Annotated in this window: 50 protein-coding genes, 3 tRNA genes and 1 pseudogene (1 of these 54 only partly in view); 22 read left to right on the forward strand and 32 right to left on the reverse strand. The window is 67.1% G+C overall.

Translation table 11 applies throughout. The features are described from left to right. The 7 genes from ACF8NF_RS27490 to ACF8NF_RS27520 form a co-directional block, all read right to left on the reverse strand. A tRNA-Val gene (locus tag ACF8NF_RS27490) sits at positions 1–19 on the reverse strand; it reaches 57 nt to the left of the window's first position. Positions 20–33: 14 nt separating this feature from the next. Next, on the reverse strand, positions 34–306 hold the full coding sequence (locus ACF8NF_RS27495) for an HU family DNA-binding protein (RefSeq protein ID WP_012204727.1): 273 nt from the start codon (positions 304–306) through the stop codon (positions 34–36). Between the two features lie 452 nt (positions 307–758). Further along, complete coding sequence (gene pgsA, locus ACF8NF_RS27500) at positions 759–1,328, reverse strand: CDP-diacylglycerol--glycerol-3-phosphate 3-phosphatidyltransferase (RefSeq protein WP_026062576.1); 570 nt, start codon at positions 1,326–1,328, stop codon at positions 759–761. 77 nt (positions 1,329–1,405) lie between these two features. After that, a complete protein-coding gene (uvrC, locus tag ACF8NF_RS27505; RefSeq protein WP_046237912.1) occupies positions 1,406–3,358 on the reverse strand; it encodes an excinuclease ABC subunit UvrC in 1,953 nt (650 codons plus the stop codon). 58 nt (positions 3,359–3,416) lie between these two features. After that, positions 3,417–4,403, reverse strand: a complete 987-nt coding sequence (locus ACF8NF_RS27510; protein WP_392442501.1) for a Bug family tripartite tricarboxylate transporter substrate binding protein — start codon at positions 4,401–4,403, stop codon at positions 3,417–3,419. A 51-nt stretch (positions 4,404–4,454) separates the two neighbouring features. After that, the gene (locus ACF8NF_RS27515) at positions 4,455–5,444 is read right to left on the reverse strand and encodes a hydroxymethylglutaryl-CoA lyase (RefSeq protein WP_017406150.1); all 990 of its coding nucleotides are present in this window, start codon (positions 5,442–5,444) and stop codon (positions 4,455–4,457) included. Then, on the reverse strand, positions 5,441–6,658 hold the full coding sequence (locus tag ACF8NF_RS27520; RefSeq protein WP_392451651.1) for a CaiB/BaiF CoA transferase family protein: 1,218 nt from the start codon (positions 6,656–6,658) through the stop codon (positions 5,441–5,443). Before ACF8NF_RS27520 ends, ACF8NF_RS27515 begins: the two co-directional genes overlap by 4 nt. Before the next feature lie 167 nt (positions 6,659–6,825). On the opposite strand from ACF8NF_RS27520, the gene ACF8NF_RS27525 reads away from it, so the two are divergent. From ACF8NF_RS27525 to ACF8NF_RS27545, 5 genes are all read left to right on the forward strand, one after another. Further along, a complete protein-coding gene (locus ACF8NF_RS27525; RefSeq protein ID WP_017406152.1) occupies positions 6,826–7,710 on the forward strand; it encodes a LysR family transcriptional regulator in 885 nt (294 codons plus the stop codon). Between the two features lie 5 nt (positions 7,711–7,715). After that, entirely contained in the window at positions 7,716–8,849 is a 1,134-nt protein-coding gene (earP, locus tag ACF8NF_RS27530; protein WP_392451652.1) for an elongation factor P maturation arginine rhamnosyltransferase EarP, read from the forward strand. 163 nt (positions 8,850–9,012) lie between these two features. Beyond that, positions 9,013–9,567, forward strand: a complete 555-nt coding sequence (gene efp / locus ACF8NF_RS27535) for an elongation factor P (RefSeq protein WP_016445346.1) — start codon at positions 9,013–9,015, stop codon at positions 9,565–9,567. Between the two features lie 153 nt (positions 9,568–9,720). Continuing rightward, on the forward strand, positions 9,721–10,320 hold the full coding sequence (locus ACF8NF_RS27540) for a DUF2239 family protein (RefSeq protein WP_343740084.1): 600 nt from the start codon (positions 9,721–9,723) through the stop codon (positions 10,318–10,320). A gap of 47 nt (positions 10,321–10,367) precedes the next feature. Continuing rightward, entirely contained in the window at positions 10,368–11,789 is a 1,422-nt protein-coding gene (locus ACF8NF_RS27545) for an MATE family efflux transporter (RefSeq protein WP_017406155.1), read from the forward strand. Between the two features lie 62 nt (positions 11,790–11,851). Here ACF8NF_RS27545 and adhP read toward each other — a convergent pair whose 3' ends face one another. The 9 genes from adhP to ACF8NF_RS27590 form a co-directional block, all read right to left on the reverse strand. Further along, positions 11,852–12,880, reverse strand: a complete 1,029-nt coding sequence (gene adhP / locus ACF8NF_RS27550) for an alcohol dehydrogenase AdhP (RefSeq protein WP_244386361.1) — start codon at positions 12,878–12,880, stop codon at positions 11,852–11,854. A 152-nt stretch (positions 12,881–13,032) separates the two neighbouring features. Next, positions 13,033–14,421, reverse strand: a complete 1,389-nt coding sequence (gene rimO, locus ACF8NF_RS27555; protein ID WP_047468807.1) for a 30S ribosomal protein S12 methylthiotransferase RimO — start codon at positions 14,419–14,421, stop codon at positions 13,033–13,035. 92 nt (positions 14,422–14,513) lie between these two features. After that, on the reverse strand, positions 14,514–15,053 hold the full coding sequence (gene phaR, locus ACF8NF_RS27560; protein ID WP_016445296.1) for a polyhydroxyalkanoate synthesis repressor PhaR: 540 nt from the start codon (positions 15,051–15,053) through the stop codon (positions 14,514–14,516). Between the two features lie 245 nt (positions 15,054–15,298). Further along, a tRNA-Val gene (locus tag ACF8NF_RS27565) sits at positions 15,299–15,375 on the reverse strand. A 70-nt stretch (positions 15,376–15,445) separates the two neighbouring features. Further along, entirely contained in the window at positions 15,446–16,714 is a 1,269-nt protein-coding gene (locus ACF8NF_RS27570) for a Zn-dependent hydrolase (RefSeq protein WP_392451653.1), read from the reverse strand. 24 nt (positions 16,715–16,738) lie between these two features. Beyond that, entirely contained in the window at positions 16,739–18,199 is a 1,461-nt protein-coding gene (hydA, locus tag ACF8NF_RS27575) for a dihydropyrimidinase (RefSeq protein ID WP_392451654.1), read from the reverse strand. 30 nt (positions 18,200–18,229) lie between these two features. Beyond that, positions 18,230–19,723: an NCS1 family nucleobase:cation symporter-1 gene (locus tag ACF8NF_RS27580; RefSeq protein WP_016445279.1), complete on the reverse strand. Its 1,494-nt coding sequence runs from the start codon at positions 19,721–19,723 to the stop codon at positions 18,230–18,232. Between the two features lie 132 nt (positions 19,724–19,855). Next, positions 19,856–21,175: an NAD-dependent dihydropyrimidine dehydrogenase subunit PreA gene (gene preA, locus ACF8NF_RS27585; RefSeq protein WP_013803150.1), complete on the reverse strand. Its 1,320-nt coding sequence runs from the start codon at positions 21,173–21,175 to the stop codon at positions 19,856–19,858. Between the two features lie 34 nt (positions 21,176–21,209). Next, positions 21,210–22,577, reverse strand: a complete 1,368-nt coding sequence (locus ACF8NF_RS27590; protein ID WP_392451655.1) for an NAD(P)-dependent oxidoreductase — start codon at positions 22,575–22,577, stop codon at positions 21,210–21,212. Between the two features lie 324 nt (positions 22,578–22,901). On the opposite strand from ACF8NF_RS27590, the gene ACF8NF_RS27595 reads away from it, so the two are divergent. After that, positions 22,902–23,582, forward strand: a complete 681-nt coding sequence (locus tag ACF8NF_RS27595; protein ID WP_016445276.1) for a TetR/AcrR family transcriptional regulator — start codon at positions 22,902–22,904, stop codon at positions 23,580–23,582. Between the two features lie 4 nt (positions 23,583–23,586). After that, positions 23,587–24,117: a spermidine N1-acetyltransferase gene (gene speG, locus ACF8NF_RS27600; protein ID WP_016445275.1), complete on the forward strand. Its 531-nt coding sequence runs from the start codon at positions 23,587–23,589 to the stop codon at positions 24,115–24,117. A 146-nt stretch (positions 24,118–24,263) separates the two neighbouring features. On the opposite strand, the gene ACF8NF_RS27605 is transcribed toward speG, so the two are convergent. The 3 genes from ACF8NF_RS27605 to ACF8NF_RS27615 form a co-directional block, all read right to left on the reverse strand. Next, a tRNA-Val gene (locus tag ACF8NF_RS27605) sits at positions 24,264–24,340 on the reverse strand. Between the two features lie 67 nt (positions 24,341–24,407). Further along, on the reverse strand, positions 24,408–26,657 hold the full coding sequence (locus ACF8NF_RS27610; RefSeq protein ID WP_016445274.1) for a bifunctional (p)ppGpp synthetase/guanosine-3',5'-bis(diphosphate) 3'-pyrophosphohydrolase: 2,250 nt from the start codon (positions 26,655–26,657) through the stop codon (positions 24,408–24,410). Further along, positions 26,654–27,553 carry an alpha/beta fold hydrolase gene (locus ACF8NF_RS27615; RefSeq protein ID WP_034363128.1) on the reverse strand — a complete coding sequence of 300 codons (900 nt, stop codon included), beginning with the start codon at positions 27,551–27,553 and terminating at the stop codon, positions 26,654–26,656. Before ACF8NF_RS27615 ends, ACF8NF_RS27610 begins: the two co-directional genes overlap by 4 nt. Before the next feature lie 177 nt (positions 27,554–27,730). On the opposite strand from ACF8NF_RS27615, the gene ACF8NF_RS27620 reads away from it, so the two are divergent. Then, positions 27,731–28,525, forward strand: coding sequence for a 3-hydroxybutyrate dehydrogenase (locus ACF8NF_RS27620; protein WP_016445272.1), 795 nt, complete (start codon positions 27,731–27,733; stop codon positions 28,523–28,525). Between the two features lie 73 nt (positions 28,526–28,598). Here ACF8NF_RS27620 and ACF8NF_RS27625 read toward each other — a convergent pair whose 3' ends face one another. Then, complete coding sequence (locus tag ACF8NF_RS27625; protein WP_046988371.1) at positions 28,599–29,345, reverse strand: SIMPL domain-containing protein; 747 nt, start codon at positions 29,343–29,345, stop codon at positions 28,599–28,601. Positions 29,346–29,650: 305 nt separating this feature from the next. Between ACF8NF_RS27625 and ompR the strand changes: the two genes are divergently transcribed. Both ompR and ACF8NF_RS27635 read left to right on the forward strand, forming a co-directional pair. Beyond that, positions 29,651–30,388 (forward strand): two-component system response regulator OmpR, encoded by a 738-nt coding sequence (gene ompR, locus ACF8NF_RS27630; RefSeq protein ID WP_017404718.1) that lies wholly within the window; start codon positions 29,651–29,653, stop codon positions 30,386–30,388. A gap of 243 nt (positions 30,389–30,631) precedes the next feature. After that, the gene (locus tag ACF8NF_RS27635) at positions 30,632–32,134 is read left to right on the forward strand and encodes an ATP-binding protein (RefSeq protein WP_012204699.1); all 1,503 of its coding nucleotides are present in this window, start codon (positions 30,632–30,634) and stop codon (positions 32,132–32,134) included. 102 nt (positions 32,135–32,236) lie between these two features. Here the strand turns inward: ACF8NF_RS27635 and ispF are convergent, their stop codons facing one another. Together ispF and ispD are read right to left on the reverse strand one after the other, a co-directional pair. After that, entirely contained in the window at positions 32,237–32,716 is a 480-nt protein-coding gene (gene ispF / locus ACF8NF_RS27640; RefSeq protein ID WP_013803157.1) for a 2-C-methyl-D-erythritol 2,4-cyclodiphosphate synthase, read from the reverse strand. 16 nt (positions 32,717–32,732) lie between these two features. Then, positions 32,733–33,563: a 2-C-methyl-D-erythritol 4-phosphate cytidylyltransferase gene (gene ispD / locus ACF8NF_RS27645; protein WP_046238331.1), complete on the reverse strand. Its 831-nt coding sequence runs from the start codon at positions 33,561–33,563 to the stop codon at positions 32,733–32,735. Between the two features lie 161 nt (positions 33,564–33,724). Here ispD and mfd point away from each other — a divergent pair, with 161 nt between their 5' ends. From mfd to ACF8NF_RS27665, 4 genes are all read left to right on the forward strand, one after another. Beyond that, positions 33,725–37,219, forward strand: a complete 3,495-nt coding sequence (gene mfd / locus ACF8NF_RS27650) for a transcription-repair coupling factor (protein WP_016445269.1) — start codon at positions 33,725–33,727, stop codon at positions 37,217–37,219. 17 nt (positions 37,220–37,236) lie between these two features. Beyond that, positions 37,237–37,902 (forward strand): hypothetical protein, encoded by a 666-nt coding sequence (locus ACF8NF_RS27655; RefSeq protein WP_392451657.1) that lies wholly within the window; start codon positions 37,237–37,239, stop codon positions 37,900–37,902. Positions 37,903–38,037: 135 nt separating this feature from the next. After that, positions 38,038–38,751 carry a phosphoserine phosphatase SerB gene (gene serB, locus ACF8NF_RS27660; protein ID WP_016445267.1) on the forward strand — a complete coding sequence of 238 codons (714 nt, stop codon included), beginning with the start codon at positions 38,038–38,040 and terminating at the stop codon, positions 38,749–38,751. A gap of 306 nt (positions 38,752–39,057) precedes the next feature. Then, on the forward strand, positions 39,058–39,588 hold the full coding sequence (locus ACF8NF_RS27665; protein WP_016453029.1) for a hypothetical protein: 531 nt from the start codon (positions 39,058–39,060) through the stop codon (positions 39,586–39,588). A gap of 63 nt (positions 39,589–39,651) precedes the next feature. Here ACF8NF_RS27665 and ACF8NF_RS27670 read toward each other — a convergent pair whose 3' ends face one another. Beyond that, entirely contained in the window at positions 39,652–40,137 is a 486-nt protein-coding gene (locus tag ACF8NF_RS27670) for a PaaI family thioesterase (RefSeq protein WP_160852589.1), read from the reverse strand. 102 nt (positions 40,138–40,239) lie between these two features. Between ACF8NF_RS27670 and ACF8NF_RS27675 the strand changes: the two genes are divergently transcribed. After that, entirely contained in the window at positions 40,240–41,580 is a 1,341-nt protein-coding gene (locus tag ACF8NF_RS27675; protein WP_392451658.1) for a PLP-dependent aminotransferase family protein, read from the forward strand. Positions 41,581–41,620: 40 nt separating this feature from the next. On the opposite strand, the gene ACF8NF_RS27680 is transcribed toward ACF8NF_RS27675, so the two are convergent. After that, complete coding sequence (locus ACF8NF_RS27680; protein WP_017404429.1) at positions 41,621–41,839, reverse strand: DUF3820 family protein; 219 nt, start codon at positions 41,837–41,839, stop codon at positions 41,621–41,623. Between the two features lie 198 nt (positions 41,840–42,037). On the opposite strand from ACF8NF_RS27680, the gene ACF8NF_RS27685 reads away from it, so the two are divergent. Beyond that, a complete protein-coding gene (locus tag ACF8NF_RS27685; protein WP_017404430.1) occupies positions 42,038–42,823 on the forward strand; it encodes a MetQ/NlpA family ABC transporter substrate-binding protein in 786 nt (261 codons plus the stop codon). Between the two features lie 93 nt (positions 42,824–42,916). Here the strand turns inward: ACF8NF_RS27685 and ACF8NF_RS27690 are convergent, their stop codons facing one another. Further along, positions 42,917–43,819, reverse strand: a complete 903-nt coding sequence (locus ACF8NF_RS27690; RefSeq protein WP_016445261.1) for an EamA family transporter — start codon at positions 43,817–43,819, stop codon at positions 42,917–42,919. 97 nt (positions 43,820–43,916) lie between these two features. Here ACF8NF_RS27690 and ACF8NF_RS27695 point away from each other — a divergent pair, with 97 nt between their 5' ends. Both ACF8NF_RS27695 and ACF8NF_RS27700 read left to right on the forward strand, forming a co-directional pair. Next, the gene (locus ACF8NF_RS27695; RefSeq protein ID WP_016445260.1) at positions 43,917–44,405 is read left to right on the forward strand and encodes an Lrp/AsnC family transcriptional regulator; all 489 of its coding nucleotides are present in this window, start codon (positions 43,917–43,919) and stop codon (positions 44,403–44,405) included. Between the two features lie 56 nt (positions 44,406–44,461). Then, the gene (locus tag ACF8NF_RS27700) at positions 44,462–44,776 is read left to right on the forward strand and encodes a hypothetical protein (RefSeq protein WP_070080506.1); all 315 of its coding nucleotides are present in this window, start codon (positions 44,462–44,464) and stop codon (positions 44,774–44,776) included. Positions 44,777–44,820: 44 nt separating this feature from the next. Here ACF8NF_RS27700 and ACF8NF_RS27705 read toward each other — a convergent pair. Next, positions 44,821–45,447: pseudogene (locus ACF8NF_RS27705) on the reverse strand (LysE/ArgO family amino acid transporter); the annotation flags it as partial. 71 nt (positions 45,448–45,518) lie between these two features. On the opposite strand from ACF8NF_RS27705, the gene ACF8NF_RS27710 reads away from it, so the two are divergent. Further along, positions 45,519–46,424: an HTH-type transcriptional regulator ArgP gene (locus ACF8NF_RS27710; protein WP_017404434.1), complete on the forward strand. Its 906-nt coding sequence runs from the start codon at positions 45,519–45,521 to the stop codon at positions 46,422–46,424. A gap of 31 nt (positions 46,425–46,455) precedes the next feature. Here ACF8NF_RS27710 and ACF8NF_RS27715 read toward each other — a convergent pair whose 3' ends face one another. Together ACF8NF_RS27715 and ACF8NF_RS27720 are read right to left on the reverse strand one after the other, a co-directional pair. Next, positions 46,456–47,004, reverse strand: coding sequence for a DUF2721 domain-containing protein (locus ACF8NF_RS27715; protein ID WP_392451659.1), 549 nt, complete (start codon positions 47,002–47,004; stop codon positions 46,456–46,458). 109 nt (positions 47,005–47,113) lie between these two features. Continuing rightward, positions 47,114–48,103: a LysR family transcriptional regulator gene (locus ACF8NF_RS27720; protein ID WP_070081001.1), complete on the reverse strand. Its 990-nt coding sequence runs from the start codon at positions 48,101–48,103 to the stop codon at positions 47,114–47,116. Positions 48,104–48,292: 189 nt separating this feature from the next. Between ACF8NF_RS27720 and ACF8NF_RS27725 the strand changes: the two genes are divergently transcribed. From ACF8NF_RS27725 to ACF8NF_RS27735, 3 genes are all read left to right on the forward strand, one after another. After that, positions 48,293–49,321, forward strand: a complete 1,029-nt coding sequence (locus ACF8NF_RS27725; protein ID WP_047217661.1) for a tripartite tricarboxylate transporter substrate binding protein BugE — start codon at positions 48,293–48,295, stop codon at positions 49,319–49,321. Beyond that, the gene (locus tag ACF8NF_RS27730; protein WP_392451660.1) at positions 49,318–50,745 is read left to right on the forward strand and encodes a M20 family metallopeptidase; all 1,428 of its coding nucleotides are present in this window, start codon (positions 49,318–49,320) and stop codon (positions 50,743–50,745) included. Before ACF8NF_RS27725 ends, ACF8NF_RS27730 begins: the two co-directional genes overlap by 4 nt. A 208-nt stretch (positions 50,746–50,953) precedes the next feature. Beyond that, positions 50,954–51,088, forward strand: a complete 135-nt coding sequence (locus tag ACF8NF_RS27735) for a DUF3149 domain-containing protein (protein WP_016445252.1) — start codon at positions 50,954–50,956, stop codon at positions 51,086–51,088. 52 nt (positions 51,089–51,140) lie between these two features. Here ACF8NF_RS27735 and ACF8NF_RS27740 read toward each other — a convergent pair whose 3' ends face one another. From ACF8NF_RS27740 to ACF8NF_RS27755, 4 genes are all read right to left on the reverse strand, one after another. Further along, entirely contained in the window at positions 51,141–51,392 is a 252-nt protein-coding gene (locus tag ACF8NF_RS27740; RefSeq protein WP_392451698.1) for a SlyX family protein, read from the reverse strand. A gap of 2 nt (positions 51,393–51,394) precedes the next feature. Next, a complete protein-coding gene (locus ACF8NF_RS27745) occupies positions 51,395–52,591 on the reverse strand; it encodes a PLP-dependent aminotransferase family protein (protein ID WP_074922997.1) in 1,197 nt (398 codons plus the stop codon). A 180-nt stretch (positions 52,592–52,771) separates the two neighbouring features. Further along, on the reverse strand, positions 52,772–53,758 hold the full coding sequence (locus ACF8NF_RS27750) for a Bug family tripartite tricarboxylate transporter substrate binding protein (RefSeq protein ID WP_392451661.1): 987 nt from the start codon (positions 53,756–53,758) through the stop codon (positions 52,772–52,774). Between the two features lie 74 nt (positions 53,759–53,832). Next, entirely contained in the window at positions 53,833–55,320 is a 1,488-nt protein-coding gene (locus tag ACF8NF_RS27755; RefSeq protein WP_203399666.1) for an amidase, read from the reverse strand. Positions 55,321–55,380: the final 60 nt, after the last annotated feature.

Below are 55,380 nucleotides of genomic sequence, written 5' to 3' on the forward strand. Positions count from 1 at the left end.
CCAACTGAGCTAAGCACCCCACCTTGACTGGTGTCAGTTCAGGGCATCCTTCAATGCCTTGCCCGGACGGAACTTGGGAACCTTGGCGGCCTTGATCTTGATGGTCTCGCCGGTGCGGGGGTTGCGGCCCGTGCGGGCGGCGCGCTTGCCAACGGCGAATGTACCAAAACCAACGAGCGACACTGTACCACCCTTTTTGAGGGTTTTCTTCACAGCCTCAATCGTGGAATCCAGTGCGCGAGCAGCCGCAGCCTTGGAGATGTCGGCGTTGTTAGCGATGTGCTCAATCAGTTCGGTTTTATTCACAAGATGCCTCTGGAGAAATAAGTGAATGGAATGTCTCTGCGGCCACCAACTTGGCGCGACCAGAAACCCGGCGCGACGGATACGGAATCTGGCTTGCCGTTCGACGCTTGCCTCGGGGCAGGCATCGGTGAATTAAAGCCATCGACCTTCCAGGTGTCAATGCACGCTGTGCATCGCAACGACAGGGCACGATTCTATGCGGTTTTGGCGCCAGCTTTGGCTTTGCGGCCGGTTTTTTGCGCGCAGCGGGTGCTAGCGGCTTCACGAATTGACAAGGGTTGACAATGGACTTGCCCGCCGCAGGCCTTGCCAGTGCTGCAATGCGCCTTGGTGCTGCGCGCCGGCAAGGCTGCAGCAGCTGCCCTGCCTCACTCATATGCTTCCAAAAGAAGAGCACCCCAGACCGCCCCGCATGTCAGGCGCATGGGCTGGGGGAGCGATCCGCAACGCCCTCAGTGCGTGACCCGCGCGCGGATCTCGGGCAGGGCTTTTTGCAGGTAGTACACCATGGACCAGACGGTGAGCACGGCGGCCACCCAGATCAGCACCTGGCCCCAGACGCCGGTGTCGATCATGCCGAACACACGGCCGTCGTACAGCAGGAAGGGGATGGCCACCATCTGCGCCGTGGTCTTGAGCTTGCCCAGCATGTGCACGGCCACGCTCTTGCCCGCGCCCAGGTGGGCCATCCATTCGCGCAGGGCCGAGATGGCGATCTCGCGGCCGATGATGATCAGGGCCACGAACACATCGGTGCGCTGCAGATGCACCAGCACCAGCAGCGAGGCGCAGACCAGGAACTTGTCGGCCACCGGATCGAGGAAGGCGCCGAAGGCCGATGTCTGGTTGAGCTTGCGCGCCAGGTAGCCGTCCAGCCAGTCGGTGGCCGCGAAGACGATGAACATGACCGTGGCGACCAGGTTGCGGGTCGCCACGTCGAAAGGCGCATAGAACACCCCGACGATCAGCGGAATCGCGACGATCCGCGTACAGGTCATCAAGGTGGGGATTGTGAGAAACATGGCCGCCATTGTGTCACGTACCTTGGTGTTTGAGGTTCTGTTTGCGGGCCTGCGGTGCAGCCCGCGGGACAGTCGTTTCAATGCAATGCACGGTAGATATCTTCAGCCAGCGCGGCCGAGATGCCGTCCACGCTGCACAGGTCTTCCACCGTGGCTTCCGACACGCCGCGCACGCCGCCGAAGCGCTGCAGCAGGCGCGCGCGCTTCTTGGGGCCCACGCCCGGAATCTCCTCGAGCTTGCCGCCGCCCACGCGCACCTTGGCGCGCGCCGCGCGCATGCCGGTGATGGCGAAGCGGTGGGCCTCGTCGCGGATCTGGGCCACCAGCATCAGCGCGGCCGAGTCGTAGCCCAGGTAGATCTTCTCGCGCCCGTCGGCAAAGACCAGTTCTTCCAGGCCGACCTTGCGCCCCTCGCCCTTTTCCACGCCCACGATGCGCGAGACATCGAGCCCCAGCTGCTCGAAGACTTCGCGCGCCATGCTGACCTGGCCCTTGCCACCGTCGACCAGTACCAGGTCCGGCAGTTGCGGCTGCTTGCCGGTGAGCTCGGCACCGCCCGCCTCTCTTTGCGCCTCGGCCACGCGGCTGTAGCGGCGCGTCAGCACCTGGCGCATGGCGGCATAGTCGTCGCCGCCCGTGATGCCTTCGATGTTGAAGCGCCGGTATTCGCTGCTTTGCATCTTGTGGTGATGGAAGACCACGCAGGAGGCCTGCGTGGCCTCGCCTGCCGTGTGCGAGATGTCGAAGCATTCGATGGTGAGCTCGTCCAGGTTCTCGCAGGCCAGGTCCAGCGCCTCGACCAGCGCGCGCGTGCGCGCCTGCTGCGAGCCTTCTTCGGCCAGCAGGCGGGCCATCTGGATGTCGGCGTTTTTTTGCGCCATCTCCAGCCAGATGCGCCGCTGCTCGCGCGGCTGCTGCACGGCGGTGATGCGCACGCCGCCTTGCTCGCTCAGCAGCGCCAGCAGTTTCTTGTCCACCGGGTGGCTGACGATGAGCACGGGCGGCACGGCCACGCCGGTGTAGTGCTGGGCGATGAAGGCCTCCAGCACGATCTCCTCGACCGGCCGCGCGGACTCGGCAAGACTGGCCTCTTCCTCGCCGGCGTAGACCGAGGCGGCATCGCCCAGGTTGGCGGGAAAGTACGGCCGGTCGCCCAGGTGGCGGCCGCCGCGCACCATGGCCAGGTTCACGCAGGCGCGGCCGCCCTGCACCTTCACGGCGAGGATGTCCACGTCGCGGTCGTCGGCGGTTTCTATGACCTGCTGGTGCAGCACGCGCGACAGTGCCGTCATTTGGTTGCGCACCTCGGCGGCCTGCTCGTATTCCATGCGCCCGGCGTGCTCCATCATGCGGGCCTCCAGCTGGCGCAGCAGTTCCTGGGTCTCGCCGCGCAGCATGGCCTCGGCATTGCGCACATCCAGCGCATAGGCTTCGGGCGAGATCAGGTCCACGCAGGGGCCGGAGCAGCGCTTGATCTGGTAGAGCAGGCAGGGCCGCGAGCGGTTGGCGAAGACCGTGTCCTCGCAGGTGCGCAGCCTGAAGACCTTTTGCAGCAGCTGGATGCTTTCCTTGACGGCCCAGGCATTGGGATAGGGGCCGAAGTAGCGGTGGCGCTTGTCCACGGCGCCGCGGTAGTAGGCCATGCGGGCAAAGAGCTGGTGGGCCGGCTCGCCATCCCGGCCGTCGCGCGCGGCGACGCCGGTGATCTTCAGATAGGGATAGCTCTTGTCGTCCCTGAACAGGATGTTGTACTTGGGTTGCTGCGTCTTGATCAGATTGTTTTCGAGCAGCAGGGCCTCGGCCTCGGAGCGCACCACCGTGGTCTCCATGCGGGCGATCTTGCTCACCATGTGGCCTATGCGCGTGCCGCCATGGTTCTTGGTGAAGTAGCTGGAGACGCGGCGCTTGAGGTTGATGGCCTTGCCCACGTACAGCAGCGTGCCTGCCGCGTCGAAATAGCGGTAGACGCCGGGCAGGCCCGGCAGCGCTGCCACCTGGGCCAGCAGTTCATCGGAATGGGGTTCGGACATGCGCCTATTGTGGCCGCTGCCCGGGCCCGCCGCAGCGGGCCTGCGGGCCCTCGGGCTCTTACTCGGCCTCGATCTTCGAGGACTTGACCACCTGGGCCCAGTTGGCCCAGTCGGTCTTGACCATGGCGCCGAGCTGCTGCGGGTTCATGTAGTCGGCCGTGGCGCCCTGCTCCTGCGCCTTTTGCTTGAAGGCCGGGTTCTCCACGACCTTCTTGAGGTCTGCCGTGAGCTTGTCGATCACGGGCTTGGGCGTGGCGGCGGGCGCGAACACGGCAAACCAGGAGGTGGCGTTGACGCCTGCGTAGCCGGCCTCGGCCGTGGTGGGCGCATCCGGCAGGCTGGGCAGGCGCTGCGTGCCGGTGACGGCCAGCACGCGCAGCTTGCCGCTTTGCACATGGGGCATGAAGGGCGGCGCCGTGCCGAAGGTCAGGTCCACCTGGCCACCCAGCAGGTCCTGCAGCGCGGGGCCCGTGCCCTTGTAGGGCACGTGGACCATCTTGATGCCGGCCTGCTGCTCCAGCATGGCGCCGGTCACGTGCTGCAGCGATCCGTTGCCGGAAGAGGCGTAGTTCAGCTTGCCCGGGTTGGCCTTGGCATAGGCCACGAGTTCGGCCAGCGTCTTCACGGGCAGCTCGGACCGCACCACGATGATCTGCGGCGCCGACAGCACATTGGCCACGGGCTGGAAGTCGCCCTGCTCCCAGGTGCGGGCCTTGGTCAGGTGGGGCGAGATCACGTGGTAGCCCGAGTACTGCATGAGCAGGGTGTAGCCATCGGCCTCGGCACGCTTGACCAGGCTGGCCGCGATGGAGCCGTTGCCACCGCCCTTGTTGTCCACCACCACCGACTGGCCGATCACCGGCGCCAGGGCCTGGGCCGCCATGCGCGCGGCCAGGTCGGTGGTGCCACCGGCTGCGGCCGGCACGATCATGGTGATGGTCTTGGCGGGGTAGCCGCCCTGCGCCAGTGCGGCTGTGCCGCCCAGGCCCAGTCCTGCGATGGCCATGGCCACGGCTGCGATCTGTCTGCGTTGAATCTTCTTCATCTTTGTCTCCTTGGTTTGCTCGGTTCTTGTGAATGAGAATGCGCGCCGGCCTCAGCCCTTGGCCAAAGCCCGTTCGCGGATGGCTGCAAAGTCGGCCGGTGGCTGGTGCAGGTCCAGCCGCGCGCCGGCCTTGGCGATCTGGCTGGCCGTGTCATGGCCGATCAGCGCGGGCAGGCTGCGCGCGGCCGCGACGATCTGCGCCAGGTCCACGCCGGTGTCGTAGCCCATGAGCTGCAGCGCGTGGACGATGTCCTCCGTGCAGGCATTGCCCGAGGCGCCCGGCGCATAGGGGCAGCCGCCCAGGCCGCCGATGGAGGCATCGAAGCGGTCGCCGCCCGCCTCGATGGAGGCCAGCACATTGGCCAGCGCCATGCCGCGCGTGTTGTGGAAATGCAGGGTCATGCCCAGCTGCGGCCAGCGCTGCCGGAAGGCGGCCACCATGGCGCGCACCTGGGTCGGGAAGGCCATGCCCGTGGTGTCGCACAGCGTGATGCCCTGCACGCCCAGATCGGCAAAGCGCTGCACCCAGCCGAAGACTTCCTGCTGCGGCACATCGCCCTCCATGGGGCAGCCAAAGCAGCACGACAGCGAGACATTGACGGGCACGCCCGCCTGCTGCGCCGTGGCCACGACCTGGGCCAGCGCCGCGAACGACTGGCTGCGCTGCATGCGCAGGTTGCACAGGTTGTGGGTCTCGCTGACCGACATGACGAGGTTGAGTTCGTCCGTGCGCGCCTCGATGGCGCGCTCGGCGCCCCGCGCATTGGGCACCAGGGCGGTGTAGACGGTGCCGGGGCGGCGCTCTATCTCACGCATGACGATTTCGCCGTCGCGCAGCGCGGGAATGGCGGTGGGCGAGACAAAGGCCGTGACCTCGATCTTGGACAGGCCGGCCTGCGACAGTGCATTGACCAGGGCGATCTTGTCCTCGGTGGGGACAAAGGCCTGCTCCATCTGCAGCCCGTCGCGCGTGCCGACCTCGTTGAAGAAAACGCGGCGGCCCGCGCCCTGCCAGACATCCGTGGTGTGGACGGCGTTCATTGGATCACTCCCTTGCTGCGCAGCAGCGCAATCTGTTCGGCCGTGAGGCCGGCCTCGGCCAGCACCGCGTCGGTGTCGTCGCCCACATGGGGGGCGCTGGTGCGCACCGTACCCGGCGTGAGCGAGAGCTTGGGCACGATGCCCGGCACCTCGATGTCGTCGCCGTCGCGCGTGTGCTGGCTGAGGATCATGTCGCGGGCGCGGTAGTGCGGGTCCTCGGCAATGTCCTTGGCGGTGTAGACCTTGCCGGCCGGCACGCGTGCGGCGGCCAGTTGGTCCATCACGGCCTGCACGCTCTGCGTGCGCGTCCAGCCGCCGATGACGGCATCGATCTCGGCAATGCGCGCCACGCGGCCCGCGTTGTCGGCCAGTTGCGGATCGTCAGCCAGGTCCTGGCGGCCGATGGTGGCCATCAGGCGCTTGAAGATGGAGTCGCCATTGCCGGCCACCAGCACCCAGCCGTCCTGGCAGGGATAGGCGTTGGACGGCGCAATGCCCGGCAGCGCGCTGCCTGCGGCCTCGCGCACGGCGCCGAAGGCGCTGTATTCGGGCAGCAGGCTTTCCATGACGTTGAACACGGCCTCATGCAGCGCCACGTCGATGACCTGGCCGGCACCGCCGTTCACCTTGCGGTGGTACAGGGCCATCATCACGCCGATCACGCCATGCAGAGCGGCCAGCGTGTCGCCAATGGACACGCCCACGCGCACCGGTACGCGGCCCGGCTCGGCCGTCAGGTGGCGCAGGCCGCCCATGGCCTCGCCGATCACGCCAAAGCCCGGCAGGTCGCGGTAGGGGCCGGTCTGGCCGTAGCCCGAGATGCGCAGGATGACCAGCCCGGGGTTGAGCGCATGCAGCTGCTCGGGCGACATGCCCCAGCCCTCCAGCGTGCCGGGGCGGAAGTTCTCGACCAGCACATCGGCCTCGGCGATCAGGCGCCGGGCGATGTCCTGGCCCTCCTGCTGGCGCAGGTCCAGCGCCACCGAACGCTTGTTGCGCGACTGCACCTGCCACCAGACCGAGGTGCCGTTCTTGATCAGGCGCCAGTTGCGCAGCGGATCGCCCGCGCCCGGCGCCTCGATCTTGACCACGTCGGCGCCGAACTCGCCCAGCGTCTTGCCGCAGAACGGCCCGGCGATCAATTGCCCCATCTCGACCACGCGCACGCCGCTGAGCGCGCCGGGTGGGGGGGCCTGCCTTGTCTGTTGTGTCATGGGTAAGCGCTTCCTCTTTGTCTCCTGCGGCCGGCCTCCGATGGCATTGCCGCGGCGCCGATCTTGCCGCCGTCCGCGCCGGCCGCAAAACGCTCAAGCGCGACGCTGCCATCGCAAACCGGCATGGCAGAACCCAGCCGGGCGGGCCGGGAGATAATCGCCACCCCATGAAACTCGACCCGATTTCGCTGCGCCTGTTCGTGGCCGTGATGGAGGAAAGCGCCATCGCCCGCGCCGCCGCACGTGAACACATCGCCCCCTCGGCCGCCAGCCGGCGGCTGGCCGAGCTGGAGAGCCAGCTGCAGGTGGAGCTGTTCACCCGCAGCAACCGCGGCAGCGTACCCACGGCCGCCGCCTATGCACTGCTGAACATGGCGCGCGGCGTGCTCAATGACCTGGACGGCATCGGCGAGCAGATGCGCGAGTACGGCAGCGGCCTGCGCGGCCATGTGCGCGTGATGGCCAACATCTCGGCCATCACGCAGTTCCTGCCCTCCCAGCTGCAGCGCTTCCTGGACCAGCACCCGCATGTGGACGTGCGCTTGCAGGAGCGGGTGAGCAGCGACATCGCGCGCGCCGTGGCCGACAACGAGGCCGATATCGGCATCCTCAACCAGGGCAGCTACGGCGAGAAGATCCGCCTGCGCCCGTACCGGCGCGATCGCCTCATCGTCATCGTCCCCCAGGGCCATGCGCTGGCGCGCCGGCGCTCGCTGCGGCTGGCCCAGGTGCTGGACCATGACCTGGTGGGCATGCACGCCGGCAGCGCGCTCAACCACCAGATCACGCGCGCCGCGGCCGACCTGGGTCTGCAGCCCCGGCTGCGCATGAAGGTCACGGGCTATGACGCGCTGTGCCTGATGGTGGCCTCGGGCCTGGGCGTCGGCATCCTGCCCGAAGGCAGTGCCCGCCTGTACCTGGGCGCCCTGCCGCTGCGCTGCATTGCGCTGGACGAGCCCTGGGCCGAGCGCCAGCTGATGCTGTGCGTGCGCTCGCAGGAGGCCCTGCCGCCCGTGGCGCAGTTGCTGGTCGAACACCTGTGCGAACCCTGACTCCCATGCTTGCCTTCAACCCCATCCCCCCGGCCCCTCTGCCAGAACAGGCCGCTGCACGGACCTGGGACATCTTCTGCCAGGTAATAGACAACTTCGGCGACATCGGCGTGTGCTGGCGCGCGGCGGCCGACCTGGCCTCACGCGGCCAGCGCGTGCGGCTGTGGATGGACGACGCCAGCGCCCTGGCCTGGATGGCGCCCCGGCCCCACCCGGCCGGGCTCAGCATGCACGGCTGGCCCACGCAGGCGCAGGACATTCCGCAGGCCGTGGGCGATGTGGTCATCGAGGCCTTCGGCTGCGAGATCCCGCCGCCCTTTCTGGCGGCCATCGCGCGCCGCGCACCGCTGTGGATCAACCTCGAATACCTGTCGGCAGAGGACTATGTGGAGCGCTGCCACCGCCTGCCCTCGCCGCTGATGTCGGGGCCGGCTGCGGGGTTGACGCGCTGGTTCTTCTATCCGGGCTTCACGGCCGCCACGGGCGGCCTGCTGCGCGAGCCGGACCTGGCCGCGCGCCAGGCGGCTTTTGCTTCCGGGGGCCGGCAGGCCTGGCGCACACGCCACGGCATAGGCACCGGCGATTGCGCCATCTCGCTGTTCTGCTACGAGCCCCCTGCCCTGCCGCACTGGCTGTACCAGCTGCATGCAGCGCCCCCTGCGCCGCAGGCCACGCATTTGCTGGTGACCCCGGGGCGCGCAGCCGCCGCCGTGCAACAGGCCATGACCAGCGTGCCCGCCACGGAACAAGGCGCGGTGACCCGGCATGCGCTGCAGCCCTGCCCCCAGCCGCAGTTCGACGAGATGCTCTGGGCCTGCGACCTGAACCTGGTGCGCGGCGAGGATTCGCTGGTACGCGCGCTGTGGGCCGGCCAGCCCCTGGTCTGGCACATCTATCCCCAGCACGACGACGCCCACCACGACAAGCTACACGCCTTCCTGGACTGGCTGCAGGCGCCGGCCAGCCTGCGCGCCTTCCACCATGCCTGGAACGGCATGGCACCGGCAAGCACCCTGCCCGCGATCACGCCTGCGCTGCTGCGGCAATGGCAGGACTGCGCACTGGCCGCGCGCGCGCGGCTGCTGCAACAGACCCCATTGATTGAGCAGCTGCAAGCTTTCGTGACCGAAAAAAGCTAGAATGCACGTTTTGCCTCCCTGGAGGCGCCGTTGCGGGCGACCGCCAGCCGGCCGCCATCGACCAACCAGGGTTGCACCCGCCGCGGAACTGCGGCAGGCGCACCGTCCCAGCGACTTCGCTTGCCTGCCCTGTTGAGCGGCTTCAACCTCAGCCAAGCAAGCTATGAAAATCGCTCAAGAAATCCGCGCCGGCAACGTGATCATGCACGGCAAGGACCCGATGATCGTCCTGAAGACCGAATACGCTCGCGGTGGCCGCGGCGCCGCCACCGTGCGCATGAAGCTCAAGGCCCTGCTGTCGAACATGGGCACCGAAGTCGTGTTCAAGGCCGACGACAAGATCGACAACGTGATCCTGGACAAGAAGGAGTGCACCTACTCCTACTTCGCCGATCCGATGTACGTCTGGATGGATGCCGAATACAACCAGTACGAAGTGGAAGCCGCCAACATGGGCGACGCCATCAACTACCTGGAAGACGGCATGCAGGCCGAAGTCGTGTTCTACGACGGCAAGGCCATCTCCTGCGAACTGCCCACGTCCGTGGAACGCGAAATCACCTGGACCGAACCCGCCGTCAAGGGCGACACATCGGGCAAGGTGCTCAAGCCCGCCAAGATCGCCACCGGCTTTGAAGTGCCCGTGCCCCTGTTCGTGAGCCAGGGCGACAAGATCGAAATCGATACCCGCACGGGCGAGTACCGCAAGCGCGTCTAAACAACGCTTGCAGTTCCCTCTGCGAAGCCCCTGGCAGTCTCTGCCAGGGGCTTTTTCTTTGGGCGCGCGGCATCCATGCAGATATTTACCCGGGTTTAATTGACTTGCATATTTTACCCGGCTAATATCTAGCACATGACTACCGACTCTTGCATGGCGGGCGCCGAGCCCGCACCCAGCTACACCATCTTCCAGGGCCATGGCCGCCTGCTGCAGGGGGACAGGCCTGCCGTCCTGCAGTTCCTGCAAAGCCATGAACAGCAGCCGCAAGGCAGCGGATCGGCGCCGCCGCTGTGGGTTTTCGACGACCACAGCGGCATGCGGCTGGACCTGGACTGGCGCAGCGAACTGGCCGCATCGCCCGCACCCGGACAAGCCGCCGCACCGCGCAGCGTGGGCCGCCCCAAGCTGGGCGTGGTGGCACGCGAAGTCACCTTGCTGCCACGGCACTGGGAATGGCTGAACCGCCAGCCCGGCGGCGCCTCCGGCGCACTGCGCAGACTGGTGGACGAGGCGCGTGGCAAGCATGCCGCACAGGATGCCGTGCGCGCCGCCACCGAGGCCGCCTACCGATTCATGAGCGAGATGGCGGGCGACCTGCCCCATTTCGAGGACGCCAGCCGCGCCCTCTTTGCACACCAGGCCGACGCCTTTGCAAGGCACACCGCCACCTGGCCCGAGGATGTGCGAAGCTATCTGCAGCAACTGAGCAGCGCTGCCTGGTCCTCGCCGCCATCGCCAGGGCAGGACTGAAGCCCCCGCCTTCCATTGCATTTTCTCGTCGCATTAACAGACACAACATGACGAAACCTAACGAACCTCTGCCCCAGGCTGCTGCGCCTGCCGCATCCAGCCCCGCCGGGCCGCCCATCGCCCACGGCACCCAGCCACTGTGGCGCACCTTCCTGGTGTTCCTGGGCCCCATGGTCCTGGCCAATATCCTGCAGTCGCTGTCGGGCACCATCAACAGCGTCTTCATCGGCCAGATGCTGGGCGTGCAGGCCCTGGCGGCCGTCGCGGCCTTTTTTCCGGTGATGTTTCTCTTCATCGCCTTCGTGATCGGCCTGGGCGCAGGCTCCTCGGTGCTGATAGGCCAGGCCTACGGTGCGCGCATGCACGACAAGCTGCGCGCCATCGCAGGCACGGCCATGTGCATAGGGCTGCTGTTCGGCGCCGTCGTGGCCCTGTTCGGCGGACTGTTCACCGAGCCGCTGATGCGTCTGCTGGGCACGCCGCCCGACATCATGGAGCAGGCCACGCTGTATTCGCGCATCGTGCTGCTGGGCATGCCGGGGCTGTTCGTGTTCCTGCTGGCCACCTCGCTGCTGCGCGGCGTGGGCGACACGGTCTCGCCCATGCTGGCCCTGCTGATCTCCACCGGCACGGGCCTGGTCTGCACGCCGGCGCTGATTGCGGGCTGGGGCGGCCTGCCGCGCCTGGGCGTGGCCAGCGCGGGCGTATCCATGATCCTGGGCTTCACCCTGGCCCTGGCCTGGCTGGGCTGGCGGCTGCGCCGCATAGCCAGCCCGCTGGCGCCCAATGCCGCGCTGTGGAAAGCCATGCGCATTGACCGGACCCTGCTCAAGAGCATCCTGCGCGTGGGCATTCCCACGGGCGTGCAGATGATCGCTTCGTCCATGGCCGGGCTGGTCGTCGTGTCGCTGGTCAACGGCTTCGGCTCCAGCGCCACGGCAGCCTACGGTGCGGTCAACCAGATCAACTCGTTTGCGCAGTTCCCGGTCATTTCGGTGGCCATCACGGCCTCCATCCTCGGAGCCCAGGCCATTGGCGCGGGACGCAGCGAGCGCCTGGGCGCCATCACGGCCACGGCCATCCGCATGAACCTGGCATTGGGCGCCGCCCTGGCCCTGATCGGCAGCCTGTTCGCGCGGCCGCTGCTGGGCATGTTCATCACCGACGAGCAGGTGCTGGTGCTGGCCATCGAACTGCTGTACATCGTGCTGTGGAGCGGCCTGCTGCTGGGCTGCTTCATTGCCCTGTCGTCCATCATGCGTGCCAGCGGCGATGTGGTCATTCCCACGGCCATCACCATCACGGTGCTCGCCGTGCTGGAGCTGCCCATGGCATGGTGGCTGAGCCGCAGCTTCGGGCTGATGGGAATCTGGATGGCCTTTCCGCTGTCCTACACCCTGACGCTGTGCCTGCAGACCGCCTACTACAAGCTGGTCTGGAAGAAGCGCCCGATCCGCCGCATGGTGTAAGGCGTGCGCCATGCAAAACAGGCTTCCCGAGGGAAGCCTGTTTTTTTTGGGTGGGCAAAGCGTCAGGCGTTCAGGTCCAGCACCACGCGCCCTTCGATCTTGCCTTCATGCATGCGCGCGAAGATGTCGTTGATGTTCTCCAGCCGGTCGGTGGACACGGTAGCCTTGACCTTGCCCATGGCCGCGAAATCCAGCGACTCCTGCAGGTCCAGCCGCGTGCCCACGATCGAGCCGCGCACCGTCACGCCGCTGAGCACCATGTTGAAGATGGGCAGCGGGAAGCTGCCGGGCGGCAGGCCGTTGAGCGATACCGTGCCGCCGCGCCGCACCATGCCCAGCGCCTGCTCGAAGGCCTTGGGCGAGACCGCCGTGACCAGGGCGCCGTGCGCGCCGCCGATCTCTTTTTTCAGATAGGCCGCCGGGTCCGTGGTCATGGCATTGACCGTGACCTGTGCGCCCAGGCGCCGGGCCAGCGCCAGCTTGTCGTCATCCACGTCCACCGCCGCCACGTTCAGGCCCATGGCCTTGGCATATTGCACGGCCATGTGGCCCAGGCCGCCGATGCCCGAGATCACCACCCAGTTGCCGGGCCTGGTGTCGGTGACCTTCAGGCCCTTGTAGACCGTGACGCCCGCGCACAGCACGGGCGCGATCTCGATCAGGTCCACGCTGCCGGGCAGCAGGCCCACGAAATTGGCATCGGCCAGCGCGTACTGCGCAAAGCCGCCGTTGACGGAGTAGCCGGTGTTCTTTTGCTGCTCGCACAGCGTCTCCCAGCCGCCCAGGCAATGCTCGCAATGGCCGCAGGCCGTGTACAGCCACGGAATGCCCACGCGGTCGCCCTCCTTCACATGGGTGACGCCCGCGCCCACGGCGGCCACATAGCCCACGCCTTCGTGGCCGGGAATGAAAGGCGGATTGGGCTTGACGGGCCAGTCGCCCTTCGCCGCGTGCAGGTCGGTATGGCAGACGCCGCAGGCCTCGATCTTCACCAGCACATGGCCGGGATCGGGCCTGGGCACCTGGACTTCCTCGATGGTGAGCGGCTTGCCAAACTCCCGCACCACGGCGGCCTTCATGGTCCTGTTCATTCGCGCCATCCTTTCTTTGCGTCAAAGTAGGTACAGCATTTCAGCGAAGAGGTCCGGCCGCCTTGATCGATATCAGGCACTGGTCCGGAAAAGACAAAAAAAACGGGCAAGGAGAACCTTGCCCGTTTTCGGGAGATGGCAGAACGGCAGGCTTACACGGGCTGGCCCACCAGGTCATGGCCTTGCGTGCCCACGATGCGCGCCTTGACGAAGTCGCCCACCTTGTAGGTCTTGCTGGCCTTCTCGGGCGGCAGCAGGTGCACCAGGCCGTCGATCTCGGGGGCATCGGCATAGCTGCGGCCCACGCCACCCTTCTTGCCCAGGCCCACGGACTTGTCCACCAGCACCTGCATGGTCTGGCCCACGCGCTTTTGCAGGCGCGCAGTGGAAACCTCCTCGGCCACGGCCATGAAGCGCGCGCGGCGCTCCTCACGCACTTCCAGGGGCAGCATGCCGGGAATCTCGTTGGCGGCAGCGCCTTCGACCGGGCTGTACGCAAAGCAGCCCGCGCGGTCGATCTGCGCCTCGCGCAGGAACTGCAGCAGGTGCTCGAACTCCTGCTCCGTCTCGCCGGGGAAGCCCGCGATGAAGGTGGAGCGGATCACCAGGTCCGGGCAGATTTCGCGCCAGCGCTGCAGGCGCTCCAGGTTCTTTTCACCGTTGGCGGGGCGCTTCATGCGCTTCAAGACATCGGGATGGCTGTGCTGGAAGGGCACGTCCAGATAAGGAAGCACGCGGCCCGTGGCCATGAACGGAATGATCTCGTCCACGCTGGGGTACGGGTAGACATAGTGCAGGCGCACCCAGGCGCCATAGGGCTCGGCGATCTCGGCCAGCGTCTGCACCAGTTCGAGCATGCGCGTCTTCACCGGCTTGCCGTCCCAGAAGCCCGTGCGGTACTTCACGTCCACGCCATAGGCCGAGGTGTCCTGGCTGATCACCAGCAGTTCCTTGACGCCGCCCTCGAACAGTGCGCGCGCCTCCTTGAGCACATCGCCCACCGGACGCGAAACCAGATCGCCGCGCATGGAAGGGATGATGCAGAAGGTGCAGCGGTGGTTACAGCCCTCGGAAATCTTCAGGTAGGCGTAGTGCCTGGGCGTGAGCTTGATGCCCGCCTCGCCAAAGGCGCCCGGCACCAGGTCGATGAAGGGATCGTGCGGCTTGGGCAGATGGGTGTGGACGGCATTCATCACCTCCTGCGTGGCGTGCGGACCGGTCACGGCCAGCACGCTGGGGTGCACTTCCTGGATCAGGTTGCCGCCATCCTTGCCCGCCTTGGCGCCCAGGCAGCCCGTGACGATGACCTTGCCGTTCTCGGCCAGCGCCTCGCCAATGGTGTCCAGGCTCTCGCGCACGGCGTCATCGATGAAGCCGCAGGTGTTGACGATCACCAGGTCAGCGCCCTCGAAGGTCTTGGAGGTCTGGTAGCCCTCGGCGCTGAGCTGGGTAAGGATGAGTTCGGAGTCCGTGAGTGCCTTGGGGCACCCGAGGGAGACGAAGCCCACGCGCGGAGCGGCCGCGCCGGCAGGGGTTGTCATGGTTGTTGCGTCGCTCGTGGGGGTCATAGGGGCGATATTGTCCCAGTTCTGCGCGAACTTGGTAAACCGCCCCCGAACTTATCCCTGCAAGCTCAGCTATTGCGCTTGATCCCGAGCGCGCCCAGCATCTGCTCGGTCTGCTTTTGCATCTGCTCCTGCATCTGGGCGAACATGTTCTGCGACTGCTCCATGTAGCTGCTCATCATGTTCTGCATGGCGGGCGGCTGCATGCGCATGAACTGGCTCCAGGCCTCGGGCGAGGTGCCCTGGGCCTGCTCGGCCAGCTTGTTCTGGAAGTCGGTGAACATCTGCACGTTCTTTTCCAGGTAGGAGCCCATGTAGCCCTGCATGGCGTGGCCGTAGAAACGGATGATGTTGGCCAGCACGGTCTCGGAGAACATGGGGGCGCCGCCCGCCTCTTCTTCCAGAATGATCTGCAGCAGGATGCTGCGCGTGAGGTCTTCGCCCGTCTTGGCGTCCTTGACCACCACGGGCTCGTTGCCCATCACCAGCTGCTTGACTTCCGTCAGCGTGATGTAGGAGGACGTGTTGGTGTCGTAGAGACGGCGGTTGGGGTATTTCTTGATCACGCGCTGTGCGCTGGGGGCGGCGGCTGTTGTCGTCTCTTGCATTGCAATGCTTCTCCTCTTGTACCTGCTGTACCTGTTTGCGCCTGCTTGCACCGGCTCGTGCGGGCAATCGGCTATTGCACTGCAACAGATTCTAGGCAGCGCCTGCAGCACCCGGCGCAGCAGTAACCCTGATGGGGATCAACGCATGCGACACGGCAAATGGCCGCCATGCAACCGTTGGGGCAAAAAAAATCCCGCTTGAAGCGGGATTTCTTTTTTGCAGCCCCTGGTGAGACTGCTTTGTTTGGTAGGCGCGATTGGACTCGAACCAACGACCCCCACCATGTCAAGGTGGTGCTCTAACCAGCTGAGCTACGCGCCTGTCGTTTGTTGAAGCCGCAAGTATAGCAGTGCAAAACAGGGCTTCCGGGCAAGTTGCGCAGTTTTTTGGATCAACCCGCCACCCTGGCCCGTTCCAGCATGGCGTGCATCAGCACATTGCAGCCTGCGGTGATGTCGGCGGGCGTGGCGTCCTCGATCTCGTTGTGGCTGATGCCGTCCTTGCAGGGGATGAAGACCATGCCGGCCGGCGCCAGCCGCGCCATGTAGACCGCGTCATGCCCGGCGCCCGAGACGACGGGCATGTGCGAGTAGCCCAGGGCCTTGGCGGCGCGCGCCACCGCATCCACGCAGTCGGCATGGAAGGGTTGGGCGGGGTAGCTGGACACCAGGTTGATCGCTATGGGCAGGCCCGTCTCCCGGCTGATGCGGTCGGCCACTGCGCGGATGTCGGCGTCCATGGCTTCGCAGTCGGCATCGGTGGCGTTGCGCAGGTCGATGCTGAATTTGACCTGCCCCGGGATCACGTTGCGGCTGTTGGGATGGACCTGCACCATGCCCACGGTGCCGCGCCCGTGGGGCGGATGGCGGTGGGCGCAGGCCACCACTTCCTGCATCAGCTGCGCGGCCACTTGCAGCGCGTCCTTGCGCAGGGCCATGGGCGTGGGGCCGGCATGGGCCTCCATGCCCGTGACCACGCAGTCATACCAGCGGATGCCCAGCACGCCGGTGACCACGCCAATGGTCCTGGCGTTGTCCTCCAGCACCGGGCCCTGTTCGATGTGGGATTCGAAGTAGGCGCCGATCGGGTGGTCGCCCGGCTCCTGGCTGCCCACATAGCCGATGCGCTCGAGCTCGCCCTTGACGGTCTTGCCTTCGAAGTCGGTGGCCGCATAGGCATGCTCCAGCGTGAAGGCCTTGGCGAACACGCCCGAGCCCATCATTACCGGCACGAAGCGCGAGCCTTCCTCGTTCGTCCAGAAGGCCACCTCGATGGGCGCTTCGGTCTCGATGCCGTGGTCGTTGAGCGTGCGCACCACCTCCAGCCCCGCCAGCACGCCGTAGTTGCCGTCGAACTTGCCGCCCGTGGGCTGGGTGTCGATGTGGCTGCCCGTCATGATGGGCGGCAGGCTGTTGTCGCGCCCGGGCCGGCGCATGAAGCCGTTGCCGATCTTGTCGATGGTCACCGTCATGCCCGCCTCGCGAGCCCAGCGGGTCACCAGATCACGGCCCTGGCGGTCCAGGTCGGTCAGCGTCAGGCGGCAGACGCCGCCCTTGGGCGTGGCGCCGATCTGCGCCAGCTCCATGAGTGAATCCCACAGCCGGCTTCCGTTGACGCGCAGCTGCGCGATGTCCTGCTTCACTTGGGTATCTGTATCCATTGCGGTCTCCTTGTCATGCCGGCTTCAGCGCGCCACGGCCGTGGGCTGCAGCGTGGCGGCGCGGCGCTGCACCGCGTCGAAGTTGGGGCCGAAGGCCGGGCGCTTGATATAGCGCCCCTTGCCCTTCTCGGCACGCAGATCGCCCTGCGCATAGGCCACCACGCCCTGGCTGATGGTGTGGCTGGGCATGCCTTGCACGGTGCGCCCCTCGAAGATGTTGTAGTCGCCCTTGGAATGCTGGGTCTTGACCGACAGGGTGTGCGTGGCAGCAGGGTCCCATACGACCAGATCGGCATCGGCGCCCACGCAGACCAGGCCCTTGCGCGGATAGATGTTGAAAAGCTTGGCCGTGTTGGCCGAGGTGATGGCCACGAATTCGCTGGGCGTCAGCCGGCCGGTGTTCACGCCCGCATCCCAGATCACGGCCAGGCGCTCCTCCACGCCGCCGGTGCCGTTGGGGATCTTGGCGAAGTTGTCCCGGCCCATGGCTTTCTGCGCGGCGCAGAAGGTGCAATGGTCGGTGGCCGTGGTGTGCAGTTGGCCCGACTGCAGGCCCTGCCACAAGGCCTCCTGGTGGCCCTTGGCCCGGAAGGGCGGGCTCATCACGTGGGCGGCCGCCTTGGCGAAGTCGGGGTCGCGGTACACGCTTTCGTCGATCACCAGATGGCCGGCCAGCACCTCGCCATACACGCGCTGGCCGCGCGCACGGGCCGCGGCAATGGCCTGCGCCGCCTCGGTGCAGCTGACATGCACAACATAGATGGGCACGCCCAGCACGCCGGCGATGGCGATGGCCCGGTTGGCCGCCTCGGCCTCCACCATGGGCGGGCGGGCCAGCGGATGGCCCTCGGGCCCGGTGATGCCCATCTTGGCCACTTCCTGCTGCAGAAGGTAGACCAGCTCGCCGTTTTCGGCATGCACCGTGGGCATGGCGCCCAGCTCCAGCGCGCGCTTGAAGCTGTTCACCAGGGTTTCGTCGTCGCACATGATGGCGTTCTTGTAGGCCATGAAGTGCTTGAAGCTGTTGATGCCCTCCTCGCGCACCAGCGTGCCCATGTCGGCATGGACGCTGTCGCTCCACCAGGTGACGGCCACATGGAAGGAGTAGTCGGCCGCAGCCTTCTCGGCCCAGCCGCGCCATTTGCGGTAGGCGTCCAGCAGCGGCTCCTGCGGATCGGGAATGACGAAGTCGATGATGCTGGTCGTGCCACCGGCCAGCGCCGCCGCCGTGCCGGTGTAGAAGTCATCGGCCGTGACCGTGCCCATGAAGGGCAGTTGCATGTGGGTGTGCGGATCGATGCCGCCGGGCATGACGAACTGCCCCGAGGCATCGATCACCTGCGCCCCGCCCGGCACCAGGGCCGCCACATCCGGCCCCACGGCCGCGATCGCCCCATCCACACACAGCACATCGGCCTTCTCCTGCCGGTCTGCATTCACCACCGTGCCGCCACGCACCCATACCGAACCCTGTGATTGACCCATAGCGTCATGCCTCCTGTTGGTTGGTCCGGCCTATGCCTTGCTCAGCGCGGGCGCGCCCTTGGTCACCTGGCCTGCCATGCCGATGCGGTAGACCACGCCGGCAATGAACAGGCCGATGAACCATGCGTAGTCATAGGCATGCTTGAAGAAATCACCCACGTTCGGGAATGCAGCGGGGAACGCTGCGTGCAGGAAGCCGGGCAGGTTAGGCGCCACGCCCAGGGCGAAGGCGGCCACGGCCACCCAGTTCCAGCCGTTGGAGTAGCGGTAGACGCCCTCTTCCCTGTACAGGTCTTCCACCACCAGCTGCTTTTTGCGCACCAGGAAGTAGTCCACCATCAGAATGCCCGCGATCGGCCCCAGCAGGGCCGAGTAGCCGATCAGCCAGGTGAAGATGTAGCCCTCGGTCGATTCCAGGATCTTCCAGGGCATCATCACGATGGCAATGGCCACCGTCATGTAGCCGCCCACGCGGTAGCTGATCTTCCTGGGCGCCAGGGCGGAGAAGTCATAGGCCGGCCCCACCAGGTTGGCCGCCAGGTTCACGCTCACGGTATCGATCAGCAGCACGATGAGCGCGATCAGCACGGCCGCGCCCGTCATGCGGCTGGCGACATCCACGGGGTCCCACAGGGCCTTGCCGTAGATCACCACGGTGCCCGATGTCACCACCACCGCCAGCATGGCCAGCAGCCCCATGGGCACGGGCAGGCCGATGGCCTGGCCCACCACCTGGTCCTTCTGCGACTTGGCAAAGCGCGTGAAGTCCGGAATGTTCAAGGCCAGCGTCGCCCAGAAGCCCACCATGGCCGTCAGCGACGGCCAGAACACCGACATGAACTGGCCCGCCTTGGGGCCGCCCGGCGCGTACTGCGAAGGCTGCTCCATGATGGGGCCGAAGCCGCCGGCCTTCTGGTAGACCCATCCCAGCAGCACGAAGCAGATCAGGATCTTGAGCGGCGCTGTCCAGGTCTCGAGCTTGCGGATGGACTCGATGCCATGCACCACGAAGTAGAACTGGATCGCCCAGAACACCAGAAAGCACACCAGTTGCCCCACATTGATGCCCAGGCCAGCGATCTTCTCGCCTTCCAGCGGATGGCCCAGCAGCACGCCCAGCAGGGTGTAGATCATCATGCCGCCGAACCAGGTCTGGATGCCGTACCAGCCACAGGCCACCAGGGCCCGCAGCATGGCCGGCAGCTTGGCGCCGTGGGTGCCGAACGAGGCACGGGCCAGCACAGCGAAAGGAATGCCGTACCTGGCCCCGGCATGGCCGATGAGCAGCATGGGAATCAGTACGATGAGATTGCCCAGGAACACCGTCATCACCGCCTGCGACCACGACATGCCGTTCGTGATCATGCTGGCGGCCAGCGTGTAGGCCGGGATGCACATCACCATGCCTATCCACAGGGCGGCGAAGTGGTACCAGGTCCACGTTCGCTGGCTAGGCAGCGTGGGTGCGAGGTCGTGGTTCCACAGGCTGCCTGCGGACTCACCGGAATGCGGGGCATGCGACATTGCGAAGCTCCTTCTCGAAGAGAGAAATCACCAATCCATTGCTGATCCAGGGTCTGACCGTTTCCATCAAGCGCATTTCGTGCCAGGTCGGCCCGGATGCGGGCCGTGCGCCGACCTGCCGCAATGCCCCCTCTAGCCCTGCGCCGTCACGGCCTGGCGCATGGGGTTGTTCGGGTGCGTGGTCCAGTTCGCATACTCCCCGGTGACCGTCTGGCCGGTGCGGGGGTCCACCTCGCCCGGCTGCAGGCTGCGCATGGTGATGCACTCGGGCACGGGGCAGATGGACACGCACAGGTTGCAGCCCACGCATTCGGTGTCATCCACCTCGAAGCGGCGCACACCGCCCTCCTTGCTGAAAGTGATGGCCTGGTGGGAGGTGTCCTCGCAGGCCACATGGCAGCGCCCGCACTGGATGCAGCTGTCCTGGTTGATGACGGCCTTGTCGATGTGGTTGAGGTTGAGGTCCTTCCAGTCCCTGACCGTGGGCACGGCCCGGCCCTGGAAGTCCTCGATGCGCGCAAAGCCGTGCGCGTCCATGTAGTTGGACAGCCCGTCGCACATGTCCTGCACGATGCGAAAGCCGTAGACCATGGCCGCCGTGCACACCTGGACATTGCCGCATCCCAGCGCGATGTATTCGGCCGCGTCCTTCCAGGTGGTGATGCCGCCGATCCCCGAGATGGGTAGGCCCGCCGTCTGCGGATCGCGCGCGATCTCGGCCACCATGTTCTGGGCGATGGGCTTCACGGCCGGGCCGCAGTAGCCGCCGTGCGAGCCCTGGCCGTCGGTGCTGGGGTGCATGACCAGGGTGTCCAGGTTCACGCCCATCAGCGAGTTGATGGTGTTGATCAGGGACACCGCATCCGCCCCGCCGGCCTTGGCCGCCCGCGCGGGAAAGCGCACGTCGGTGATGTTGGGCGTGAGCTTCACGATCACCGGCAGCCGGCTGTACTGCTTGCACCACTGCGTGACCATCTGGATGTACTCGGGCACCTGGCCCACGGCCGCACCCATGCCGCGCTCGCTCATGCCGTGCGGGCAGCCGAAGTTCAGCTCCAGCCCGTCGGCGCCGGTATCCTCCACCATGGGCAGGATGCGCTTCCAGCTTTCCTCCACGCAGGGCACCATCAGCGAGGCGATCAGCGCGCGGTCAGGCCAGGCCTTTTTCACGCGGGTCATTTCCTCCAGGTTGGTGCGCAGCGGCCGGTCGGTGATCAGCTCGATGTTGTTCAGGCCCATCACGCGCCGGTCCTGCGCCATGAGGGTGGAGTAGCGCGGCCCGTTCACGTTGACCACATGCGGGTCCTCGCCCAGCGTCTTCCACACCACGCCGCCCCAGCCGGCCTCGAATGCGCGGGTGACGTTGATCTCCTTGTCCGTGGGCGGTGCCGAGGCCAGCCAGAACGGATTGGGGCTGGAAATGCCCAGAAAGCGGCTGCTGATGTCTGCCATGTCGATGCTCCTTGAAAAGCGCGGGCACAGCCGCTCAAACCCCGGCCGCCACGGCGCTGGTCAGCGCCTGGTGCATGGCTCGCGCGGCGACCTTGCCGTGCTCCACCGCCTGCACGGTCAGGTCCTGGCCACCGGCGCGGCAGTCGCCGCCGGCCCACACGCGCGGCACGCTGGTGCGGCCTTCGTCGTCGGTGTCGATACGGCCGTCACGCAAGGCAATGGCCGCGCCCGCCGGCGTGGCGACATAGGTCTGGCCAATGGCCTTGAGCACCATGTCGGCCGGCACGTCGAACACCTCCTGCGTCACCTGCAGCCTGTCGCCCTCCATGCGGGTGCTGGCCATGCGCACGCCGCAGACCTTGCCGTCCTGCACCAGGATCTCCTGGGGCGCGGCCCACAGCCGCAGGTTGACGCCATGGGTCTGCGCCCATTCCTGCTCCACCCAGGAGGCGGACAGCGCATCCTTGCCCCGGCGGTAGAACATGGTGACCTCGTCGGCCCCCAGCAGCCGGGCCTGCACGGACGCATCCACCGCCGTCATGCCGCCGCCGATCACCACCACGCGCCGGCCCACCGGCACCGTGGATTTGTCGGCCGCCTGGCGGATGTCGGCAATGAAGTCCACCGCATTGCGCAAGCCTTCGGCCTGCGGCTCGGCCGCGCCCAGCGCATTGACGCCCGCCAGGCCCAGGCCGAGGAATACGGCGTCATGCTCTGCCAGCAGCGAATCCAGCGTGAAATCTCGCCCCAGCCGCTGGTTGTTGCGCGGCGTGATCCCGCCCACGGACAGCAGCCAGTCGATTTCCTTTTGCGCAAAATCACCGGGGGTCTTGTAGCTGGCCAGGCCGTATTCATTGAGCCCGCCCAGCTTGGGCCGGGCGTCGAACAGCACCACCTCATGGCCCTGCAGCGCCAATTGGTGCGCGCATGTCAGGCCGGCAGGGCCAGCTCCGACCACGGCCACCTTGCGGCCCGTGGCGGCGGCACGCTGGAACAGCGGTGCACCACCGGAGGCCATGAAGGCATCGGTCGCATAGCGTTGCAGTGCACCAATTTCGACCGGCTTGTCTTCCTGGGTGTTGCGCACGCAGGCCTGCTCGCACAACTGCTCCGTGGGGCAGACACGGGAGCACATGCCGCCCAGCGGGTTGGCCGTCAGGATCTCGCGCGCCGCGCCACGGACGTTGTCCTGGGCGATGCGGGCGATGAAGGCCGGCACATCGATGCTGGTGGGGCAGGCCGTGGTGCACGGCGCGTCATAGCAGTAGTAGCAGCGCTCGGCCTCAATCAGGGCCTGGGCGCGGTTCAGCGGGGGGTGGGCGTCGGAGAAATTGGCCGCGTAGTCGGCCAGGTTCAGGCGGCCGGCGGCAATGCCGCAGGCGCGTTGCGCGGGGCTATCCATGGTGCATCCTCCAGAGTCAGGATTGAGGGCGTGAAGGGGGACACGGCATGCAGGGCCATGCCGGGCCATCTCGGACAACGCAAGGCGGCCCGCAGGAGGAACTCCTGCAAGGCCCCGGATCCAGCAACACAGTCTTCGGAGGTTTCATCGTGGTCCTCGCATGTGCAAGTGACGCCTCTTGTCGGGCGCACTGGGGGTGGAACGGAATTTACGCGGGTGAAAAAATTTACCAATCAGTAAAATCACCCAGAAAGTCGTCAGCAAGAAAGATGCCAGACAATCGCACCAAAATGGCGCCACTTATCTCCACTTACCATCTGCGCAATGGCAACCCTTTCTGACAATGCGCCCTCCCCCCAGGCCCGATCGGCCACGCGCAAGCCCACCGCTGCACGGCTGCGCAAGGAGCTGAACATCCTGCAGACGGCCGAACTGCACTTTGCGCAATACGGCTTCGAAGGCGCATCGCTGGAACTGATCGCGCACGACGCCGGCCTCAGCCGCCACAACCTGCTGTACTACTTCGCCAGCAAGGAGGAGCTGTACCTGCGCGTGCTGGGCGATGTGCTGACGCAGTGGCTGGCCGGCATGTCCGACCTGCTGCGCGGCGACGACCCGGCGGAGGCCTTGCGCATCTACATCCGGGCCAAGCTGCAGTCCTCGCGCGAGCGGCCCCATGGCTCCCGTGTCTTCACGCGCGAGGTGATGGCCGGCGCGCCCCGCTTCGGACAGGCCATATCGAGCCAGGTAGGCCCGGCGCTGGCAGCCGACGTGCAGGCCTTCGAGCGCTGGGTGGCGCAGGGCAAGATTGCCCGCGTGGATTTCACCCACCTGATGTTCATCCTCTGGTCCGTGACCCAGGCCTACGCCGACCAGCAGGCCCAGTTCGCGCTGCTGCTGGGCCGGCCGGAACTGACCGCCGACGACTACGACACGGCGGCCGATCTGATCTATCGGCTGGTAATCCGTGGCCTGCAGCCGGATACCGCGGCTCTCGCACAATGAGCGCATGAATCACAGCATCCGCCTGAGACCCCTGGAGCGCGAAGATCTGCGCTCCGTGCATCTGCTCAACAACAATGCCGCCATCATGCGCTACTGGTTCGAGGAGCCTTACGAGACCTTCGACGAGCTTTCCGCGCTCTACGACGCCCACGTGCACGACCAGACCGAGCGCCGCTTCATCGTCGAGCACCAGGGCGATCGCGCCGGTCTCGTCGAGCTGGTGGAGATCGACCTGATCCACCGGCGCGCCGAATTCCAGATCATCATCGCCCCCGAGCAGCAGGGCCAGGGCATCGCAGCCCAGGCAACGCGGCTGGCGCTGGACTATGGCTTCAAGACGCTCAACCTGCACAAGATCTTTCTCCATGTGGACCAGGAGAACGAGAAGGCCATCCACATCTACGCGCGCATAGGATTCGTGCAGGAAGGCGTGCTGATCGACGAGTTCTTCGCCAACGGCCAGTACCGCAACGCCATCCGCATGTACCTGCTGCAAAACGACTACCTGCAGGCACAGGCCGGAGTCGGCACCTGACCTCCTGACAGAGGAGCGCGGGCCCTGCCCGCCTCCTTGACCGGCAAGTCTCCCCATCGTGGGCGGGCGCACAAACAAAAAAACCAAACAAAAAAGCCTTCTGAGTGATCAGAAGGCTTTTTGCATTCCATCTGGCAATGGAAAATTGGTAGGCGCGATTGGACTCGAACCAACGACCCCCACCATGTCAAGGTGGTGCTCTAACCAGCTGAGCTACGCGCCTGTGTTTGTTCGAGAAAGTGATTCTAGCACGGGTTTTCCAGGACTCCGGCAAAAATACCCGAACAGGCTCAGCGCCGCCGTGCCGAACGCACGCCCGCCACGGCGGCCACGATACCCAGCACCTTGTTGAGGCGACCGGAATCGGCCACTTCCACGGTGAAGGTCATCCAGGCCGTTCCCTTGACGGATTGGGTCTGCACGCCGATGACATTGGTCTTCTCCCGCGCAAAGACTTCGGAGATATCGCGCAGCAGGCCCTGCCGGTCGGCCGCTTCCACGGACACATCGACCGGGTAGACGGCCGAGGCCACGGCCGCCGCCTTGGGCTGGCCCCAGGCCACGTCGATCACGCGCTCGGAATTGCGCGCTGCCATTTCACGGAAGTTGGAGCAGTCGCAGCGGTGCACGCTCACGCCCTTGCCGCGCGTGACAAAGCCCCGGATGTCGTCCGGCGGCGCAGGCTTGCAGCACTTGGCCAACTGCGTCATCAGCGAATCCACGCCCACGACCAGCACGCCGCCCTTGGGCGAGTCCGTGCCACGTGCCTTGCGCACCGGGGAGAATTCCTCGACTTCCTCCTCCGCCTCGGCCGGTCGCAGCACGGTCTCGATGTTGCGCAGCGAGTATTCATCCTTGCCGACGACTTCGAACAAGGCATCGGCCGATTTGAAGCCGAGCTGAACGGCCAGCTCCTCCAGCTTGACGGCCGTCTTGCCCTCGCGCTGCAGCAGTTTCTCGACCGCCTCGCGGCCGCGCGCCACGGTCTCGTGCGTGGCCTGGGCATTGAACCAGGCACGCACCTTGGCCTTGGCACGGTTGCTGGTCAGGTAGCCGAGGTCGGCGTTGAGCCAGTCGCGCGAGGGGCGCCCCTCCTTGACCGTGGTGATCTCCACGGTCTGGCCGTTTTGCAGCGGCGTGTTCAGCGGCACCATGGCGCCGTCCACGCGCGCACCGCGGCAGCGGTGCCCCAGGCTGGTGTGCACCGAATAGGCGAAATCCACGGGCGTCGCGCCCTGCGGCAGCTCGATGACGGCCGCATCGGGAGTGAGCACGTAGATGCGGTCCTCGAACAGGCCCCGATGGTGGGCGCCCGCCAGGTCGCTGCCCCAGGCCAGCAACTGGCGCAGCACGGCGATCTTGGCGTCGTACTCGCTGCTGGCCGTGACACCCGCGTATCCCTTGGTGCCCGCCTCCTTGTAGGCCCAGTGGGCGGCCACGCCGTGCTCGGCATGGTCGTGCATGGCCTGGGTGCGGATCTGGATCTCGATGGCGCGGCCCGTCTCGTCGCGCACCACGGTGTGCAGCGACTGGTAGCCGTTGGGCTTGGGCTTGGCGATGTAGTCGTCGAATTCCGCCTCGATGGGCGTGAACTGCTCATGCACCCAGGACAGGGTGGCGTAGCAGTCCTTGATCGTGGGCACGACGACACGCATGGCGCGGATGTCGAAGACCTGGTCGAAGTTCAGCGACTTGCCTCGCATCTTCTTGACGATGCTGTAGATGTGCTTGGGCCTGCCTTGCACGGTGGCGCTGATGCTGTGCGCGCGCAGGTCGGCCTCCAGCCGTGCGCGCATCTGCTCCATATAGGCTTCGCGCTCAACGCGCTTTTCATCGAGCAGGCGGGCCACTTCGCGGTAGGTCTCGGGCTCAAGGAAGCGCAGGGACAGATCCTCCAGCTCCCACTTGATCTGCCAGATGCCCAGCCGGTTGGCCAGCGGCGCAAACACCGTCAGCGCCTCGCGCGCAATGCCGGGCGAGACCGGGCGCTTGCTGGCTGCGTAGTAGCGCAGCGTCTGCAGGCGCGACGCCAGCCGCAGCAGCACCACGCGCAGGTCGCGCGAGAAACCCAGCAGCATCTTGCGCACGTTCTCGGTCTGCGTGGCCTCATCGTCCAGGTACTGGCCGCCCAGCTCGGCGCCGCGCGCCTGCTCCTGCACGCGCATGAGCTTGTTGGTTTCCACGGCCAGGGTGGCGAAATTCTCGCCAAAGGCCTTGGCGATCACTTCCTGCGGGCGATTGAGGTGCACGCTGGCATGCACCAGATAGATCGCCGCCTGCATGGTTTCGGAGCCGCCGATGGTCTTGAGGATGGCAGCCACCGCATCGGCATGGGCCATGGTGTTCTCACCGGACTCCATGGTCTCGGTGGCGATCAGCGGCTCGGCAAAGCTGCGCGCGCGCGCCAGCGCGTTGACCTGTTCGGGCAGGGTCTGCGACGTGGCCGTGATCAGGTGCGGCAGCACCGACGGCACCTGGCCCGGCGCGGCTGCGCCGGGCGAAGGCGCCTGCACGGCGGCCTCGCTGCTGGCAGTCTTCATTCGTCACTCTCCCTGGCCTGCTCGGCAAGATTCATGGTGCTTGGCAAGCGCTCTTCTCCCCATAAGAACCGGCACAGCAAGGCCACCTGCCCTGCTGCGACGAAGGTGGGCGCATGCCCCACCCCTTCAAATTCCACGCAATGCGCCTTCGGGCCGCGCTGCGCCATGCCCTGTGCCGTGGCCGCCGTCAGCAGATCGGACTGCGCACCACGAACTAGCAAGACGCGTGCCTTGATCTGGTCATACAGCTGCCACAGCAGCGCTTCGCCGGCCTGGGCCATCTCGCGCGTCATGTGCTGCAGGGGCACCGCAATCTGAGGGTCATAGTGCAGGACAAGGCCGCCACCGGCGGCCGGCCGCATCATAGGTCGCGTCAATCGCAACCATTGCCCTTCGCTATGTGGGCCGAAGCCTTCGGAAATCAAGAGCAGCGCATGGGCTGCCTGCTCAAGATTTTCAAAATGCACGCCCTTGCCCAGGTACTGACCTATGCGCTCCAGGGCAGACCACTCGATGACAGGCCCCACATCGTTGAGCACCAGCCTGCGGATGGGCGCCGGCAGCGGCAGCCCCGGCTGGCCCGCAAGCGCCATGCCGATCAGCCCGCCCATGCTGGTGCCCACCCAATCCAATTGTTCGACAGGCGCCTGCGCATGCACCTGGGCCAGCAAGGCCAGCATGTCGGCTGCATAAAGAGGCACCTGGTAGGCGGCCGGATCCTGCAGCCAGTCGCTTTCGCCACGCCCGACCACGTCGGGGCAGATCACGCGGGCACGTTCGCTGAGCCGCTCGGCCAACGCGTCGAAGTCACGCCCCTGGCGCGAAAGGCCGTGCACGCAGACCACGACATGGGGATGGTGCGGATCGCCGGTGCGATTCCATTCCCAATAAGCCATGTGGTGCGAAGCATTCTCTTGAGCAGCCGGGCTGGCAGTACGGCTCCAGGGTGAGGCACGCCCGGCAACCCCCGGGCAGGATACGTAGTTCAGCGTAGGATGATTCATGGAAACGCATTCGCGGAGCCGGCGCCGATAATGGCTGTGTTGCATCGTACATTCATTCGGAGACTCTCTATGTTGAAAGGCAAGACCGCCCTCGTGACCGGCTCGACCAGCGGCATCGGCCTCGGGATCGCGAAGGCGCTGGCCCGCCAGGGCGCCAATATCGTGCTCAATGGTTTCGGCGATGTGGACGGCCCCCGTGCCGAAGTGCTGGCCGCAGGCCAGGCCGCCGGCGCCCAGGTCGCCTATCACGGCGCCGACATGAGCCGCGTGGCGGACATCGAGGACATGGTCCAGTACAGCGTGCGCAATTTCGGCCAGATCGACATCCTCGTGAACAATGCCGGCATCCAGCACGTGGCGCGCGTGGAAGACTTCCCGCCCGAGCGCTGGGACGCCATCATCGCCATCAACCTGTCCAGCGCCTTCCACACCTCGCGCCTGGTCCTGCCCATGATGCAGGCGGCCGATGGCGGCAAGGGCTGGGGCCGGATCATCAACGTGGCCTCGGTGCACGGCCTGGTGGGTTCGGCGCAGAAGTCTGCCTACGTGGCGGCCAAGCACGGCATTGTCGGGCTGACCAAGGTCACGGCGCTGGAGAACGCCACCTCCGGCATCACCTGCAACGCCATCTGCCCCGGCTGGGTGCTGACGCCACTGGTGCAAAAGCAGGTGGACGCCAAGGCCGAGCAGCACGGCATCAGCAACGAAGAAGCCAAGAAGCTGCTGCTGGGCGAGAAAGAGCCCTCCATGCAGTTCACCACGCCCGAGGAACTGGGCGAACTGGCGGTGTTCTTCTGCTCGCCCGCCGCAGCCAACGTGCGCGGCGTGGCCTGGAACATGGATGGCGGCTGGGCTGCGCAGTAAGCGCGCCAGCACCGGTTCACGTCAAAAAAGGAGCGCCACGGCGCTCCTTTTTTCATGGGCGGCCCACGCCTGCTCAGTACATCTGCACCGAGCCCGACACGTGGACCATCACCTGCGCCTTGCCCGCTTCCACGGACACGGCATCCATTTCCGCGCCAGCGGCCTTGGCGGACATGGCCATCATGCGCGGACGCGGCATGGGCACCGAGGTATCGCTGCTGCTCACGTTGACCTCGCGCAGGCTGTAGTTGGCAAAGCCGAAGCTCTTGGACAGCGTGGAGGCGCGCTGCTTGAACTGTTCGATGGCCTTGGCCTGGGCCTCGCCCTCGACCTTTTCACGGGCCTCGCGCGACAGGCCGAAGCCCACCTGCGACAGCGTCATGTCCTGCACCTGGGCCGCCGTCTGCGTGATGCGCGCGAAGTCGCGGCCCTGCAGAAGAATCTCGGCGCGGCCCTGCCAGCCTTCCACCTTGTTGTCCTTGCCATAGCGCGGATAGATGCCGAAGCTGCCGGTGCTCACATCCATCTGGCCCGGCTGGGCGCTGCGCTTGGTCACGGCCATGGCGGCCTCGACCACCTTCTGCAGCTGGGACTGGACCGCGGCGGCATCACGCCCTTCGCGCGTGGCCGACAAGGTGGCGGTCAGCAGGTCCTGCACCACGTCCACCGAGCCTTCTGCAGACAACTGCACCACGTTGGCAGGCTGTGCCGGCGCCGTGCCGGCGTTCTGCGCCCAGGCACCGCTGGCACAGGCCAGCGCAGTGGCCGCGACCACGGACTTGACCCAGGGGCGGGACAGCTGTTTGGAAAGCTTGCTCATGCGTTCACCCTTTGAAATGAAAGGTAGTTCAGGGATACAACTGCATGCCGCCCTTTCGCTACGGCATGCCGCCAGATGGTGACAGGTGTGGAGCCAAGCAGGCCTGCCGGCTCCTCCATTGACAACATTATTGCAACGATAAATGCATCAGGATGGAAAACCCATAGTTAAATATTCTAAAGACACATTTTCCGTTCTAAATTTAAACGCAACATCTGTAACACACGGCAATATTTCGGGGGTTTGTCCAGACTTTTCGGCGCAAGCTGGTAACAATGGCGGCTGTTACAAATGACCGACCGAGGATGAACATGGCCACTACGACCAACCGCACCGACAAGATCCTGGTGGTGGATGACGATGCGCGCATCCGCGACCTGCTGCGCCGCTACCTGACGCAGGAAGGCTTCGAGATCATGATTGCCGAAGATGGCAAGGCGCTGAACCGCATCCTGCTGCGCGAAACGGTGGATCTGATCGTGCTTGACCTGATGATGCCCGGCGAAGATGGCCTGTCCATCTGCCGCCGCCTGCGCTCGGCCAACGACCGCACGCCCATCATCATGCTGACCGCCAAGGGCGAGGATGTGGACCGCATCGTGGGCCTGGAAGTGGGCGCCGACGACTACCTGGGCAAGCCCTTCAACCCGCGCGAACTGCTGGCCCGCATCCATGCCGTGCTGCGCCGCCGGCCGCCGCAGGAAGCGCCGGGCGCGCCTTCCGGCGACAACGAGGTGGTGAGCTTCGGCCCCTTCACCTTCGACCTGGGCACGCGCGTGCTGCAAAAGAACGGCGAGGAACTGCCGCTGACCACGGGCGAATTCGCCATGCTCAAGGCCCTGGTGCGCCACCCGCGCCAGCCGCTGTCGCGCGAGAAGCTGGCCCTGCTGGCGCGCGGCCGCGAGTTCGAGCCCTTCGACCGCAGCCTGGACGTGCAGGTCTCGCGCCTGCGCAAGCTGATCGAGGAAGATGCCGCCGCTCCGCGCTACATCCAGACGGTCTGGGGCGTCGGCTATGTGTTCGTACCGGACGGCGCGAACTGAAATGCATCACCCCCTGAGGCGCTGCGCGCCTTCCCCCTCTCTCGCTCCGCGGGAGGGGGACGACGCCCTCGCCGCGAGGCGGCTCTTGCTCGGCGTCCCTGGGTTGGGGCCGTAACGTTTTATGTGCCGTTGACAATGCGCAGCGCCAAAACCTCACCCTGTCGCCCGAGACAACCGGTAACGCAGGCTGGCCGGCACAGGCGTAATCTCGCAGCCGGCCCCTAGAATGACGAACCGCATTCCATGAGTTCCTTCACCGTCCCGCCCCACGACGCCACCAGCCCTGCGCCCCTCGACTACGAGCGGCGCATGACTGCGCGCTCTCCGCTGGGACTCAACCTTTTTTGGCGTACCTTCTGCCTGCTGGCCCTGCTGTTGGTGGGCAGCATCCTGGCGTGGCTGCAGACGCTGCGCGCCTTCGAGTTCGAGCCGCGCACGCTGCACACCGCCCAGCAGATCGCCTCGCTGGTCAACCTCAGCCGCGCGGCCCTGGTGCATTCGGATGCCATCAACCGCGTCTCGCTGATCAAGACCATGGCCGACCAGGAAGGCGTGCGCATTCTGCCGCGCGAGCCTGGCGACAGCTTCGAGCTGCTGGACCAGAGCACGCTGGGCAAGCGCCTGACCGAGGAGCTCACGCGCCGCCTGGGCTACGGCACCATCGTGGCGCGCAGCGTCAATGGCGAGCCGGGGCTGTGGGTGGGCTTCACCATCAATGGCGACCGCACCTGGCTGCTGATGGACCGCTCGCGCTTCACGCCGGCCAGCGGGCGCACCTGGCTGATCTGGCTGATCACGGCCGGCCTGCTGTCCCTGGCGGGGGCGGCAGCCATCGCGCGCCTGATCAACCGGCCGCTCAAGCAGTTGAGCTATGCGGCCAACCGCGTGCGAGATGGCGACTTCGACGCCAGCCAGCTCGACGAGGAAGCCGTCACCAGCGAGATCCGCGAGGTCAACATCGGCTTCAACCGCATGGCGCAGAAACTCGCCCAGCTGGAGCAGGACCGCGCGGTGATGCTGGCCGGCATCTCCCACGACCTGCGCACGCCGCTGGCGCGCCTGCGGCTGGAGACCGAGATGAGCGTGGTGGACGACGTGGCGCGCGAGCACATGGTGGCCGACATCGTGCAGCTCGACGCCACCATCGACAAATTCCTGGACTACGCCCGCCCCGACCATGTCACCCTCAACCCGGTGAACCTGCATGCCGTGGTGTCCTCCTGCGTCTATGCGGTGCAGGACCACCGCGAGCTGCAGATCAGCATGGCCGTGCCCGAAGGCGTCTATGTGCTGGCCGACGAGGTGGAACTGGCGCGCGTGATCTCCAACCTGTTCGAGAACGCACGCCGCTACGGCAAGACGCCCGAGACCGAAACCACCCACGTGGATGTGACGGCATCGGAACGCGAAAGCTGGGTGGTGATCCGCATCCGCGACCATGGCCGTGGCGTGCCGCCCGAGCAGCTCGCCAGCCTGACCCAGCCCTTCTTCCGTGGCGACTCCGCGCGCACGGCCGCAGCGGGCGCGGGCCTGGGCCTGTCCATCGTGGACAAGACGGTGCAGCGCATGGGCGGCGTGTTTGCGCTGTCCAACTCCTCCACGGGCGGGCTGGTTGCCCATGTGCAGTTGCAGCGTGCCTCGGGCGTGGCCAAGGGTGCCGAGCCCGAGCAGCGTCTGCAGCGCCCGCAGATCAAGCGCCAGCTGCCCCCGCGTGCGCAGGACGGCGCCCTGGACGGAGAAGACTGAGCCCGCAGCGCGCGTTCGTCAGATACGTTCGGCAGATACAAAGGCCCCGGCGATCATTGACCGATCGCCGGGGCCTTTTGCCATGGGGATGGCCACCTCCGGTCAGGCGCGGAACAGCAAGGCGGCGGCGCGCGCCTCCATGGCCTGCTGCTGGCCCACGGGGCCAAGCTTTTCGGCCGTCTTGGCCTTGACGTTGACCTGGTCCAGCGCCAGCCCCAGCGCCGTGGCGATGCGCTCGCGCATGGCAGGAATGTGCGGCGCCAGCTTGGGGGCCTGGGCAATGATGGTGCTGTCGATGTTGCCGATCTCCAGCCCCGTGGCGCGCACGCGGCGCGCCGCTTCCACCAGCAGCACCAGCGAATCGGCGCCACGGAATTCGGGGTCGGTGTCGGGGAAATGCCGGCCGATGTCGCCCAGCGCCGCGCCGCCCAGCAGCGCGTCGGTGATGGCGTGCAGCAGCACGTCGGCATCGGAATGGCCCAGCAGCCCCAGTTCGTGCGGCACCTCGATGCCGCCCAGGATCAGCTTGCGCCCGGGCACCAGGGCATGCACGTCCCAGCCCTCGCCAATACGAAAATTCATGTGAAACATTCCAGGTTCAGAAAAATGGATTGCCCGACGCCTGCGGATGGTCGCGCTGGCCCCGGTATCGCTCCAGCGTGGTGCTGCGCTCGCGCTGCGACAGCACGGCGGCGGCCAGCGCGAAATCGTCCGGATAGGTGACCTTGAAGTTCTGCGCGCCGCCGGGCACCAGGCGCGGGCGCTGGCCCACGGCCTCCATGGCGCTGGCCTCGTCGGTCACGGCCGAGCCGGCGTGCTGCAGCGCATCGAGCAGCGGCGCGATGCGGAACATCTGCGGCGTCTGCGCCAGCCATTTGTCGCTGCGGTCCACCGTGCCCGCCACGCGCACCCCGCTGGGCCCGGCCACGGCCGTCTTGAGTGTGTCGGGCAGCTTGTGCGCCAGCAGGCCGCCCACGGCATCGTGCTCGCAGGCGTCGATCAGGGCATCGATGAGCGCGGGCGTCACCAGGCAGCGCGCGGCGTCGTGCACCAGCACCCAGTCATGCGCGCCCGCACCGCGCGCCAGCAGCTCCTTCAGGCCGTTGGTCACGGATTCGGCCCGCGTGGCGCCTCCGCATGCCGCCGTGGAGTAGCGCGTGGGCGACGGGCCCGGCAGGCCCTGGCGCCAGAAATCATCGCCGGGCGCGATCACCACCAGCGTGTGGTGTACGCGCGTTGCACCCGCAAAGGCGGCCAGCGTGTGCGCCACCATGGGCGCACCGGCCACCAGGTGGTATTGCTTGGGCAGTTCAGGCGCAGGCGCATCGGGCGCGATGGCGCGCGAGCCCGTGCCCGCGCAGGGGATCAAGGCCCACAGGCGGGCCGGCTCCAGGGACGCGGGCGCAGCCGCCGCAAGCAGATCTGTCATGGTGGCGCATTGTAGTGACGGCCATGCGCCACCATGGACATGCGGGCATGCCTGCATGGCCGCCATGCGTGCTGGCTAAAATGGTTCGATACCCCTCTGCGCGTGCCGAGGGGTTTTGTCGTTACTTCGCCCAGGCGCTGCGGCGCCCACGTCCAAGCACCATGGAACTGCCCAAGCTCACTCCCGGAAAACGCTTCACCCTGCCCCGCCCCGTGGGCAGCGCCGACGCCCTGCTGCTGGCCCGCCTGGGCGAGCGCGAGAAGGCGGCAGGCCGGGTGACGGCCATCGTCACGGCCGACGCCTCGGATGCCCAGCGGCTGATCGACGAGATGGCCTTCTTCGCCCCGGGCCTGCGCTGCGCGCTGTTCCCCGACTGGGAGACCCTGCCCTACGACAGCTTCTCTCCCCACCAGGACCTGATCAGCGAGCGCCTGGCCACGCTGTGGCGCATCAACCAGCGCGACAAGGAGCATGGCGCCGACGTGGTGCTGGTGCCCGCCACCACGGCGCTGTACCGGCTGGCGCCACCCTCCTTCCTGGCCGGCTACACCTTCGAGTTCAAGAGCGGCCAGAAGCTGGACGAGGCCAAACTCAAGGCCCAGCTGACGCTGGCCGGCTACCAGCATGTCTCCCAGGTGGTCAGCCATGGAGAGTACGCGGTGCGGGGCGGCCTGATCGACCTGTTTCCCATGGGCTCGCTGCAGCCCTACCGGGTGGACCTGTTCGACGATGAGATCGACTCCATCCGCACCTTCGACCCCGACACCCAGCGCAGCCTCTACCCCGTGCCCGAGGTGCGCCTGCTGCCCGGCCGCGAGTTCCCAATGGACGAGGACGCGCGCGCCAAGTTCCGCCAGCGCTGGCGCGAGCTGCTGGAGGGCGATCCCACGCGCAGCCGCATCTACAAGGACATGGGCCAGGGCATTGCCACGGCCGGCATCGAGTACTACCTGCCGCTGTTCTTCGACGAAACGGCCACCGTGTTCGACTACCTGGGCGCCGATGCCACCGTGGTGATGCATGGCGACCTGGAGCCGGCCTTCCAGCGCTTTTGGCAGGACACCAAGGAGCGCTTCCGCCTGGTGCAGGGCGACCCCGAGCGCCCGGCCCTGCCGCCCGAGGTGCTGTTCCTGTCCGCCGACCAGTTCTACACGCGCGCCAAGGAGCACGCCCAGCTCGCGCTGCGCCCAGGCACCGAGGACGTGGCAGACAGCGCCATCTTCCAGAAGCTGGAGGACCTGTCCGTGGTGCGCGGCGCGGAAGACCCTCTGGCGCGCCTGCAAAGGCACATTGCCGCCAGCGCCCACCGCATCCTGCTGCTGGCCGAGTCCGATGGCCGCCGAGAAAGCCTGCTGGACTTCTTCCGCGCCTCGGGCGTGAACCCGCCGGTCTTCGACTCGCTGGCCGAGTTCCAGGGCGATGCGGGCGAGAAGGTGGGCATTGCCACGGCCGGGCTGATGAACGGCTTCGCCTGGGTGGAGGAAGGCCTGGACTTCGTCACCGAGACGGAGCTGTTCGCCACCAGCCCCACGGGCCGCAGGCGCAGGCGCCAGGAGCAGGTCAGCGATGTCGAGGCACTGATCAAGGACCTGTCCGAACTCAAGGTGGGCGACCCCGTGGTGCACTCGGACCACGGCATCGGCCGCTACCAGGGCCTGGTCCACATGGACATGGGCCAGAAGAACCCCGACGGCACGCCGGCCGTGCAGGAATTCCTGCACCTGGAGTACGCGGGCAACGCCGTGCTCTACGTGCCCGTCAGCCAGTTGCAGCTGATCAGCCGCTACACCGGCGTCTCGCCCGAGGACGCGCCGCTGCACAAGCTCGGCGGCACGCAGTGGGAAAAGGCCAAGCGCAAGGCGGCCGAGCAGGTGCGCGACTCCGCGGCCGAGCTGCTGAACATCTACGCGCGCCGCGCCGCACGCCAGGGCCATGCCTTCCGCTACTCGCCCCAGGACTACGAGCAGTTCGCCAACGACTTCGGCTTCGAGGAAACGGCGGACCAGCGCGCCGCCATCCACGCCGTGATCCAGGACATGATCAGCCCCCAGCCCATGGACCGCCTGGTCTGCGGCGACGTGGGCTTCGGCAAGACCGAGGTGGCGCTTCGCGCGGCCTTCGTGGCCATCACGGGCGGCAAGCAGGTGGCCTTCCTCGCGCCCACCACGCTGCTGGCCGAGCAGCACTACCAGACCCTGGTGGACCGCTTCTCCAAGTGGCCGATCAAGGTGGCCGAAGTCTCGCGCTTTCGCTCGGGCAAGGAGATCACGGCGGCCGTCAAGGGCATTGCCGACGGCTCGGTGGACATCGTCGTGGGCACGCACAAGCTGCTGTCCGAGTCCACGCAGTTCAAGAACCTGGGCCTGCTGATCATCGACGAGGAGCACCGCTTCGGCGTGCGCCACAAGGAAGCCATGAAGGCCATGCGCGCCGAGGTGGACGTGCTCACGCTGACGGCCACGCCCATCCCGCGCACCATGGGCATGGCGCTGGAAGGCCTGCGCGACCTGTCCGTCATCGCCACCGCGCCCCAGCGGCGCCTGGCCATCAAGACCTTTGTGCGCAACGAGGGCACGGGCGTGATCCGCGAGGCCGTGCTGCGCGAGCTCAAGCGCGGCGGCCAGTGCTACTTCCTGCACAACGAGGTCGAGACCATCGAGAACCGCAAGCAAAAGCTCGAGGAAATCCTGCCCGAGGCACGCATTGCCGTGGCCCACGGCCAGATGCCCGAGCGCGAGCTCGAACGCGTGATGCGCGACTTCGTGGCCCAGCGCTACAACATATTGCTGTGCTCGACCATCATCGAGACCGGCATCGACGTGCCCAGCGCCAACACCATCCTCATCAGCCGCGCCGACAAGTTCGGCCTGGCCCAGCTGCACCAGCTGCGCGGCCGCGTGGGCCGCAGCCACCACCAGGCCTATGCCTACCTGATGGTGCCCGACCTGGACAGCCTGACCAAGCAGGCCCAGCAGCGGCTGGAGGCCATCCAGCAGATGGAGGAACTGGGCTCGGGCTTCTACCTGGCCATGCACGACCTGGAAATCCGCGGCGCCGGCGAGGTGCTGGGCGAGAACCAGAGCGGCAACATGATGGAGGTGGGCTTCCAGCTCTACAACGAGATGCTGTCCGAGGCCGTGCGCAGCCTCAAGGCCGGCAAGGAGCCCGACCTGCTCAGCCCGCTGTCGGCCTCCACCGACATCAACCTGCACGCGCCGGCCCTGCTGCCGGGCGACTACTGCGGCGACGTGCACCTGCGCCTGTCCTTCTACAAGAAACTGGCGACGGCCCGCACCAGCGACCAGATCGACACCCTGCTCGAAGAAATCGTGGACCGCTTCGGCAAGCTGCCGCCCCAGGCGCAGACGCTGATCGACGTGCACCGCCTGCGCGTGCTGTCCCAGCCCTACGGCGTGGTCAAGGTCGATGCGGCGCCCGGCGTGATCAACATCACCTTCAAGCCCCAGCCGCCGGTGGACCCGATGGCCATCATCCACCTCATCCAGAAGAACAAGCACATCAAGCTGGCCGGCAACGAGAAGCTGCGCATCGAGCGTGCCCTGGACAATCCCAAGGACCGCGCCCAGATGGTGCGCGACGTGCTGCGCAGCCTGGGCCAGCCGCTGGTGGAGGCGAAGGCGGCCCAGCCCGCATAGAACGCGTCGTTCCAGCCATGTTCCTCGAAGCGAGCATCGCCCTGCTGGCCCTGGCCACCGCGCTGTGGCTGCGCCCCTGGCGCATGCTGGCCGGCCGCCCGGGTCCGGGCGGCCCGCAGGACCGCATGGCCTCGCCCCTGGTCACGCCGCTGCTGGGCGTGCTCGTGCTGCTGCCCTGGATCTGGGCCCTGCCCACGCTGCACCGCATGCCGCTGCAATTGCAGTGGTCCTCGGCGCCGCTGGTGGTGCTCATGCTGGGCTGGCCGCTGTCCGTGCCGCTGCTGCTCGTCGTGGGCGGGCTGGCGGCCCTGCTGTCGCCGGCCCTGGGCTGGGGAGATGCGCTGGGCATCTCGGTCTGGCAGGGCATCGTGCCCGCCACGCTGGCCATGCTCTGGGGTGCGGCGCTGCGGCGCTGGCTGCCGCACCAGATCTTTGTCTTCATTCTCGCGCGCGGCTTTGCGGGCACGGTGCTGTGCGTCTTCATCTCGGCCCTGCTGGCCCAGGCCGCAGGCCACTCGCTTCCCGGTGTCAACGAGGACCTGTCGCGCATTGCGCGCTGGCTCATGGCCTGGGGCGATGCCGTGATCACCGGCATGGTGACGGCCATCTTCGTGGTGTTCCGTCCCCAATGGCTGGCCACCTGGTCGGATGCCATCTACCTGCGCCGCCCGCCTGCGCCCTGAGGGCGCATCCAGGCACAAGCCGTGGCGCGCCGCAGTGCCAAGGCCAGTGACTGCGCCGCGCGGCCCTGGCTCTAGATATGATTCGCGCCTGATACCCGCCAGCCCGGCGGCCCGTCCCTTTTTGCTGCCCCACCCATGACCGATGTCACCGAATTCGCGCCCGGACTGCTGATCCGCGGCATCCAGCCGCCACTGAAGCTGGCCGACTACAAGCTCATCGCGTTCGACATGGACTCGACGCTGATCACCATCGAATGCATCGACGAGATCGCCGACGCCACCGGCAAGAAGGCCGAGGTCGCGGCCATCACCGAAGCCACCATGCGCGGCGAGATCACCGACTTCAAGGACAGCCTGCGCCAGCGCGTGGGCAAGCTCGTCGGCGTGACCGAGGCCGACATGGCCCGCGTGCTGGCCGAGCGCCTGAAGCTCTCCCCGGGCGCCGAAACCCTGGTGCGCGCAGCCCAGGCTGCGGGCCTGAAGGTGCTGCTGGTCTCGGGCGGCTTCACCTACTTTGCCGAGCACGTGCGCGGCATGCTGGGCATCGACTTCGTGCGTGCCAACGTGCTGGAGATGCGCGACGGCGCGCTGACCGGCGGCCTGATCGAGCAGCCCTGGGGCGACATCTGCGACGGCGCCGAAAAGCGCCGCACGCTGCTGGAAGTCGCCTCGCTGCTGGGCATTCGCCCCGACCAGTGCATCGCCGTGGGCGACGGCAGCAACGACATTCCCATGATGCAGGTCGCAGGCCTGTCCGTGGCCTACCACGCCAAGCCGCGCGTGCGCAACGAGGCCAAGGTCTCCATCACCGAAGGCGGCCTGGACCGCCTGCTGGAAGTGCTGCGCTGAAAACCGGCGGCGGGGGCTGGCGCAGGCCGCTGCACTGCTCCGCAATCAATAGCTGAGAATGTTTTGTGGGCTTGCTTTTCCGGCAGGCCCCGGTCTTTTCTACAATGCTTGACGCAGCCCCATAGGCCACCGCCTCAGCGCCGGTGGCTCTCCTACAACAGCAGGCTGCACACCGGCGTATCCGCATGCCGGTGCTTGGAATCTCCTGCCCCAACCCCATGTGACACCCAAGGCCGCAGGCCTGCCCGCAGACGGGCGGCCTGTGGCGCTCCGACCGGCGCAGGCCCGCCTGCGCCGACCGTGCACATGACCACCATGATTGGAAAAACCTTCGTGAAGACTTCGTTCCGCACCACTGCCTCCGTGATCGCCCTGGCCATTGCATCGCTGACCGTGCCCACGCTGGCCCAGGCCAAGCGCATGGGCAGCGGCGGCAAGTCCGTGCGCCCGGCGTCGATCGGCAAGGCCCCTGCCCAGCCCGCAGCGCCTGCGGCGCCCACCGCCAGCAAGGCGGCAACGCCTGCCAGCCCGGCAGCTCCTGCCACGCCAGCAACGCCGGCCGCGCCCGCCGCAGCCGCCGCTCCGGCAGCGGCACCTGCCACTGCAGGTGCTGCAGGCCCGGGCATGATGGGCACGCTGGGCGCCGCCGCAGTGGGCGCCGTTGCCGGCTCCATGGCCGGCAATGCGCTGGCCGGCGCCATGACCCCTGAAAAGGACGCTGCCGCCAAGGAGGCCGAAGCCAAGGCCAAGGCCGCCGAAACCGAGGCAGCAGAGCTGCAGCGCAAGGCCGATGAAGCCAAGGCCAAGGCAGAAGCCGCCCGCGCCGCCGCCAAGTAAACCGCCTGCTCCTTGCAAAAGGCCGCGCCTGTCGCGGCCTTTCTGTTTTGTCCAGCGGCTGCTTCAACGGCCTTGCGCATGCTCTCCACGCAGCGTCATCACGGCGCTGGCGATGCTCGCAACGGCCTTGCCATCATCACGCTCGATTTCACAGCGGTAGTGGCTGATCGTGCGTCCACGGTGCTCGGCCCACGCCCGCGCGCACAGCCTGGAGCGCCAGACCGGGCGCAGGAAGGCCGCCTTCAGGTCGATGCTGGTGAAACTCTGGCCTGGCTCCATCAAAGTGGAATGCGCCGTGCCTATGGCAGCATCGGCCAGTTCGCACAGCATCCCGCCATGGACCGTGCCCTGCTGGTTGCCATGGCGCTGCGCATCGGCGTCGAACTCCACGACGGCCATGGCTTCGCCGACGGCCACTATGCGAAACCCCAGCATCTGCGAGATCGCGGTCGGATAGCGCATGTGCGTGGCCTCGTCTGCGGCAAGCCGCCCTTCGATCTGCCGCTGCAGATAGTCGAGCACGGGGAGATAAGTGCTGGGAAGATGCATGGATTTCCTGTCTGGAGCGGGAGGGCAAGGCCCGGGAATGCCCGTCTCGCCAGTGTGATGACCTAGACTGGAACAATCAAAAAATTGTCCTAACTACACTCCATGGCTGCCTCTCGCGTTGCTCTGCTGACTGAACGGCTGGCCGAAGACATCCGCGCCGGCCGGCTCGCCCCCGGCACGCTGATGCCCACGCACCGCGACCTCGCGGCCCGCCATGGCATGGCCGTGGCGTCCGCCAGCAAGGTGTATGCGCGGCTGGCCTCCCTCGGCCTGGTCATCGGCGAAACCGGGCGCGGCACCTTTGTGCGGGATCGGCCGCAGCAGCGCGAATGGGATGGCGGCGACGAATCCCGCCTGAGTTCGGACACGGCCGACCTGTCCTTCAACCATCCCACCTGGCCGGGGCAGGCCGGGCTGTTGCGCTCCATGCTGCGCGAGCTGGCTGCTTCGGGCGACCTGGCTGCGCTCATGCACCAGCAGCCGCCCGGCGGCCGGCTGCACGAGCGGCGCATCGTGGCCGACTTCCTTGCCCGCGAACGCGGCCTGGCTGCCGAGCCGGAACGCATCTTCCTGGTCAACGGCGCGCAGCAAGGACTGGACATTGCCGTGCGTTCGCTGCTGCGGCCCGGCGATGCGGTGGCCGTGGACGCGCTGACCTACCCGGGCTTCAGGATGCTGGCCGAGCTCCAGGACCTGGACCTACAGCCGGTCCCTGCCCTTGACGAGGGTCCCGACCTCGATGCATTGGAGCGGCTGTGCGCGCGCCGGCGCATACGCGCCATCCATGCCATGCCCACGCTGCACAACCCCCTGGGATGGGTGATGCCGCTGGCGCAGCGCCAGCGCCTGGTGGAGATCGCAAGGCGCCACGATTGCCTGCTGATCGAGGATGCTGCCTATGCCTTTCTGGCAGGCAAGGCGCCCGCAGCCCTCGCAACGCTGGCGCCAGAGCGCTGCATTCACGTCTCCAGCCTCTCGAAAAGCGTGGCCAGCGGGTTGCGCTTCGGCTTCATGGTGGTGCCCCAGGCATGGGCAGGCCGCGTCAAGGCCGTGGTGCGCGCCAGCCACTGGAGCATGCCGGGCCTGGTCACGGCCATGGCCACGCGCTGGATGGCCAGCGGCTCCGTGCGGCAGCAGGAACAACGCATGCGGCAGGAGGCACGGCGCCGGCAGGCGATTGCGCGCAAGGCGCTGGCAGGAATGCAGATGCTGGCCCACCCCTGCTCGCTCTTCCTCTGGCTGCGCCTGCCCGGGGAGCTGCGGATGGACCGGGTGGCCACGGCGCTGGCCCAGTGCGGCATCGCCGTATCGCAGGCCCACGCCTACGCAACGACTCCCCATGCCCCGCATGCGCTGCGCCTGGGACTGGGTTCAGTGCCTCTGCCGCAACTGGAGGCCGTACTCGTTCAGTTGCGGGATACCGTGGAAGGCTTTCCGCCCTGAGCCTGTGCCGGGCCAGGGCCCGGTTCAGGGGCCTTGCGCTTCAGCGCCGCCCGTCGCGCAGCGGCTGCAGCAGGTGCGAAAGGCCGTTGTGGTCCAGCTCCTGCATCAGCGCCAGCAATTGGCCCAGCTCTCCCTTGGGAAAGCCCTCGCGTGCGAACCAGTTCAGATAGTTGCCGGGAAGATCGGCGATCAGCCGGCCCTTGTACTTGCCATAGGGCATTTGCACCTGCACCAGCTTTTGCAGCATTTCGGAGTCCATGGCGGCGATGGTACGCGCTGCGCCATCGCAAGAATCCGCATAAAAAACCACAGCCTTATAACCAAATATCAAAAATGTTCAACGCGGCCCCTGGCGCAGCACTAGACTATGCGCCTGCCTGCCGCCAAGCCCGACGCGGAGCCGTTCTCCCGGGCCGGCGGCGTTTTATCGCAACCCGTTGAAGAAAGTCCTCCGGTCATGTTGAAGAAAGCCCTCTCCGCAATCGCGATTGCCACGCTGGCACTGACAGCCCAGGCCGCCGACGTGCTCAAGGTCGGTGCCACGGCCGTGCCGCATGCAGAAATCCTCAATCACATCAAGCCCGCGCTGAAGGCCCAGGGCATCGATCTGCAGATCAAGGAATTCAGCGACTACGTGCAGCCCAATGCGGCCGTCGAGGACAAGCAGCTGGACGTGAACTTCTTCCAGCACCAGCCCTACCTGGACAGCTACAACAAGGACCGCAAGACCTCGCTGGTGGCCGTGCCCAATGGCAAGGTCCATGTGGAGCCCTTCGGCGGCTACTCGCAGAAGATCAAGAACGTCAAGGACCTGAAGGACGGCGCCACCATTGCCATCCCCAACGACCCCTCCAACGGCGGCCGCGCCCTGATCCTGCTGGCCAAGCAGGGCCTGATTGAGCTCAAGGACCCCAAGAGCCTGACGCCCACGCCGCTGGATGTGGCCAAGAACCCCAAGAAGCTCAAGTTCAAGGAACTCGAAGCCCCGCTGCTGCCGCGCGCACTGGGCGATGTGGACCTGGCGCTGATCAACACCAACTACGCCATCGAGGCCAAGCTCAATCCCACCAAGGATGCGCTGTTCATCGAAGGTGCCGACTCGCCCTACACCAACATCGTGGTGTCGCGCCAGGACCGCGCCAACGATCCCAACATCGCCAAGCTGATGAACGCACTGCACACGCCTGATGTGAAGAAGTTCATCGTCGAGAAGTACAAGGGCGCCGTCGTTCCCGCGTTCTGAATGCGAGGTGGCCGCAGCCTTGCCGGCTGCGACCGTTGCGAAAAAAAAAGCGCTGCCGGGGCAGCGCTTTTTTTGTGGCTGGCATTCCTTGCCTCAGCCTGCGGAGGCCACCTCCGCCGGCGCCTTGGCCGCAGCAGCCGGCCGCGTGATGGCGCTGCCCATGGCCGCGCCCATGATGCAGGCAATGGCCAGCCACTGCGTTCCCACCAGTTGCTCATGCAGCAGCAGCATGCCCATGAGGGCGGCTATCGCGGGCTCCGTTGCCAGCGCGATGCCGAAGGTGGCGGGCGGCAGGCGGCGCAGCGCCATCATCTCCAGCGTGTAGGGCAAGGCGCTGGAGATGGCCGCAACCATCAACCCGAAAAGAAGTATGGATGGCTGCAGCAGCTTGGCCCCCGCCTCGGCCACGCCGAAGGGCACCACCACCATGGCGGCGAACACCAGGCCCAGCGACACGGCCTGGCCGCTGGGAATGCTGCCCAGCCGCTGGCCCAGCAGGATGTACAGCGCCCAGCAGATGGCCGCGCCCACGGCGCAGGCAATGCCCACGGGCTCCAGCACCAGGGCGCCGGCGCTGGCACCGCCTATGGGCAGGATCAGGGCCAGCCCCGCCACCGCCAGCGCCAGCCAGACAAAATCCACGGGCCGGCGCGAGTGGTAGATGGCCACGGCCAGCGGCCCCGAGAACTCGATGGCCACGGCCAGGCCGAAGGGAATGGTGCGCAGCGCCATGTAGAACAGCAGGTTCATGGCGCCCAGCGCCACGCCGAAACGCAGCAGCGCCCAGGCCTGAGGCCGCGCCAGCGTCCAGCGCCAGGGCCGCCAGATGGCCACCAGGATCAGCGCGGCAAAGCCCACGCGCAATGCCGAGGTGCCCTGGGCTCCCAGCACCGGAAAAAGCTGCTTGGCCAGTGACGTTCCCACGCCCAGCGCCGTCACCGAGCCCAGCACGGCCAGCAGCGGCCAAGCGCGGTTCCATGTGATGTTTGTTGTCATGGCGCGTACGATATTGCAAGCGCACCGCGCAAACAGCTCGTTTTTGAGCCGCTTCACGCAATATTCGCTCTTTTCCTCTTCTCGCTGCCAGCCGCCCATGCCCGCCATCGCCCTGGACTCCTTCGACCGCGCCATTCTCGACGTGATGCAGCGCGACAACCTCACGCCACAGCGCCTCATCGCCGAGCGCGTGCACCTTTCCGCGCCGGCCGTGCAGCGGCGCATCAAGCGGCTGCAGGAGCTGGGCGTGATCGCGGCCAACGTGGCCGTGGTCGATCCGGCGCGCATAGGCCGGCCGCTGACCGTACTCATCAACGTGCAGCTGGTCAACGAGCGCCCCGATCTGTCGCAGGCCTTTCGCGCACGCGTGGATCGGGAGGACGCGGTACAGCAGTGTTATTACGTGACCGGTGAAGCCGACTATTCATTGATCGTCACGGCTGCCGATATGGAGGAGTACCAGGCGCTGGCGGCTCGGCTGTTTGCGGGGGACGACAACATCCGGCGCTACACCACCTCGATAGCGCTGGAACGCGTCAAGACCGGGCTGCAGCTACCGCTGCAGCCGCAAGCCACGGATGCCTGACCACCGTCATCAGATCGTTTTGAACATAGAACGCCATCACAGGCAGGGAGACTTCAATGAGCGCACCGCATCCGGACAGCATGGCCAATCTGGTGGCCATCCGCACCCTCGACAAGTACGAGAACGACTATTTCCCCAAGCGCGACCGCATCACCATCGCCTTTCGCGGCGATCTGGCAGAGCAGTTCAAGTACGACAAGATCCGTCCGCTGTCGCCGGCCCAGCGCCATGGTCACCGCGTGGTGATCGAGGCCGAGAGCCAGAAGACCGGCACCACCGGCCACTACTGCATCGAGTGCAACAGCTGGAACCTCATCGAGGCCGTGGGCACCTGGGCACCGGAGCCGGAGCCGGAGCAGGCGGCGGGCTGAGCCTGCCGCTTCTGGCCGGCCCAGGCCCCGGCCGGCGCCCAGACGCTGCCGGCCACCCACCAGGCCAGCGCCAGCATCATCACCCCCGTCAGGCCATCGAGAATCCGCCAGGCACGCGGCTTCTCGAACAGGCGCCTGAGGCGGCGGCCTGCAAAGGCCAGCAGCACGAACCATGACAGGCTGGCCGAAGCGGCGCCAATCACATACACCCATTTGAGCGCGCCTTCCTGGCGCGCGCCGATGGAGCCCATCAGCAGCACCGTGTCCAGATAGACATGGGGGTTGAACAAGGTGATCACGGCCAGCGTGGAGACCACGCCCAGCAGGCCGCGCGGCGCCAGCTGCCCGCCCGAGGCGGCCAGCTGCGCATCGGGCGCCATGGCCATGCGCCACAGCGCCATCAGGCCGTAGGCCAGCAGGAACAGGGCGCCGCCCAGGGTCAGGTAGCGGGCCAGATCGGGGTTGTCGCCCAGCAGCCGGGCCATGCCCGCCACGCCCAGGCCGATGAGCACCACGTCGCTGACCACGCACCATGCCACGCAGGCGCGTACATGCTGGCCGTGCACGGCCTGGCGCAGCACATACAGGTTCTGGGCTCCGATGGAGACGATGAGCGACAGGCAGACCGTGAAGCCCGCCAGCCAGGAAGAAGAAACATTTGCAGTCCACATGGGCAGGGATTGTCTGGCTCGCAAATGGTTAAGTAAAATTACATTTACTCAATCAAATGAAGAATATCTAAATGCTCGACTACGCCGGACTCGAAGCCCTGGCAGCCGTGGTGCGCGAAGGCAGCTTCGAACGCGCGGCGCGCAAGCTGCACGTCACGCCCTCGGCCGTCTCCCAGCGCATCAAGCTGCTGGAAGAGCGCGTGGGCCAGGTGCTGGTGCTGCGCGGCCAGCCCTGTTCAGGCACGGAGGCAGGCCGCCGCCTGTGCCTGCATGTGGAGCAGGTCGCCCTGCTGGAAAACGACCTGCGCCGCAAGAACCCCGAACTGGTGCCCGAGGGCCAGACGGCCCTGCCCACGCTCAAGCTGGCCGTCAATGCCGACTCGCTGTCCACCTGGTTCATGGACGCCATGTCCGCCTTCACGCGCGACGGCAACGAGCTGCTGGACATCAGCATCGACGACCAGGACCACACGGCCAAGCGCATCCGCGAGGGCGAGGTGCTGGCCGCCGTCACGGCCACGTCCTCGGCCATTCCGGGCTGCAACACCTGGCCGCTGGGACGCATGCGCTACGTGGCGGCCGCCAGTCCCGATTTCATCCGCCGCTACCTGAAGGACGGCATCACGCCCGAGGCCATGGCACGCACGCCCATGATGAGCTACGGCCGCAAGGACAGCCTGCAGGACCAGTGGCTGCAGCGCCTGGGCGCGGAAGGCCGGCGCAGCACGCCGCGCCACTTTCTGCCGTCCAACCAGGGCTATACGCGGGCCTGCGAGCTGGGCATGGGCTGGGGCATGCACCCGCCGCTGATGATCGGCGCGCAACTGGCCGAAGGCAGCCTGGTGGAGCTGCTGCCCGGCAACGATCTGGACATTCCCATGTACTGGGCCCATGCGCGCAATGCGCAGGCCAGCCTGCAGCGGCTGACGGACTGCGTGATCCAGGCCGCGGCGGCCTGCCTGGATCCGATGGAGTGAATGGGCGACGGCGGCGCCGTCCGCGCCCGGCTCAGGGCTGGCGGCCGGTGTCGCCTGCCGGGGTGGACGGCTCAGCCTGGGCCTGGTCGTTGCGTTCCGGCCGCTGTATGGTGCGCACGGCCGCGCGCACGCGGGTCAGGGTGTGGAAGTCCAGCAGACTGGTGGCCATGATGGTTTCCCAGAGAAAGCAGGCCAGGGCCGAGAGAAACATCAGCACGCCGAACAGAAAGCCCAGCACCGCATAGCCATGGCCGTTGATGCCGTAGGCCTCGCCCAGGAACAGCAGGGCAATGGTCAGGCCGATGCAAAAGCCGCAGACGGTCAGCAGCCCTATGCAGACATTGGCCAGCCGGCCGCGCTTGCGCAGAAAGTGCAGCTCGGTCAGGCTGCGCGCGATGAATTCCTCCTCCTGCGGCGTGCGCAGCAGTTCCTCCAGCTTGCGCGCGCGGTCGATGATGCGGGCCAGCCGCCCGGCCACGGCGCCTATCATGCCGGCCACGGCCGTCAGGAAGAACACCGGCGCCAGCGCCAGCTGGATGCTGTGGGTGACGGTATCGGCGTCTAGCGACCAATTGATCATGCGGTCCTCTGCGTGCTTTCTGTTGTCTGGTCCGGCCGTGCTGCCGTGTTTTTGCGCGGACAGTATTGTGGCCGCAACCGGGGGCCGCAAGAAGCCATGCCGCCCGCTTTCAGCGCGCCGGGGGTGACGGCAGAACCTGCGCGCACAGCGAAAGCATCTGGTCCAGCAGGGCGGGCGCCCGGTCGCGGCGGCGGACCACGCCCAGCGGCGCCAGCCGGCCCGTCAGCTGCACGTCGAGCCGGCACACGCGCGCATGGGTCTGCAGGCCCGGCGCGATGCTCAACGGCACCAGGGCCACGGCGCCGGGCTGGCTCAACAGGCCTTCCAGTATCGGCAGGGAAACGGTGGAAACAGGAAACCAGGGCGCATCGGGCAGCGCCTGGAGCACCTCGGCCTCGAAAATCCCGCGCACGGCGATGTTGGCCGTGGGCAGTACCCAGCGCGCGCCGGTCAAGGCCTGCAGCGGCACGCCACGGCGCCCGGCCAGTGCATGCGAGCGTGCGGCCACCACCACGGCCGTGTCGGCCAGCAGCGGCTCGAAGACGAAGGGGCCGGGCAGCAGCGCCGGCTCGCGGCAGAACACCGCGTCCAGCCCGCCGCCCAGCAGCTGGGACAGCAGCCGGGTGCTGGCGTCTTCGTGCACATCGACATGCACCTCGGGGTGTTCGGCATAGAACCGCGCCAGCAGGGGCGAAAGAATGGCCAGGGCCGCCGCCGGAATGGCGCCCAGGCGCAGCGCGGCCGCGGCGCCCCGGCGAATGGCGGCCAGCGATTCCGCCACCTCCTCCAGCGCGGCCAGCACGCCGCGCACCGTGTCCACCAGGGTCTGGCCGGCCAGCGTGGGGCGTATGCCGCGCGCATGCCGCTCGAACAGGCGGATGTCCAGCACGCGCTCCATCTCGGCCAGCGCCTGGGTGGCTGCCGACTGGCTCATGTGCAGCGTGGCGGCGGCCTGCACCACCGAGCCGCATTGCTGCAGCGCCACCAACAGCTGCAGCTGGCGCAGGCGCACATGCTTGGTCAGGCGCGAGAACAGCAGCCGGCCCTGGGGCGTGGCCGCATCGTCCAGGCCTTCGCGGTCGTCAAAATCGTGGCTCATGGGAATCTTGGTGTTTTCCCCAGGCAGGCCCTGGCGCGCCACAGGCGGCGAAGGGCAAGCTATCGGAACGGCTTATAGCTTGGCACAAATACCGTGGCCCACGCGGGCGGCAGGATTTCTATAGTCGCCTGCATCGGGAGCCGGCACGGCCCAGGCCGCGGCTCCCTCCCCGTCGATGGAGTCCATGCCATGCAAGCCAAGCCCCTCTTACAGCCTCTCTCTCACCTGCCGCGCCGCACCCTGCTTTCCCTGGGCGCGGGCCTTTGCGCCGCGCTGTGCGGCCTCACCCTGGCCCGCACGGCCCATGCGGCCGACGCCTATCCGAGCAAGCCCGTCAAGCTCATCGTGCCCTTTGCGGCCGGCGGCTCCACCGACATCGTCGCGCGCGTGATCGCCGAAGGCCTGCGCAGCACGCTGGGCCAGCCCGTGGTGGTGGACAACAAGGCCGGCGCGGGCGGCCTGATCGGTACCGAAAGCATTGCCCAGGCGGCGCCAGACGGATACACCATCGGCATGGCCACGGTGAGCACGGCCACCATCAACCCCTCGCTGTACACGCGCGCCGCCAGGCTGGAAGGCAGGCTCCTGCCCGTGGCCAACCTGGTGACCATGCCATCGGTCTACATGGTCCATCCCAAGATGGGCGTCAAGGATTTCGCGGGGTTCCTGGCCAGGCTGCGCGCCCAGCCCGGCGCCTACAGTGCGGGCGTGCCGGGCCTGGGCACGCTGGGCCATCTGATGGTGGCGTCCTTCAACGAGACCATGAAGACCCAGATCCAGATCGTGCCCTATCGCGGCAACGGCCCAGCGCTCAACGACGCCCTGGCGGGCATGGTGCAGGTGATGACCGATCAGCTGCCTTCGGCCATGCCCCAGATCAAGGGTGGCAAGCTCATCCCCGTGGCGCTGTCGGGCGACAGCCGCTCGCCCGATCTGCCCGATGTACCCACCTTCAAGGAGCTGGGCTATGCGCAGCTCAACGAGCTGGGCATCAGCTGGTTCGGCCTGGTCGTGCCGGCCGGCACGCCGCCCGCCATCGTCCGGCAGTTGCAGGAAGCGTCCACGAAGGCCGTGCGCCTGCCCGAGGTGCAAAAGCACCTGAAGCTGCTGGGCGCATCGGTCACCGAGATGGACCAGAGCCGCTTCCCTGCCCAGATCGCCAGCGAACTGCAGCGCAACAAGGCGCTGCTGGACAAGGCAGGAGTGAAGCCGGAATGAGCGCGGTCGATCATCTTCAGGATTTCTTCCAGCAGCAGTCCGCGCGCATGGCGGCCCTGGCCGACAGCATCTGGTCGCTGGCCGAGCTGCGCTATGCCGAGACGGCTTCGGCCCAGCTGCACATCGATGCGCTGGAGCAGGCCGGGTTTCGCATCACACGCGCCCTGGCCGACATTCCCACCGCCTTTCTGGCCGAATGGGGCGACGAGGGCCCGGTGCTGGCGTTCCTGGGCGAGTACGACGCACTGTCGGGCCTGAACCAGCAAAGCGGCGCCCTGGTCTGCACGCCGTCCACCGACAGCCCGGGCCTGGCTGGCCACGGCTGCGGCCACCACCTGCTGGGCACCTCGGCGCATTTCGCGGCCATCGCGCTGCAGGAGCACCTGCGCCGCAGCGGCGCCAAGGCGCGCGTGCGCTACTACGGCTGCCCGGCAGAAGAAGGCGGATCGGGCAAGACCTTCATGGCGCGCGCCGGGGTCTTCGACGATGTGGACACGGCGCTGACCTGGCACCCGGCCAGCTTCTCCGGCGTGTTCAGCCAGAGCACGCTGGCCAATATCCAGGCGAAGTTCGTCTTCCACGGCAAGGCCTCGCATGCCGCGCACTCCCCCCACCTGGGCCGCAGCGCGCTCGACGCCGTGGAGCTGATGAACGTGGGCGTGAACTACCTGCGCGAGCACATGCCCACCGATGCGCGCGTGCACTACGCCATCACCGACTCGGGCGGCCTGTCGCCCAACGTGGTGCAGGCGCGCGCCGAGGTGCTGTACCTGGTGAGGGCCGCGCGCAACCATGAGGCGGCCGCACTGTACGAGCGCGTGCAGAACGTGGCGCGCGGCGCCGCGCTGATGACGGATTGCCGGCTGGAGATCGTCTTCGACAAGGCCTGCTCCAACCTGCTGCAGAACCGCACGCTGAACCAGGTCATGTACGAACAGATGCAGGCCCTGGGCTCGCTGCGCGTGGACCCCGGACTGCACAGCCTGGCCGGAGACTTCCAGGCTACGCTGGACAGCAATGACGTCGACCAGGTCAGCCGCCCGCTGGCCAGCGTGCTGCGCGGCAAGGTGCCGGCCGTGTTCGAGGGCCTGGCGCCCTACGATCCCGCTGTGGAGGGCACCCTGTTCGGCTCCACCGACGTGGCCGATGTGAGCTGGATCACGCCCACCGTCCAGGCCTGGGTGGCCTGCTACGCCTTCGGCACGCCGCTGCACTCCTGGCAGATGGTCTCGCAGGGCCAGTCCGGCCTGGCCCACGCCGGCATGGTGCGCGCCGCCCAGGTGATGGCCGCCACCGCCATCGCCCTGCTGCAGCGGCCCGAGCGCATGGCCGAGGCCAAGGCGGAGCTGCTTGAGCGCCGCGGCGGCCGACCCTATGCGTGCCCGATTCCTGCGGAGGTGCCCCTGCCGTTCATGCGGGGGTGATGGGCTTGGCTCGCCCTGGATGATCGACTCCTACCCCATGCCCAGTTCCCGGGCTTGCAGGGGCTTGCAGGGGCTTGCCCCTTTGCGCTGCCGCAAACCCGCCCCGCCGCCGCGTTGACCCATCACAAGCCCTCCACGCCATGCCACGGCGATAGTCGGATCGGGACCCCACCGATACCTACAAACCACAGGAGGACTTGTGAAGCTGATGATCGATCTCTTTTCCACCGACTACGGGCTGATGAGCCTGGGCGTCATCGTCTTCATCCTGATCATGGCGGGCTTTTTCCTGCGCCTGTTCCTGGGCAAGATGAAGCACGTGGCCAACAAGCCGCTTGAATGAAAAGATGCCCAGGCAGGGCCTGGCCTGGGCATTCGCATGCAGCCCTGCGCACTCAATAGTGCGGGGGCAGCTCGTCGCGCAGATGGGTCGCACCGCCAGCAGGCCCGCCCTCCGGCACCCGTCGGCGCAGGTCGCGCAGTTCGTCCAGGAGCCGGTCGATCTGCTGCTGCTGGCGGTAGATGGTCAGGTTCAGTTGCTCCAGCAGGTCGTCGGTGTAGCTGGCCTTGATCTCCAGCTCCATCACGCGCGCCTGCAGGGCCTGGGCCTCGTCGCGTTCGCCGCTGCGCTCGTTGTCCCCAACCACGCTCACGCCTTGAGCGCCTGGGCCAGGCGGGCGATGCCTTCGCGGATCTTGTCCTCGTCGGCCGTGGCGAACGAGAGGCGGAAGCTGGTGGCATCGGGGTTTTGCGCGAAGAACGGCGCGCCCGGCACAAAGGCCACGCCCTGGGCGATGGCCCGCTTGGCCAGCTCGCCGGCATCGGCCAGCGCGCCGCCCTTGCCGGTCAGGCGCACCCACAGGAACAGGCCGCCCTGGGGCTGCAGGAATTCCACGGCATCGCCGAGGTGCTCGCGCAGCGCATCGCCCATGGCCTTGGCGCGGCGCGCATAGACCTCGCGCACATGGGCCAGCGTGGCGGGCATGGCGCCGGACTTCAGGTACTGCGCGGCCGTGGCCTGGGCAAAGGTGCTGGTGTGGGCGTCGCTGAACTGCTTGCACATCACGGCGCGGGCCAGCAGCTCGGGCGGGGCCACCAGCCAGCCGATGCGCAGGCCGGGGCTGAGCACCTTGCTCAGCGAGCCGCAGTGCGCCAGCCAATCGCGGCTGCCGGGCACCTGGCTGGACAGGGCCAGCAGGCTGGGAGGTGGCGCCTCGCCAAAATACAGGTCGCCGTAGGGATCGTCTTCCACCACCAGGGTCTGGTACTTGACGGCCAGCTCCAGCACTTTCTTGCGGCGCTCCAGGCTCAGCATGGCGCCGCTGGGATTGCCGAAGGTGGGGATCAGGTAGACCAGCTTGGGGCGGTGCTCGGCAATGAGCTTTTCCAGCGCATCGACCTGGGCGCCTTCGGCATCGATGGGCGCGCTGATGACTTGCGCGCCGTACAGGCGAAAGCACTGGATGGTGGCCAGGAAGGTCGGGCCTTCCACGATGACCTTGTCGCCGGGGTTGATCATGGTCTTGCCCAGCAGGTCCAGCGCCTGCTGGCTGCCCGTGGTGACCACCAGTTGCTCGGGGACCAGCTCACGCACGCCCTTGCCGGCCATGAAGGCGGCGATCTGCTCGCGCAGCGGCTGGTAGCCCTCGGTGGCGCCGTACTGCAGCGCGGCGCCCGGCTCCTGCTGCAGCGCTGCCTGGGAGGCGGCGCTGATGCCGGCCACGTCGAACATGGCGCTGTCCGGAAAACCACCCGCGAAGCTGATGATGCCGGGCTTGCCCAGCAGCTTGAACAGCTCGCGGATGGCGGAGGTTTCTACGTTGTTCAGACGGTCGGCGAATTGCATGGGCAGGATTCTCGTTGTCGATGCGATGAAAAGGCGAAGCCTGCATTGTCGCCAATCCTGCCGCAGCTTTCCTGCACGATTAGAAGTCCCCTGAGTCGCTTCGCGCCTTCCCGTTGCACGGCGCCCCCCCAAGGGGGACGACGCCATCTCTGCCCCCTCTCTCCCGGAAGGCAGCTGCGTTCAATCCACCTTGATGTCGGCCCTGGCGGCCACGGCGCGCATCTGCGGCAGTTCGCGCTCTATGCGCTCCTGCAGCGCGCTGCCCGGACCCCATGCGGGCGACAGGCCGATGTCCACCAGCTTCTTCTTCATGGCCGGCTCGGCCATGGTGTCAGCCAGCGCCTTTTCCAGCTTCCTCTGGATGGGAGCGGGCAGGCCGGCCGGTGCGAGGAAGGCAAACCAGGTGTCCATGGCAAAGCCGGGGTAGCCGCTTTCGGCCACGGTGGGCACCTGGGGCAGCAGGGGCAGGCGCTGCGGGCCCAGGGCCGCGATGGGGCGGATCTTGCCGGCCTTGATCAGCGGCGTGGTAGCCACCACCGTGTCCACGGCCACCTGCACCTGGCCGCCCATCAGCGCGGTCAGGCTGGGCGAGCTGCCGTTGAAGGGCACATGCACCATGCGCATGCCCGTGGCGGTCTTGAGCATTTCGCCACCGAAGTGCACCGACGACCCCGTGCCGAAGGAGCCGTAGGACAGCTTGTCCGGATCGGCCTTGGCCAGGGCCACGAGTTCAGGCAGGGTGCGTGCAGGCGTTTCGTTGTGCGCCACCAGCACCAGCCCCATGTCGGCCACCAGGCCCAGCGGCGTGAAGCTGCGCAGCGGATCGTAGGGCAGCGGGTTGCGGATCACGGGGTTCAGCGTCAGCGTGGTGCTGGCGCCCAGCAGCAGCGTGTAGCCATCGGGCGGCGCCTTGGCCACCAGCGCGCCCGCCACCACGGTGCCCGCGCCGGGACGGTTTTCCACCACCACGGGCTGGCCCAGGCGCTCTCCCAGCGATGTGGCCAGCAGGCGGCCCAGGATGTCGGTGGCGCCGCCGGGCGCAAAGGGCACGACCAGCTTGATCGGGCGATCCGGGTAGGACTGGGCCTGGGCATGCGCAAAGGGCAAGGCAAGCGTAGCGGCGCCGGCCATCAGGCACGACAGAAAACGGGAACGGGACAAGGCCATGGCACGGATCTCCTGGGGAACGAGGGAACGGGAACCTGGGAACAAGCTCAATGCGGCAATTCAGTCGTCAGTCTTCAGTCGAGCAGCGGGCTGCGCACGCGCGACAAGCCGCTGGCCTGGTCATAGGCATGGCCGATCTGCAGCACGGCCAGGTCGGCCTGCGCCGGGCCGATGATCTGCAGCCCGGCAGGCAAGCCCTGCGGCCCGAAGCCCGCAGGCGCGGCCAGGGCCGGAAGGCCGGCCATGGTGGCAGGCACCACGGTCTGCATCCAGCGGTGGTAGGTGTCCATCTCGCGGCCGTCCACGGCGTGAGGCCAGTCCAGCGCTGCGTCGAAGGGAAAGACCTGGGCGGAGGGCAGCACCAGAAAGTCGTAGCTGTCGAACAGGCGGCGCAATGTTTCATACCAGGCCGAGCGCACGCGCGCCGCGTCATAGACGGCCATGGCCGGCAGCGCCAGGCCGCGCTCGATTTCCCAGACGGCCTCGGGCTTGAGCAGGGCGCGTTTGGCCGGATCGTTGTACAAGGCGGCGTTGGCGCCGGCCACGCTGAAGCTGCGCAGGTCGATCCAGGCGCGCCACAGGCGCTCGAAATCGAACTGCGGCACGGCCTCCTCCACCGTGCAGCCTGCGGCCGTGAAATGCCGCAGCGCCGCCCGGCAGGTCTGCAGCAGGCCAGGCTCGGTGGGCAGGTGCCCGCCCAGGTCCCCCAGCCAGCCGATGCGCAGGCCCTTGCAGTCGCGCTGCAGCTGCGCGGTCCAGTCCTGGGGCGGCTCGCTGCGGCGGGTCAGCGGCAGGCGCGCATCAAAGCCTGCCTGCACGGACAGCAGCAGGGCCAGGTCGGGGATGTCGCGCGCCATGGGGCCGGCCACGCTGAACTGCTGGAAGAACACCTCTTCCGAGGGGCCATGCGGCACGCAGCCCACCGAGGTGCGCAGTCCATAGACATGGTTGAAGGCGGCCGGCGTGCGCAGCGAGCCCATCATGTCCGAGCCATCGGCCACGGGCAGCATGCGCAGCGCCACGGCCACGCCCGCCCCGCCGCTGCTGCCGCCTGCCGATCGCGAAGGATCGAAGGCATTGCGCGTGGTCCCGTAGACCGGGTTGTAGGTATGCCCGCCCAGGCCGAACTCGGGCGAATTGCTGCGTGCCACGAAGAGCGCACCGCCTGCGCGCATGCGCTCGAACACCACGCAATCGGCCTGCGACAGCTGGTTCGCGAAGATCGGCGATCCCTTGGTAGTGACCATGCCTGCGGCCGGCATGATGTCCTTGGGCGCCTGCGGAAAGCCGTGCAGCGGCCCCAGGCTCTGGCCGCGCGCCAGCAGCGTATCCAGCTCGCGGGAGCGGCCGCGCAGCCAGTCCCGGTCCAGCGGAGCCACCAGCGCATTGACCACGGGGTTGAGCCGGTCGATCTGGGCGCAGTAGGCATCCAGCACTTCCAGGCAGGACAGCTCGCGGCCGTGGATGGCCTTGGACAGCGCGACGGCCGACATCTCCACCACGGCACCGCCCCCGGTGGCCAGACCCGGCTGCAGCGCAGCGGCGCTTGTGCTTGACTCCATGGATTTCCTCGTTTTTGTGACAGAACGAAGTCAGCATAAGCAGGCGCAAATATTTCGACA

Source organism: Delftia sp. WSY_22 (genome assembly GCF_043104185.1).
GTDB classification, from domain to species: Bacteria; Pseudomonadota; Gammaproteobacteria; order Burkholderiales; family Burkholderiaceae_C; genus Comamonas; species Comamonas tsuruhatensis.

Excerpts from the sequence above, each read along its gene's own strand:
- pgsA (WP_026062576.1), bottom strand. The coding sequence starts at position 1,328 with ATGTTTCTCACAATCCCCACCTTGATGACCTGTACGCGGATCGTCGCG.
- uvrC (WP_046237912.1), bottom strand. The coding sequence starts at position 3,358 with ATGTCCGAACCCCATTCCGATGAACTGCTGGCCCAGGTGGCAGCGCTG.
- ACF8NF_RS27510 (WP_392442501.1), bottom strand. The coding sequence starts at position 4,403 with ATGAAGAAGATTCAACGCAGACAGATCGCAGCCGTGGCCATGGCCATC.
- ACF8NF_RS27515 (WP_017406150.1), bottom strand. The coding sequence starts at position 5,444 with ATGAACGCCGTCCACACCACGGATGTCTGGCAGGGCGCGGGCCGCCGC.
- ACF8NF_RS27520 (WP_392451651.1), bottom strand. The coding sequence starts at position 6,658 with ATGACACAACAGACAAGGCAGGCCCCCCCACCCGGCGCGCTCAGCGGC.
- ACF8NF_RS27525 (WP_017406152.1), top strand. The coding sequence starts at position 6,826 with ATGAAACTCGACCCGATTTCGCTGCGCCTGTTCGTGGCCGTGATGGAG.
- earP (WP_392451652.1), top strand. The coding sequence starts at position 7,716 with ATGCTTGCCTTCAACCCCATCCCCCCGGCCCCTCTGCCAGAACAGGCC.
- efp (WP_016445346.1), top strand. The coding sequence starts at position 9,013 with ATGAAAATCGCTCAAGAAATCCGCGCCGGCAACGTGATCATGCACGGC.
- ACF8NF_RS27540 (WP_343740084.1), top strand. The coding sequence starts at position 9,721 with ATGGCGGGCGCCGAGCCCGCACCCAGCTACACCATCTTCCAGGGCCAT.
- ACF8NF_RS27545 (WP_017406155.1), top strand. The coding sequence starts at position 10,368 with ATGACGAAACCTAACGAACCTCTGCCCCAGGCTGCTGCGCCTGCCGCA.
- adhP (WP_244386361.1), bottom strand. The coding sequence starts at position 12,880 with ATGAACAGGACCATGAAGGCCGCCGTGGTGCGGGAGTTTGGCAAGCCG.
- rimO (WP_047468807.1), bottom strand. The coding sequence starts at position 14,421 with ATGACAACCCCTGCCGGCGCGGCCGCTCCGCGCGTGGGCTTCGTCTCC.
- phaR (WP_016445296.1), bottom strand. The coding sequence starts at position 15,053 with ATGCAAGAGACGACAACAGCCGCCGCCCCCAGCGCACAGCGCGTGATC.
- ACF8NF_RS27570 (WP_392451653.1), bottom strand. The coding sequence starts at position 16,714 with ATGGATACAGATACCCAAGTGAAGCAGGACATCGCGCAGCTGCGCGTC.
- hydA (WP_392451654.1), bottom strand. The coding sequence starts at position 18,199 with ATGGGTCAATCACAGGGTTCGGTATGGGTGCGTGGCGGCACGGTGGTG.
- ACF8NF_RS27580 (WP_016445279.1), bottom strand. The coding sequence starts at position 19,723 with ATGTCGCATGCCCCGCATTCCGGTGAGTCCGCAGGCAGCCTGTGGAAC.
- preA (WP_013803150.1), bottom strand. The coding sequence starts at position 21,175 with ATGGCAGACATCAGCAGCCGCTTTCTGGGCATTTCCAGCCCCAATCCG.
- ACF8NF_RS27590 (WP_392451655.1), bottom strand. The coding sequence starts at position 22,577 with ATGGATAGCCCCGCGCAACGCGCCTGCGGCATTGCCGCCGGCCGCCTG.
- ACF8NF_RS27595 (WP_016445276.1), top strand. The coding sequence starts at position 22,902 with ATGGCAACCCTTTCTGACAATGCGCCCTCCCCCCAGGCCCGATCGGCC.
- speG (WP_016445275.1), top strand. The coding sequence starts at position 23,587 with ATGAATCACAGCATCCGCCTGAGACCCCTGGAGCGCGAAGATCTGCGC.
- ACF8NF_RS27610 (WP_016445274.1), bottom strand. The coding sequence starts at position 26,657 with ATGAAGACTGCCAGCAGCGAGGCCGCCGTGCAGGCGCCTTCGCCCGGC.
- ACF8NF_RS27615 (WP_034363128.1), bottom strand. The coding sequence starts at position 27,553 with ATGGCTTATTGGGAATGGAATCGCACCGGCGATCCGCACCATCCCCAT.
- ACF8NF_RS27620 (WP_016445272.1), top strand. The coding sequence starts at position 27,731 with ATGTTGAAAGGCAAGACCGCCCTCGTGACCGGCTCGACCAGCGGCATC.
- ACF8NF_RS27625 (WP_046988371.1), bottom strand. The coding sequence starts at position 29,345 with ATGAGCAAGCTTTCCAAACAGCTGTCCCGCCCCTGGGTCAAGTCCGTG.
- ompR (WP_017404718.1), top strand. The coding sequence starts at position 29,651 with ATGAACATGGCCACTACGACCAACCGCACCGACAAGATCCTGGTGGTG.
- ACF8NF_RS27635 (WP_012204699.1), top strand. The coding sequence starts at position 30,632 with ATGAGTTCCTTCACCGTCCCGCCCCACGACGCCACCAGCCCTGCGCCC.
- ispF (WP_013803157.1), bottom strand. The coding sequence starts at position 32,716 with ATGAATTTTCGTATTGGCGAGGGCTGGGACGTGCATGCCCTGGTGCCC.
- ispD (WP_046238331.1), bottom strand. The coding sequence starts at position 33,563 with ATGACAGATCTGCTTGCGGCGGCTGCGCCCGCGTCCCTGGAGCCGGCC.
- mfd (WP_016445269.1), top strand. The coding sequence starts at position 33,725 with ATGGAACTGCCCAAGCTCACTCCCGGAAAACGCTTCACCCTGCCCCGC.
- ACF8NF_RS27655 (WP_392451657.1), top strand. The coding sequence starts at position 37,237 with ATGTTCCTCGAAGCGAGCATCGCCCTGCTGGCCCTGGCCACCGCGCTG.
- serB (WP_016445267.1), top strand. The coding sequence starts at position 38,038 with ATGACCGATGTCACCGAATTCGCGCCCGGACTGCTGATCCGCGGCATC.
- ACF8NF_RS27665 (WP_016453029.1), top strand. The coding sequence starts at position 39,058 with ATGACCACCATGATTGGAAAAACCTTCGTGAAGACTTCGTTCCGCACC.
- ACF8NF_RS27670 (WP_160852589.1), bottom strand. The coding sequence starts at position 40,137 with ATGCATCTTCCCAGCACTTATCTCCCCGTGCTCGACTATCTGCAGCGG.
- ACF8NF_RS27675 (WP_392451658.1), top strand. The coding sequence starts at position 40,240 with ATGGCTGCCTCTCGCGTTGCTCTGCTGACTGAACGGCTGGCCGAAGAC.
- ACF8NF_RS27680 (WP_017404429.1), bottom strand. The coding sequence starts at position 41,839 with ATGGACTCCGAAATGCTGCAAAAGCTGGTGCAGGTGCAAATGCCCTAT.
- ACF8NF_RS27685 (WP_017404430.1), top strand. The coding sequence starts at position 42,038 with ATGTTGAAGAAAGCCCTCTCCGCAATCGCGATTGCCACGCTGGCACTG.
- ACF8NF_RS27690 (WP_016445261.1), bottom strand. The coding sequence starts at position 43,819 with ATGACAACAAACATCACATGGAACCGCGCTTGGCCGCTGCTGGCCGTG.
- ACF8NF_RS27695 (WP_016445260.1), top strand. The coding sequence starts at position 43,917 with ATGCCCGCCATCGCCCTGGACTCCTTCGACCGCGCCATTCTCGACGTG.
- ACF8NF_RS27700 (WP_070080506.1), top strand. The coding sequence starts at position 44,462 with ATGAGCGCACCGCATCCGGACAGCATGGCCAATCTGGTGGCCATCCGC.
- ACF8NF_RS27710 (WP_017404434.1), top strand. The coding sequence starts at position 45,519 with ATGCTCGACTACGCCGGACTCGAAGCCCTGGCAGCCGTGGTGCGCGAA.
- ACF8NF_RS27715 (WP_392451659.1), bottom strand. The coding sequence starts at position 47,004 with ATGATCAATTGGTCGCTAGACGCCGATACCGTCACCCACAGCATCCAG.
- ACF8NF_RS27720 (WP_070081001.1), bottom strand. The coding sequence starts at position 48,103 with ATGAGCCACGATTTTGACGACCGCGAAGGCCTGGACGATGCGGCCACG.
- ACF8NF_RS27725 (WP_047217661.1), top strand. The coding sequence starts at position 48,293 with ATGCAAGCCAAGCCCCTCTTACAGCCTCTCTCTCACCTGCCGCGCCGC.
- ACF8NF_RS27730 (WP_392451660.1), top strand. The coding sequence starts at position 49,318 with ATGAGCGCGGTCGATCATCTTCAGGATTTCTTCCAGCAGCAGTCCGCG.
- ACF8NF_RS27735 (WP_016445252.1), top strand. The coding sequence starts at position 50,954 with ATGATCGATCTCTTTTCCACCGACTACGGGCTGATGAGCCTGGGCGTC.
- ACF8NF_RS27745 (WP_074922997.1), bottom strand. The coding sequence starts at position 52,591 with ATGCAATTCGCCGACCGTCTGAACAACGTAGAAACCTCCGCCATCCGC.
- ACF8NF_RS27750 (WP_392451661.1), bottom strand. The coding sequence starts at position 53,758 with ATGGCCTTGTCCCGTTCCCGTTTTCTGTCGTGCCTGATGGCCGGCGCC.
- ACF8NF_RS27755 (WP_203399666.1), bottom strand. The coding sequence starts at position 55,320 with ATGGAGTCAAGCACAAGCGCCGCTGCGCTGCAGCCGGGTCTGGCCACC.